This window comes from Ruegeria sp. AN11 (genome assembly GCF_056536005.1).
On record NZ_JBQFJD010000001.1, the window covers coordinates 2,483,008 to 2,538,497 of the forward strand.

General features: G+C 57.2%; 58 protein-coding genes (2 of these 58 only partly in view). 21 read left to right on the forward strand and 37 right to left on the reverse strand.

Translation table 11 applies throughout. From position 1 onward, the window contains the following. From ACR3EQ_RS12270 to ACR3EQ_RS12290, 5 genes are all read right to left on the reverse strand, one after another. A protein-coding gene (locus tag ACR3EQ_RS12270; RefSeq protein WP_170613978.1) for a hypothetical protein crosses the window boundary here: on the reverse strand, nucleotides 1-228 show its start. Its footprint begins 462 nt before the window's first position; the window shows 228 of its 690 coding nt (coding positions 1-228); the start codon lies at nucleotides 226-228; the stop codon falls past the left edge of the window. Continuing rightward, nucleotides 228-365, reverse strand: a complete 138-nt coding sequence (locus ACR3EQ_RS12275; protein ID WP_170613979.1) for a hypothetical protein — start codon at nucleotides 363-365, stop codon at nucleotides 228-230. Before ACR3EQ_RS12275 ends, ACR3EQ_RS12270 begins: the two co-directional genes overlap by 1 nt. 1,477 nt (nucleotides 366-1,842) lie before the next feature. Beyond that, nucleotides 1,843-2,118 (reverse strand): helix-turn-helix domain-containing protein, encoded by a 276-nt coding sequence (locus tag ACR3EQ_RS12280; RefSeq protein WP_480490783.1) that lies wholly within the window; start codon nucleotides 2,116-2,118, stop codon nucleotides 1,843-1,845. A gap of 68 nt (nucleotides 2,119-2,186) precedes the next feature. Further along, on the reverse strand, nucleotides 2,187-2,585 hold the full coding sequence (locus tag ACR3EQ_RS12285) for a helix-turn-helix domain-containing protein (RefSeq protein ID WP_170613981.1): 399 nt from the start codon (nucleotides 2,583-2,585) through the stop codon (nucleotides 2,187-2,189). Nucleotides 2,586-2,623: 38 nt separating this feature from the next. Further along, nucleotides 2,624-3,154, reverse strand: coding sequence for a GNAT family N-acetyltransferase (locus tag ACR3EQ_RS12290; RefSeq protein ID WP_170613982.1), 531 nt, complete (start codon nucleotides 3,152-3,154; stop codon nucleotides 2,624-2,626). Nucleotides 3,155-3,363: 209 nt separating this feature from the next. On the opposite strand from ACR3EQ_RS12290, the gene ACR3EQ_RS12295 reads away from it, so the two are divergent. Continuing rightward, a complete protein-coding gene (locus tag ACR3EQ_RS12295) occupies nucleotides 3,364-3,840 on the forward strand; it encodes a MarR family transcriptional regulator (RefSeq protein ID WP_170613983.1) in 477 nt (158 codons plus the stop codon). A 776-nt stretch (nucleotides 3,841-4,616) separates the two neighbouring features. After that, nucleotides 4,617-5,171 carry a GNAT family N-acetyltransferase gene (locus ACR3EQ_RS12300; RefSeq protein WP_170806689.1) on the forward strand — a complete coding sequence of 185 codons (555 nt, stop codon included), beginning with the start codon at nucleotides 4,617-4,619 and terminating at the stop codon, nucleotides 5,169-5,171. Between the two features lie 663 nt (nucleotides 5,172-5,834). Here ACR3EQ_RS12300 and ACR3EQ_RS12305 read toward each other — a convergent pair. From ACR3EQ_RS12305 to ACR3EQ_RS12315, 3 genes are all read right to left on the reverse strand, one after another. Next, nucleotides 5,835-6,572 (reverse strand): hypothetical protein, encoded by a 738-nt coding sequence (locus ACR3EQ_RS12305; RefSeq protein ID WP_170483683.1) that lies wholly within the window; start codon nucleotides 6,570-6,572, stop codon nucleotides 5,835-5,837. Nucleotides 6,573-6,657: 85 nt separating this feature from the next. Next, nucleotides 6,658-8,331 (reverse strand): sulfatase-like hydrolase/transferase, encoded by a 1,674-nt coding sequence (locus ACR3EQ_RS12310; protein WP_170806690.1) that lies wholly within the window; start codon nucleotides 8,329-8,331, stop codon nucleotides 6,658-6,660. Between the two features lie 14 nt (nucleotides 8,332-8,345). After that, nucleotides 8,346-8,501, reverse strand: a complete 156-nt coding sequence (locus ACR3EQ_RS12315; RefSeq protein WP_170380012.1) for a hypothetical protein — start codon at nucleotides 8,499-8,501, stop codon at nucleotides 8,346-8,348. Between the two features lie 106 nt (nucleotides 8,502-8,607). Between ACR3EQ_RS12315 and ACR3EQ_RS12320 the strand changes: the two genes are divergently transcribed. Then, nucleotides 8,608-9,564 carry a helix-turn-helix domain-containing protein gene (locus tag ACR3EQ_RS12320; RefSeq protein ID WP_170483685.1) on the forward strand — a complete coding sequence of 319 codons (957 nt, stop codon included), beginning with the start codon at nucleotides 8,608-8,610 and terminating at the stop codon, nucleotides 9,562-9,564. Nucleotides 9,565-9,946: 382 nt separating this feature from the next. On the opposite strand, the gene ACR3EQ_RS12325 is transcribed toward ACR3EQ_RS12320, so the two are convergent. Then, the gene (locus tag ACR3EQ_RS12325; RefSeq protein ID WP_480490786.1) at nucleotides 9,947-11,170 is read right to left on the reverse strand and encodes a tetratricopeptide repeat protein; all 1,224 of its coding nucleotides are present in this window, start codon (nucleotides 11,168-11,170) and stop codon (nucleotides 9,947-9,949) included. 253 nt (nucleotides 11,171-11,423) lie between these two features. On the opposite strand from ACR3EQ_RS12325, the gene ACR3EQ_RS12330 reads away from it, so the two are divergent. The 4 genes from ACR3EQ_RS12330 to ACR3EQ_RS12345 all read left to right on the forward strand — a co-directional run bounded on the left by ACR3EQ_RS12330 (nucleotide 11,424) and on the right by ACR3EQ_RS12345 (nucleotide 14,985). Beyond that, nucleotides 11,424-11,666 (forward strand): hypothetical protein, encoded by a 243-nt coding sequence (locus ACR3EQ_RS12330; RefSeq protein ID WP_029622278.1) that lies wholly within the window; start codon nucleotides 11,424-11,426, stop codon nucleotides 11,664-11,666. A gap of 21 nt (nucleotides 11,667-11,687) precedes the next feature. Next, nucleotides 11,688-13,328 (forward strand): sulfatase-like hydrolase/transferase, encoded by a 1,641-nt coding sequence (locus ACR3EQ_RS12335; RefSeq protein ID WP_010443743.1) that lies wholly within the window; start codon nucleotides 11,688-11,690, stop codon nucleotides 13,326-13,328. A gap of 67 nt (nucleotides 13,329-13,395) precedes the next feature. Beyond that, nucleotides 13,396-14,142 carry a hypothetical protein gene (locus ACR3EQ_RS12340; RefSeq protein ID WP_170806687.1) on the forward strand — a complete coding sequence of 249 codons (747 nt, stop codon included), beginning with the start codon at nucleotides 13,396-13,398 and terminating at the stop codon, nucleotides 14,140-14,142. A gap of 27 nt (nucleotides 14,143-14,169) precedes the next feature. Continuing rightward, the gene (locus ACR3EQ_RS12345) at nucleotides 14,170-14,985 is read left to right on the forward strand and encodes a hypothetical protein (protein WP_170806688.1); all 816 of its coding nucleotides are present in this window, start codon (nucleotides 14,170-14,172) and stop codon (nucleotides 14,983-14,985) included. A gap of 482 nt (nucleotides 14,986-15,467) precedes the next feature. Here ACR3EQ_RS12345 and gyrB read toward each other — a convergent pair whose 3' ends face one another. Continuing rightward, nucleotides 15,468-17,885 (reverse strand): DNA topoisomerase (ATP-hydrolyzing) subunit B, encoded by a 2,418-nt coding sequence (gyrB, locus tag ACR3EQ_RS12350; RefSeq protein ID WP_170615467.1) that lies wholly within the window; start codon nucleotides 17,883-17,885, stop codon nucleotides 15,468-15,470. A 102-nt stretch (nucleotides 17,886-17,987) separates the two neighbouring features. Beyond that, entirely contained in the window at nucleotides 17,988-18,560 is a 573-nt protein-coding gene (locus tag ACR3EQ_RS12355; RefSeq protein ID WP_170615469.1) for a TetR/AcrR family transcriptional regulator, read from the reverse strand. 100 nt (nucleotides 18,561-18,660) lie between these two features. Between ACR3EQ_RS12355 and ACR3EQ_RS12360 the strand changes: the two genes are divergently transcribed. Continuing rightward, a complete protein-coding gene (locus ACR3EQ_RS12360) occupies nucleotides 18,661-19,227 on the forward strand; it encodes a carboxymuconolactone decarboxylase family protein (protein WP_170615471.1) in 567 nt (188 codons plus the stop codon). Here the strand turns inward: ACR3EQ_RS12360 and recF are convergent. The 6 genes from recF to mutM form a co-directional block, all read right to left on the reverse strand. Continuing rightward, nucleotides 19,224-20,336, reverse strand: coding sequence for a DNA replication/repair protein RecF (gene recF / locus ACR3EQ_RS12365; protein ID WP_170615473.1), 1,113 nt, complete (start codon nucleotides 20,334-20,336; stop codon nucleotides 19,224-19,226). The two genes, ACR3EQ_RS12360 and recF, sit on opposite strands and share 4 nt — an antisense overlap. A 43-nt stretch (nucleotides 20,337-20,379) precedes the next feature. After that, nucleotides 20,380-21,501, reverse strand: coding sequence for a DNA polymerase III subunit beta (dnaN, locus tag ACR3EQ_RS12370; protein WP_170615475.1), 1,122 nt, complete (start codon nucleotides 21,499-21,501; stop codon nucleotides 20,380-20,382). 226 nt (nucleotides 21,502-21,727) lie between these two features. Beyond that, nucleotides 21,728-23,119, reverse strand: coding sequence for a chromosomal replication initiator protein DnaA (gene dnaA / locus ACR3EQ_RS12375; RefSeq protein WP_170615477.1), 1,392 nt, complete (start codon nucleotides 23,117-23,119; stop codon nucleotides 21,728-21,730). Nucleotides 23,120-23,676: 557 nt separating this feature from the next. Next, nucleotides 23,677-23,940 carry a 30S ribosomal protein S20 gene (gene rpsT, locus ACR3EQ_RS12380; protein ID WP_170575014.1) on the reverse strand — a complete coding sequence of 88 codons (264 nt, stop codon included), beginning with the start codon at nucleotides 23,938-23,940 and terminating at the stop codon, nucleotides 23,677-23,679. A 231-nt stretch (nucleotides 23,941-24,171) separates the two neighbouring features. Continuing rightward, complete coding sequence (locus tag ACR3EQ_RS12385) at nucleotides 24,172-24,948, reverse strand: enoyl-CoA hydratase (protein ID WP_170615479.1); 777 nt, start codon at nucleotides 24,946-24,948, stop codon at nucleotides 24,172-24,174. Nucleotides 24,949-25,014: 66 nt separating this feature from the next. Continuing rightward, nucleotides 25,015-25,866 carry a bifunctional DNA-formamidopyrimidine glycosylase/DNA-(apurinic or apyrimidinic site) lyase gene (gene mutM, locus ACR3EQ_RS12390; protein ID WP_480490791.1) on the reverse strand — a complete coding sequence of 284 codons (852 nt, stop codon included), beginning with the start codon at nucleotides 25,864-25,866 and terminating at the stop codon, nucleotides 25,015-25,017. An 86-nt stretch (nucleotides 25,867-25,952) separates the two neighbouring features. Here mutM and ubiE point away from each other — a divergent pair, with 86 nt between their 5' ends. Both ubiE and ubiB read left to right on the forward strand, forming a co-directional pair. After that, on the forward strand, nucleotides 25,953-26,705 hold the full coding sequence (ubiE, locus tag ACR3EQ_RS12395) for a bifunctional demethylmenaquinone methyltransferase/2-methoxy-6-polyprenyl-1,4-benzoquinol methylase UbiE (protein WP_170615483.1): 753 nt from the start codon (nucleotides 25,953-25,955) through the stop codon (nucleotides 26,703-26,705). Between the two features lie 3 nt (nucleotides 26,706-26,708). Next, nucleotides 26,709-28,238, forward strand: a complete 1,530-nt coding sequence (gene ubiB, locus ACR3EQ_RS12400) for a 2-polyprenylphenol 6-hydroxylase (protein WP_170615485.1) — start codon at nucleotides 26,709-26,711, stop codon at nucleotides 28,236-28,238. A 96-nt stretch (nucleotides 28,239-28,334) separates the two neighbouring features. Here ubiB and ACR3EQ_RS12405 read toward each other — a convergent pair whose 3' ends face one another. After that, a complete protein-coding gene (locus ACR3EQ_RS12405; RefSeq protein ID WP_480490794.1) occupies nucleotides 28,335-29,510 on the reverse strand; it encodes an acetyl-CoA C-acyltransferase family protein in 1,176 nt (391 codons plus the stop codon). 117 nt (nucleotides 29,511-29,627) lie between these two features. Between ACR3EQ_RS12405 and ACR3EQ_RS12410 the strand changes: the two genes are divergently transcribed. The 3 genes from ACR3EQ_RS12410 (at nucleotide 29,628) to tdh (ending at nucleotide 32,529) form a co-directional block, all read left to right on the forward strand. Then, nucleotides 29,628-30,191, forward strand: coding sequence for a helix-turn-helix domain-containing protein (locus ACR3EQ_RS12410; protein WP_170615489.1), 564 nt, complete (start codon nucleotides 29,628-29,630; stop codon nucleotides 30,189-30,191). 110 nt (nucleotides 30,192-30,301) lie between these two features. Then, nucleotides 30,302-31,486: a glycine C-acetyltransferase gene (locus tag ACR3EQ_RS12415; protein WP_321250517.1), complete on the forward strand. Its 1,185-nt coding sequence runs from the start codon at nucleotides 30,302-30,304 to the stop codon at nucleotides 31,484-31,486. Nucleotides 31,487-31,500: 14 nt separating this feature from the next. Beyond that, a complete protein-coding gene (gene tdh, locus ACR3EQ_RS12420) occupies nucleotides 31,501-32,529 on the forward strand; it encodes an L-threonine 3-dehydrogenase (protein WP_480491777.1) in 1,029 nt (342 codons plus the stop codon). A 64-nt stretch (nucleotides 32,530-32,593) separates the two neighbouring features. Here the strand turns inward: tdh and infB are convergent, their stop codons facing one another. The 6 genes from infB to pip all read right to left on the reverse strand — a co-directional run bounded on the left by infB (nucleotide 32,594) and on the right by pip (nucleotide 39,885). After that, nucleotides 32,594-35,068 carry a translation initiation factor IF-2 gene (gene infB / locus ACR3EQ_RS12425; RefSeq protein WP_170619595.1) on the reverse strand — a complete coding sequence of 825 codons (2,475 nt, stop codon included), beginning with the start codon at nucleotides 35,066-35,068 and terminating at the stop codon, nucleotides 32,594-32,596. Between the two features lie 8 nt (nucleotides 35,069-35,076). Further along, a complete protein-coding gene (locus ACR3EQ_RS12430; RefSeq protein ID WP_170615495.1) occupies nucleotides 35,077-35,700 on the reverse strand; it encodes an RNA-binding protein in 624 nt (207 codons plus the stop codon). A 22-nt stretch (nucleotides 35,701-35,722) separates the two neighbouring features. Next, nucleotides 35,723-37,336: a transcription termination factor NusA gene (nusA, locus tag ACR3EQ_RS12435; protein WP_170615497.1), complete on the reverse strand. Its 1,614-nt coding sequence runs from the start codon at nucleotides 37,334-37,336 to the stop codon at nucleotides 35,723-35,725. Then, entirely contained in the window at nucleotides 37,336-37,926 is a 591-nt protein-coding gene (rimP, locus tag ACR3EQ_RS12440) for a ribosome maturation factor RimP (RefSeq protein ID WP_170619594.1), read from the reverse strand. Before rimP ends, nusA begins: the two co-directional genes overlap by 1 nt. Before the next feature lie 160 nt (nucleotides 37,927-38,086). Continuing rightward, entirely contained in the window at nucleotides 38,087-38,908 is an 822-nt protein-coding gene (locus tag ACR3EQ_RS12445) for an ABC transporter substrate-binding protein (RefSeq protein ID WP_480490798.1), read from the reverse strand. Beyond that, nucleotides 38,905-39,885, reverse strand: coding sequence for a prolyl aminopeptidase (gene pip, locus ACR3EQ_RS12450; protein ID WP_170619593.1), 981 nt, complete (start codon nucleotides 39,883-39,885; stop codon nucleotides 38,905-38,907). The genes ACR3EQ_RS12445 and pip overlap by 4 nt, the downstream gene beginning before the upstream one ends. A 48-nt stretch (nucleotides 39,886-39,933) precedes the next feature. Between pip and ubiG the strand changes: the two genes are divergently transcribed. After that, complete coding sequence (gene ubiG / locus ACR3EQ_RS12455; protein WP_170615505.1) at nucleotides 39,934-40,680, forward strand: bifunctional 2-polyprenyl-6-hydroxyphenol methylase/3-demethylubiquinol 3-O-methyltransferase UbiG; 747 nt, start codon at nucleotides 39,934-39,936, stop codon at nucleotides 40,678-40,680. Between the two features lie 52 nt (nucleotides 40,681-40,732). On the opposite strand, the gene ACR3EQ_RS12460 is transcribed toward ubiG, so the two are convergent. From ACR3EQ_RS12460 to ACR3EQ_RS12475, 4 genes are read right to left on the reverse strand one after another with little or no spacing between them, the layout of a single operon-like run. Beyond that, nucleotides 40,733-41,173, reverse strand: a complete 441-nt coding sequence (locus ACR3EQ_RS12460) for a MarR family winged helix-turn-helix transcriptional regulator (RefSeq protein ID WP_010442526.1) — start codon at nucleotides 41,171-41,173, stop codon at nucleotides 40,733-40,735. 14 nt (nucleotides 41,174-41,187) lie between these two features. Further along, entirely contained in the window at nucleotides 41,188-42,018 is an 831-nt protein-coding gene (locus ACR3EQ_RS12465) for a carbon-nitrogen hydrolase family protein (protein WP_170615507.1), read from the reverse strand. Beyond that, on the reverse strand, nucleotides 42,018-42,275 hold the full coding sequence (gene grxC, locus ACR3EQ_RS12470) for a glutaredoxin 3 (protein WP_170615509.1): 258 nt from the start codon (nucleotides 42,273-42,275) through the stop codon (nucleotides 42,018-42,020). Before grxC ends, ACR3EQ_RS12465 begins: the two co-directional genes overlap by 1 nt. A 36-nt stretch (nucleotides 42,276-42,311) precedes the next feature. Beyond that, entirely contained in the window at nucleotides 42,312-43,058 is a 747-nt protein-coding gene (locus ACR3EQ_RS12475) for a double zinc ribbon domain-containing protein (protein ID WP_480441703.1), read from the reverse strand. Here ACR3EQ_RS12475 and ACR3EQ_RS12480 point away from each other — a divergent pair. Both ACR3EQ_RS12480 and hemH read left to right on the forward strand, forming a co-directional pair. After that, nucleotides 43,057-43,887, forward strand: coding sequence for a methyltransferase domain-containing protein (locus tag ACR3EQ_RS12480; protein WP_480490801.1), 831 nt, complete (start codon nucleotides 43,057-43,059; stop codon nucleotides 43,885-43,887). The two genes, ACR3EQ_RS12475 and ACR3EQ_RS12480, sit on opposite strands and share 2 nt — an antisense overlap. Before the next feature lie 55 nt (nucleotides 43,888-43,942). Then, nucleotides 43,943-44,992: a ferrochelatase gene (gene hemH, locus ACR3EQ_RS12485; RefSeq protein ID WP_480490802.1), complete on the forward strand. Its 1,050-nt coding sequence runs from the start codon at nucleotides 43,943-43,945 to the stop codon at nucleotides 44,990-44,992. 72 nt (nucleotides 44,993-45,064) lie between these two features. Here hemH and ACR3EQ_RS12490 read toward each other — a convergent pair whose 3' ends face one another. Next, nucleotides 45,065-45,247 (reverse strand): hypothetical protein, encoded by a 183-nt coding sequence (locus ACR3EQ_RS12490; protein ID WP_010442520.1) that lies wholly within the window; start codon nucleotides 45,245-45,247, stop codon nucleotides 45,065-45,067. Nucleotides 45,248-45,386: 139 nt separating this feature from the next. Beyond that, nucleotides 45,387-45,986: a L,D-transpeptidase gene (locus ACR3EQ_RS12495; RefSeq protein WP_321250490.1), complete on the reverse strand. Its 600-nt coding sequence runs from the start codon at nucleotides 45,984-45,986 to the stop codon at nucleotides 45,387-45,389. A gap of 169 nt (nucleotides 45,987-46,155) precedes the next feature. Between ACR3EQ_RS12495 and dalA the strand changes: the two genes are divergently transcribed. Continuing rightward, nucleotides 46,156-46,671 (forward strand): divisome-associated lipoprotein DalA, encoded by a 516-nt coding sequence (gene dalA, locus ACR3EQ_RS12500; RefSeq protein WP_170615517.1) that lies wholly within the window; start codon nucleotides 46,156-46,158, stop codon nucleotides 46,669-46,671. 57 nt (nucleotides 46,672-46,728) lie between these two features. Here dalA and ACR3EQ_RS12505 read toward each other — a convergent pair whose 3' ends face one another. The 7 genes from ACR3EQ_RS12505 to ACR3EQ_RS12535 all read right to left on the reverse strand — a co-directional run bounded on the left by ACR3EQ_RS12505 (nucleotide 46,729) and on the right by ACR3EQ_RS12535 (nucleotide 51,513). Then, nucleotides 46,729-47,193 (reverse strand): PTS sugar transporter subunit IIA, encoded by a 465-nt coding sequence (locus ACR3EQ_RS12505; protein WP_480490805.1) that lies wholly within the window; start codon nucleotides 47,191-47,193, stop codon nucleotides 46,729-46,731. A 59-nt stretch (nucleotides 47,194-47,252) separates the two neighbouring features. Further along, nucleotides 47,253-47,816: a ribosome hibernation-promoting factor, HPF/YfiA family gene (gene hpf / locus ACR3EQ_RS12510; protein WP_170615521.1), complete on the reverse strand. Its 564-nt coding sequence runs from the start codon at nucleotides 47,814-47,816 to the stop codon at nucleotides 47,253-47,255. Between the two features lie 252 nt (nucleotides 47,817-48,068). After that, nucleotides 48,069-48,827: an LPS export ABC transporter ATP-binding protein gene (gene lptB / locus ACR3EQ_RS12515; RefSeq protein WP_170615523.1), complete on the reverse strand. Its 759-nt coding sequence runs from the start codon at nucleotides 48,825-48,827 to the stop codon at nucleotides 48,069-48,071. Further along, the gene (locus tag ACR3EQ_RS12520) at nucleotides 48,827-49,318 is read right to left on the reverse strand and encodes an LptA/OstA family protein (RefSeq protein ID WP_170615525.1); all 492 of its coding nucleotides are present in this window, start codon (nucleotides 49,316-49,318) and stop codon (nucleotides 48,827-48,829) included. The genes lptB and ACR3EQ_RS12520 overlap by 1 nt, the downstream gene beginning before the upstream one ends. Before the next feature lie 3 nt (nucleotides 49,319-49,321). Beyond that, on the reverse strand, nucleotides 49,322-49,921 hold the full coding sequence (lptC, locus tag ACR3EQ_RS12525; protein ID WP_170619590.1) for an LPS export ABC transporter periplasmic protein LptC: 600 nt from the start codon (nucleotides 49,919-49,921) through the stop codon (nucleotides 49,322-49,324). A 12-nt stretch (nucleotides 49,922-49,933) separates the two neighbouring features. Beyond that, on the reverse strand, nucleotides 49,934-50,902 hold the full coding sequence (locus ACR3EQ_RS12530; RefSeq protein WP_170615529.1) for a KpsF/GutQ family sugar-phosphate isomerase: 969 nt from the start codon (nucleotides 50,900-50,902) through the stop codon (nucleotides 49,934-49,936). Next, nucleotides 50,899-51,513 carry a ribonuclease D gene (locus tag ACR3EQ_RS12535; protein ID WP_170615531.1) on the reverse strand — a complete coding sequence of 205 codons (615 nt, stop codon included), beginning with the start codon at nucleotides 51,511-51,513 and terminating at the stop codon, nucleotides 50,899-50,901. Before ACR3EQ_RS12535 ends, ACR3EQ_RS12530 begins: the two co-directional genes overlap by 4 nt. Nucleotides 51,514-51,690: 177 nt before the next feature. Here ACR3EQ_RS12535 and ACR3EQ_RS12540 point away from each other — a divergent pair, with 177 nt between their 5' ends. The 4 genes from ACR3EQ_RS12540 to ACR3EQ_RS12555 all read left to right on the forward strand — a co-directional run. Further along, nucleotides 51,691-52,119 (forward strand): Lrp/AsnC family transcriptional regulator, encoded by a 429-nt coding sequence (locus ACR3EQ_RS12540; RefSeq protein WP_170615533.1) that lies wholly within the window; start codon nucleotides 51,691-51,693, stop codon nucleotides 52,117-52,119. A gap of 73 nt (nucleotides 52,120-52,192) precedes the next feature. After that, complete coding sequence (locus ACR3EQ_RS12545) at nucleotides 52,193-52,885, forward strand: lytic transglycosylase domain-containing protein (RefSeq protein ID WP_170615535.1); 693 nt, start codon at nucleotides 52,193-52,195, stop codon at nucleotides 52,883-52,885. A 70-nt stretch (nucleotides 52,886-52,955) separates the two neighbouring features. Continuing rightward, entirely contained in the window at nucleotides 52,956-54,983 is a 2,028-nt protein-coding gene (gene flhA / locus ACR3EQ_RS12550; protein WP_480441722.1) for a flagellar biosynthesis protein FlhA, read from the forward strand. After that, on the forward strand, nucleotides 54,980-55,490 hold the 5' portion of the coding sequence (locus ACR3EQ_RS12555) for a flagellar basal body P-ring protein FlgI (protein WP_480441697.1). Its footprint extends 500 nt past the window's final position; only the first 511 of its 1,011 coding nucleotides appear in the window; the start codon lies at nucleotides 54,980-54,982; the stop codon falls past the right edge of the window. Before flhA ends, ACR3EQ_RS12555 begins: the two co-directional genes overlap by 4 nt.

The following is a 55,490-nucleotide window of genomic DNA, read 5'->3' on the forward strand; positions in this document are numbered from 1 at the left end:
AATCATTGCCTGCGTTTTAGCCGGTGGCTTGGGAAATGCGCGCGCAACGCAGTTACCACTCAGAATGCCGGCCTTAATCAAGTACTTGCCAAACTGTTCCTCAATCACACCGGCTACGTCAGCGTTCCGCGACTTACGAACACTGCGTTCCTGAAATGCTCTTTGTTCTAGGTCGCGAATTGCCGATTTTGGGTGTCGGAGGCTAACCTGAGGGGTGCTTTTACGCATCAGAGAAACACCACCACAATTATGGCCGCAACAATCACCGCCGATGCGACAAACATCTTTATGCTGTAGGACCAGCGTTGCGCCTTTTCGGCTTTGAGTATTTTACCCAGGTTTTCGTCAATCGAGTTATGGTTCACGGATTCGTCCTTCCGGATATGTCAGGAGGTATTGGTTCCCACCAACCTATTGTCGCGGCACATTTTCGGTGCACTTATCGTTCTGTCGTGTAAACGGCCGATTGCATTCCCAACCGTCACCTCTCCGATTCAAGTGAGCATTTGAAGGGACAAGGATCGCAATGCATCTGTCCCGGTTTGCGCGATAACCTCGTTTGCATTTCCATCCAGAAAAGGTTTCAGGCGCAAGATATGCATGCTGTGGAATTGCCACAGGTTCACAGCTACTCTCCGCTGCCCTGTAACCTCTGAGGCACACCCAACCATCCGAGCTTCTTTTGTCGCTCAGACGACCGTTTTTTGGAACTTCTATTGCAACACAATCCTGGTTCTCCTTACGAAATCCCCAGTTGCAGTGTAATTCCTGCACACCAAACCGGGTTTCGACGTACCCATTTTGAGGTGAAATCACCTCTTCACACTCGTCCCCGATACGCTGGAACAACCGGTTGCACTCCCACCGATCTCCGGTTGATGCAAGATAGGCATTTTCTGGAACTCTTATTTCCTCGCAGAGTTCTCCGACAATCTGAAAACCATGATTGCATTCCCAGCCGCTGCCAAAGAAGCTACCCGTCAAATATGCGTTTTCCGGTAAGTCTATTCTTTGGCACGATCCGTTCTTGTTTTCGAAACCTTCGTCACAAATCGATCCATCGGCATTGCCTGCGACTTGGGCAGGAAGCTGCGTCCCTGAGAACAACACCAAGATTGTCGGGATCAAACAAAGAATGCAGCGCGCAAACAGGATGAATGACTGATTGAAACGGAGCCTGAGACCTGATCTATCGGGCATCAAGCACGCAATTTATGAGCCATGTGTTGTTCATACGGCGCCTTCTTTCATGGGTCACGCGATGGCTGGCGCTTGTCAGGTGACAGTTGCGAATGCTAGCGAGGAACGAGCTCATAGCGAAGACCCCAGCGAAACCCGTTCCAATGCTGGGGCACATGCTACAGTTAGTCTGAAGGCCATTGGATCATCGAAGCCGGCAGCATCGCGGCGACGAATATATCTTTCCAATACACTCTTGTGGTTCCTAGCCTGTGAAGAGTCAAGGACGCACCCTCGTCACAAAGCGTGTGCTACGGAGATGTTAATTTTTGAGAGCAGTGAATGACTAGGTGGCTTAGAGAATAACTGAGAGGAAAAATTCAGCGTGATACCACCTTTGAAACGGAGCTATTGACGAACTGGCAGAAACTGAGTTCTGTGATGCTCAGTGCAGCTGCACGCACGCATTGCGCTGAAAGTCTGCTTCAAAGGCCAATTTCGGGCACTAGGGCACAATGGTGAGACAGGAATTCTGGGCACATTGATACCGCAGTGTGATCGGCCCATTGCCAAAGTAAATTTGAGTTCTGTTCCTAGCCTGACAACGAGACCAATCGTGTCCACGGCTGGCAAGCAAAACGAAGCGAACCGCACGGGTATCGTTCAAATCTGTTGTCGAAGTCGAGTAACTGTTTCTTTCGGATGGGCATCCAGTAGCGCGAGGAGCTTAAACGCAGGTCCTCCGGGGCGGCGGGCTCCGTTCTCCCACAGTTTGTAACCGAGCTCGCTCATCCCGATAAGTTCGGCCATTTCCGCCACGGTCAATCCGGCCTTTTCGCGGACTTCAAGCGGTGTAGCCACGGGCTCGGAATTGGTGTCCGAACGGGCGCCTTGCGCCGGATCAACGGACACAAGGCTGGGATCCGGTCCTGTCATCATCTGCTCCCTGTTATTGTCGTTTGAGGCATGGCCATAGGTCATGCCTGAAGTTCGCATTTGCGCAGATGTCAAAGTCTGGCGCGCAGGCGTTTTTCAACAGTGCTCAGCCTGCGGGTGGTCTGAGTCATATCCGTCCGGAGGCTCCGAATTTCATCAAGGATGCCTTGAATATCCTCCGATCCGGAAGTGGTATCGGTTGGTTCAAGCACACCTTCCCCCTCACCGCTCAGAAGCCAAACCAGAGAGACCCCAAGAATGCCGGACATCATCTGCGCCTTGTTTGCACGTGGCTCGGCACGGTCTTCTTCCCATCCCTGTACGGTCTTCAGTTTGACGCCCAGGCGACTGGCAAGCTTCTTTTGCGAGTATCCAACGGCTTCGCGCGCGGCGACGATCCGGTCGCCCAGAGTTGCCGCTTCATCACCGTAGTATGAGGTGTCGTTTGATATAGTCGTGGCTACGTTCATTCTGCTCTCTCACTTTGGTTGAAAATGTTGTGGCGCGGTCAGGCCGCGAGTTCGCTACGATCCGCAAGACGGATCGTCACAAGATTGCTGTTTTCATGACGGCGATATGGGGTCAGCGCCTGCGTGATGAAGGGTTGGATATCCATCCGGGACCGCTGCCACCGCGCAAACCTGCGGAACAAAGCCCAGGTGCACTCGTCGCTGGACGTAATCACAGTCTGAACACGGGTGACATCGGTGCAGACGTCCCGACGCATCACCTGCCCCAGCATCAGCGACGCAAGACCCTTGTCCGCCTCACCCTCTGAAACGCCGACCCGCCAGATAAACAGGGTTTCCGGGTCATATGGCAGAACATAAGCCAGTATCGCGCCGACCAGGTCTCCATCCAGTTCTGCAATAACCGAGAATTCTTTGTAGTCATCAAACGCCGCCAGTTCACCAAGCAGATCACCAATAGCTTGCTGATCCCCGGTACTGGCCAGCAAAGACACAGCTGCACCGTCTTCCGGCAAAGGGGGACGCAAAACCGGAATAGGTTGTTCGAACAACTCCAAAGAATGCTGCATGTACTGCTCCATCAATAAACTTTGATTAGCTAAGTAACACAGCGGCATCAAAACTTCAAAAGGCGAAGCAAAATTCTACCGAAACGTCATAAATATAGCTATTTTTGCGATATTTTAATTTGCAAGGCTAATTATATTGCGCTCCGTTAACGCTTGAGCAATCAATACAATTTTGACAATCTCACTCCATTCGAATGCGGAGTAGATACATGGATCGTATCGACAGCAGCCTTGTCGCCCTGCGCCGAATCCTGCGCGCCACCGAGATGTCCGGCCGGGAACTGGCGCAATCCGCCGGGCTGACCGCGGTCCAGCTTCGTGTGCTGCAAGTGATTGGCGAGACCGGGCAAACCACGGCCAAAGCAATTTCAATGCGTATGCATGTCAGCCAGGCCACTGTCACAGCGCTGGTGGACAAGCTGGCTTCGGGCGGCATGGTTGTGCGCGAGAAATCCATGACCGACCGACGGCAGACCAATATCCTGATCACGGATCAAGGGCGGCAAACTCTTGAGGACGCCCCTGATCCCCTGCAACAGCTCTATGTGCAACGGTTCAAGCAGATGGAGGACTGGGAGCAGGCAATGCTTGTTGCCGCGCTCGAAAGGGTTGCAACGATGCTGGACGCCGAAGATCTTCAGGCCGGCGCGATCCTGACAACTGGCGATTTGAACAAGACGGAATAATGGGCCGGATTTACCGACCCCTTCGCGTACCTTTTTGTTGAGGCTTTTATCAAGAAAGGATTTGGCGGCCCGAACGGACCCGTCGTCTACTTGGTCGATCTTTCATTGCCACATATTCATTGCGCGCTAGCGGCCAATCCCTACTTTTAGAACGACAGCTCCGCTTTGGGCTGCCTCCAGTCGTAGATGTAATGGCGCGAACGGCGACACTAAGACCGATTGGCTCATGAGACAGAGCGAGGAAAAGATTGGCTTCTTAAATTCTGGACAAAAATGCGGCTCGGATAGTTTGCTTCATAGCGTCTAGGGGCAAATCCGAATTATGCATGACCGTACAAGAGCGGCGTGGGAGGATGGATATGATGACAAACAATTGACCTCGTTGGTCGAGCATATGATGGATGCCTGATGCCATCGGGCGCTTATGTCAAAATTTGTTGTTCGACTTGGACATGCAATACACAGCAAAGTTGCTTAAATGGTATTGCTAAGTTTCGTCGCCAATGTCCGCTTCGGGCTGACAACCGTCATTGCTTGCGATAGTGCCGATGGCGGCTTTGTCCCGCTAAGCCGGAATTGCAAAGTCCTGGATTGAATGTCCGGTTTGGGCTGAGAGCGGTAGTTGCCTTGTGCTGAGGAGATGGCGGCTCTATGCGCGTTGCAGACTTCGCGTCCTTGTCGTTAACTTTGAGTCCCCGCCACGAGCGCAACTTGACCGATATTGCGCCGTGCACGAGTGTCTGTTCGTAACGAAACAGGCTTGCGAAACCGAAACGATGAAACTGCTGACACCAAGTATTGACCAAATACCCGCTTACGTTTCGGCACTTCGGCGAGGCTGGTCGCCAGACAACTTGCGTGCTGAAGCTGCAAAAGAGCAGATCGAAACTATATCGAATGATGCGAGATCGTTCGTTTCAAATCTCGACGACCCCACTCCAAAGGCCGGAACTGTCACTCTGCCAGATGGCTCGAAAGCACCTCGCCTGCCAAGCATCCGCAGGTGGATATGGGATGATGAGTTTTGCGGCCACATAGGTTTGCGATGGAAGCCGGGGACGGAGGAATTGCCCCTTACTTGTTCTAGTCACATCGGCTATTCCGTCGTGCCTTGGCGAAGAGGGGAAGGATTGGCGTCTGCCGCGCTGGTTGCAATGTTGCCAGAGGCAAAATCAATCGGGTTGAGCTACATTGAAATCACGACCAGCCCTGACAATCAGGCATCCGTGCGTGTCATCGAAAAAGCGGGTGGAAAATTTGTTAGAAGCTATATCGCTGACAAAGCTCTTGGCGGGCATGAGACGGTTGAGTTCAAAATTGCGTTGGTTTAGCGAACAAGTTCGGGAACCCGGCATTCATACTCAAGGTGTCTGACGACGGACACTCCCCGATTTTTTTGATCGCCTGCCGGGCATCCTCTACGTAATCTGCAATACTCAATCCAATAAGCTTGCTGTCGCGTTCGGGTCCGCTTGGAAGATCATGATAACGATAGGACAGGCTCTCGCAGGTATATCCTGATGCCTCGAATGGTGCCCGGACATTCTCCATCGTCCAGGCTGCCGCATTTGTACCCGTCAATAGGAGAACCGGTGGCCTAGGCTCACTCAGCATCTATACTCTCCACAAATTGCCCCAAGAAGACCTACGCACTGCCGTTGGATCGTCCAGCTACTCTTCACGAGATCTGACTGTGCAGCAAGGTGTCTGATGCCGAACTAGCTGCTGGATCGCAACACGGCACTAGACGTTCTGGAACCCAGATCCAACTCAGCGGATCGCCCAGAGACTGTTGATCTTCCCCGAGTTCAGAGCGGAGTGAACAGATAGAATGATGCGGCGTGACGCCAATTTATTTCCTACCGACCCGGAGCGGGCAGGGATTGGCTCAAGGCAGTTCCAGGAAGGGTCAAGATAGACGCAGAAAACAAATGGCTGAACAGAGTTCTGGACTGTGACATAGATGATCTTCGCCGAGGTTGGGTGTAGGTGAACTAGTAGTTGAAACGCAAACCTAAGCCGGCACCTTTATCGTAGGGGCGGTCGGAACCTATACCGATGAGGAAATCAGCATAAATTGCAATGCCAGGACTGAGGTTCTTACCAATCTGGAACTCAGCGGTCGCTGGCCAAGCATCGTTCTCCCAGTCATATGGTGCTTTGATATCAGCCTTGGCCCAGTACCCATCGCCAAACGGTTGTAGCGCAATCAACCGCATCGCGGTTTGGTTTATGTCCGTCGGGCCATTGTATGAAGCAAAATGCTGGAGCAGTGGGATCAGCGTCAGCCCTGATTTTGTGTTTGCAAAGGCGAACCCGCCAAAAGGCGCAATTTGATCGGACCCGGTTCCGATCCCTTTTTCTGGGTCGCCAAAGTCCAGTATCCACTCCAGGCCAATGGCCGACTTGATGGCCCATGTGTCGTTGAGCGGTCTCTGAGAAGGGAAATAGATCGCTTTGAGGCTCAATTTCTCAAAGTCAGTGAAACGCGTTCCGGTCACATCCGTTGAGTTGTAGTGCAACTCATATTTCAGTTTCAGATCAGGCCGCAGCATGTATGCGCCATCTATAAAGGCGTCCTGCTTGTCGGCACCGTTGCCCAAATCAAAATACTGATACCGGATGTCCGTGTTATTGACTGCGGCCAAAGGGTTTGAAGCGTTTTCATCGGCAATTGCTGGGGTCGAGACAATGCCAGTTGCCACTACAAGTACAAGCGCTTGGAATTTCATATTGTTTCCAGAAACTTTGTTGTGGGTGCCGAGCCCCACATCAAGCACATCATTTGTTGATGCGGGGCTTGCAGTACTTTTTGTTTTAGTCGGGCTGAATGTCCCGCTTGGCTACAAAGGCATCCACCGCTGCGACGGTTTCAGGACGAAGGTTCACGATACCTTCATAGGGACGTCCGGTCGCGGCCGGTTGATCGGGGTACATTTCCTTGAATTTCAGGTGGCGGGCAATAATACGGTTAAACTCATGTCCAGCCCATGCTCCGATCTCGGTCGATACGCTCTGTTCTTCGCGGGGGTCGCGGAACAGGTTGTAGAACTTGGCCACGATAGCATTTTCACCTTTGGCCGGAACTTTGAGTTTGATGTGTTCCTTTACCACCTCTTTCAGCGAATTGATCGAGTAGATCAGTACATGATCCCTGCGCCCATGCGTATCGCCAATAAACATCAGGGACGTCTGATCGACACCGTCAATGATCCGGTCGCGGGGGATGGCATCCATCGCTCCGCCGATACGCGCAATTGACGTGAACAAATCAGAGATATGAATAATGTCAGATACAATCGAGTCTCCCTCGATCAAGCCGGGCAGGCGGGCAAACGCGTCCACCCGAACGCCTCCTTCAGACGTATCGGCCTTGCCGCCGCGGAAGACCAGCGGCGAAAACCCACTGCCGGGGGCATATTTGGTGAAGTGACCGTTGTCGCCCATCAAAACGATCAGGGTATTGTCCCTGAGCCCCAGCGCATCGACTTCGTTCAGAATGACCCCTATCCATTCATCCAGCTCTTCCATGCTTTCAACGAATGTACCGCCGTTGGGTGTCGTGAACGCCTCTCTCGTCGTGCGCGTTGTCGACAGAGGGACAAGCGGCCAGTATTGCAGGAAGAACGGTTCATCCCGTTCTGCTAGCAGGCGCAACTGTTCCATCGCCTGTGCCTGATAGCGGATGTTCATTTCATTATATTTGTCCTGGGTCCATTTCTCACCCGGTTCCATATGGACTTCGCGGACCTCCCCGCCAATGACAGCTTCAAGGCCGGTAATCATGTGTCCCGGATCAGGGCGAAACCAATCATCCAGCGTGTATTTGGAGTTGTAGTTGTCTTCCCCTATGGCCATGGTGATTTCTTCCTTGGCTGCATCTTCGTTGAAGATGGCCAACTGGCCCTGCTGATGGATGGGGAACGCGGCGTAGTCAAAGCCCTGATAAGTAGGCCAGGATTCCTGAATGTCGCCCATGTGCCATTTGCCAACATGCGAGGTGTTGTAGCCTACGGATTTCAGAACTTCGGCAATTGTGACTTCTTCATCGGCAAGGCCAAAACCTGAAATATCGACGGCGGTATCGCCCATCCCATTGCGATACGGCTGGCGACCCGTCATGAAGGCGACCCGCGACGGTGTGCAGGACGGCTCGGTATACATGCGCGCAAACCGCATGCTTTCCTCTGCGAGCGCGTTGATATTGGGCGTCGAATACCCGCGTATCGCGTTCATCTCGGGCATACCCATGTCGCCAAAACCCATATCGTCAATAAGGATGTAGAAGATGTTTGGAGGGTTCCCTCCGTTTTTCTCACGAAAATCGGCCAGCAGTTGGTCAACCTGTGCGTCGTTCTCGACCCAAACGGCTTCGTTTTGTTGCTTCAGCACATAGTATTCCGCATCATGCACGATATTGCTGTCCTTAGCTGCCGCCGTGATAGCGGAGCCGGCAAAGACCAGCGCGGAGAGGAACAGTTTTGATTTCATGAGATACCCCTGTTTCATGATTTACTTGTTTTCAGACCTTCAAGGATCAGATGATGGCAAAAGGTTGAAAGGGAGAGTTCGCTGTCTTCAGCCTGTGAGCGCAACAACTCTTTTTCGCTTTTGGTTAGCAGCGTTACGACGCGTTCGGTGCGCGCAGTATCATCAGGCAACGATGGGCGTCCGAACCTCTTCCCTCTCGATTTGTCTGCTTTGTCTTGCAATTTTCCAAGCCTACATATTCGAATAACATTTCATGAAAACTACCTGCGGGGCGGAATGGACGACATCAAAAAACGATCAGCCCCCAAAAAAACCTGCGCCCCAAACACACTTTTTTTGCAGGACCCTTCGCAATTCCGCGAGCTGTCCCAATGGGATGTCGAGCTACGCCAAATTGAAGAGGGAACTATGAACTCTTCGGTATCCGTTTGGGCAGGTCTTGACCTTCAAATGATCGATTTGTCGTTTGATAAGGCTGTGTACCAAACCGGTGTTTCTCGCTCTGACATTCTAGCGTTTGGCTTACCAGACAAAGGGAGTGTACGGACTTGGCTTAACGGCTCACCCTCAGACACCGCTCTGATGAATTTTGGTAGCGGAGACCCTTTTGAAGGCGTGAGCAATTCAACGCTCACAGGCCTGACCTTTGCCATCGACATCCGAAGGGCTCAACGGATCGCCGACGATTGCGGTCTTGATATCAGCACCGCGCGAAATGACGCTTTAAGATCTTTCGTTAGCGACGCTGGCAAGCTTCATTCCTTAGTCAAAAACAAAGCGCGCTTTCTAATTGGATCAGCGGCCGGACCAAGCTCTGATAGTGAAGAGAGTGATATGATCTTAGAGCTTCTGGAAATGCTGGTGGTAGGCGAAAAATGGAGTGATCGGCGAAACAGTAAAAATAGAACCCGTTTAGCACAACAAGCCGTTGAGTTCATGCGGGCCCATTTGATGGATAACGTGTCAATCGGTGAAGTATGTGCAGATATTCAGGTATCCGCATGCACTCTTCGTCGCGCGTTTCAGGAAACATATGGGGTGAGCCCCAAGCAGTTTTATCTAAGAGCCCGTCTCGGTGCTGTGCGCCATGAACTGGTATCCTGCTCGCCAGAGGAGAGTATATCGGACATCGCAAACGCTTACGGATTTTGGCACATGGGTCAGTTCGCGCGAGACTACAGAGCACTCTTTGGACAACTGCCGACACAAACGTTGTCCGGCAAAATGAACTGAAACAGAGCTTGGCAAAAGTCTTTGGCGCAAAGTTTGTGTTAAGCAATTGTAGTTGTGTAGCCACTGTCAGAGTTCAGTGGCTAGCGACGCTGAGACCTTGGCAGTACGCGGCCTAACTTGTCCGCAACACGAGAATTGCAAAGTCGGATTTTGAAGGTCCGCTTCGGGCTGACTGCGGTCCTTTGGACTAAAAATGCGGACGGCTGCAAAGTCCGCATCGCGGGAATTGCAAAGTCTTATTACGAATGCCCGCTTAGGGCTGTCTGCGGCCCTTTGGAGCAATAATGCCAATGGCGGCAAAGTCCGCAAATTAGACGTTCAAGCAAGTTGTAGCGAACGACCGCATTGCGAGAAATAGCGGCCGCAATTCGAATTCAAACTCCTAACTTGGTGGCTTCCAATTGGCCTGTCTCATTGCGTTACCAAGGTCTTCCCCGTATTGCGGATTTGCAAAAAGCTTCTCAAACAGCGCACCCACGCGACTGTCAGGCCACTCGCGTGACAGTTGTTCAGATAGAGTCTGAGCTTCAGCCTTATTCCCCAACATCTGATGTGACGCCATTAGGTAAGCAACGGTTACAGGTCCGACAGGGCCGCCTTTTTCCGTTACTCGTTCAAAGGCTGACACAGCGCCTTCATAGTCCTTCATATGGAACTTTGCTGACCCCATCGCGTTCTGAAACACATAACCCCGCTCTAGTTTGATTTTTGAAAGTGCGTCCTCGCTAATTTCTACGACTTGTTCAAATGAACCGGAATAGAGAAGAACCAGCGAGACGAACTCCAAAACATGTACGTCGTGCGGTGCCAAACGCCGTGCTCTTTGCGCAAATTCTATGGCCTCAGGCCAGTTTCCCTTGGCAAACTTGACCCAGGCCATTGCGGACTGACTCCACCCCGTTTCCGGGGCCAACTCGATGGCCCTGTTTGCCTGAGCGTCGGCGTAGTTCAACATTTCCTTAGCTAGGTCGGCATCTGATGTAAGCACAGCAATTGTCGCAGCGACCTGCGCAGCGCCTGCATGACCGCCGAAGTAGCTTTCGTCGTTTTCAATTGCCCCCTTGAATATGGTTAAGGCCGCGTCAAGACGCGCAGGTTCCAAGGCCGGAAAGATTAGATCACGACCAGTATTGGCCAGATTTACAGCCTGAAGGCGCATAGGGGATGCATCAAATATGGCGCTGCGCTCGTCACGACTCAGTCCGTCGGCTGGCGAACCGACTGGATCCGCCAGTTTTTTCGATAGCACCACAACAGCAACGACAAAACAGGCTAGAACGAAGAGGCCGGCAACTCCAACGAACGGGCGACGCCAAGTGTTTGCTCTGATTTCCGACCCAGCCGGAGGAGGCTGAAACGTCTCGGGCGACCTGACCAGAATCTCAGGTGCATAGCCGCCCTTTGGCAGGTCGAATATCGTGCCTTCTTCGAGACCGTCTTTGGCATAGTATTCGGCAAGCTTGCGACGCAGTCGACCAGCATCGACCCGAACCACGTTTTCACGGCGCGACATCTCTGACGGGGTCCCACCATAAACATCCATGGCGATGGTCTTGGCACGAATATCATCGGCCCGACCGTTGAGCGATTCTTCGACCACATACACCAAAAAGTCCTGCAATCGCTGCGAACCCGCGAAGGTCGAAGATTTGACAAGCCGCTGAAGTGCCGCCCGAACATCTTTGGGCACAGGTGACCCGCCCTCATTCAGTGCAGTAGATGTGTCTTTGGTTAAATCCATATTTTCAGTAAGTTACGCATTAGATTACACCGTATTATGCCCCGATAAACCTTTTGTGAGAAGTGAATTCGGCGAAAACTCAGGGCAGTCTGCTGATCCATCGAATGAGTCATCGCAATTGGAACGTTACGCCTTTGATACCCTGTTTCCCGATCACCAAACCGCAATTGCGGATTTACGGCGCGCGGATACGGAATTCGATGAGATCTGCCGCGACTATCAGCTTCTATGTGACGAGTTTCTGTCAATGAACTCGGAGCCGGGAAGCCACTCGTACCAATTCGCCTGCGATATCCGCGATACCCTGGATGGTCTTCGGGATGAAATCCTCCAATCGCTGCGGCGCGCAGGAAAGATGTAATCCATAGGGGAAGGGATACCGATGAGATCATTATTGAAACATGCCTCAGCCATGGTGCTGATGGCTGGCGCGGGTTTTGCCCAGGATGCGCCCATCATCCATGATGGAGAGTTTGAGTTCTTGCGCGCACAGTTTGGAGAGCAATGGGATGCGCAGGACACCGAGATTGAGGCGAAACTTGCCGAGATCCGCGACGCCAATGGCGGCCAGCCGCCCAATATCCTGTATATCCTGATCGACGATGTCAGCTTCGGTCAAATGGGTAACCGGACGATGAACTACGTCACCGGTTTCGATACGCCCAACATCAACGACTTTGCCACCGAAGGTATGTCCTTGATGAGGATGTATACTGAGCCATCCTGCACACCGACACGAACGGCCATGTTGACCGGTCGTCATCCGGTGCGCGCCGGCGTTGAAGAGGTCAAAGTTGCGCTGGTTGGCGAAGGTCTTGCAGCTGAAGAAGTCACGATTGCCGAGATCCTGAAGGAAGAAGGATACAACACTGCGCATGTTGGGAAATGGCACCAGGGCGATATTGAGCAGGCCTATCCGCACAACCAAGGGTTTGATTGGGCCGCATTCCCCTTGCATCAGCAGGTTCAACTCAGCCTGATGACCCGGGATGCTATGGTTGCCAACAACATGCTTGGCTTCCATCCATCCGGTCAGTCCAACCAATTCCAGCTGGATGAGCGATTCAAGCCCTACGGTCTGGTAACCGGCGTTGAAGGGGAAGTAGGCGGCTTGGCTCGCGAAGTCGACATGGCGCCGGGCGAAGAATGGACACAGGCCAAATACGAAGAAATGAACCTGCGCTATCAGCGACAGGCACTGGAACAGCTAGACCGCCTCGCCTCGCAGGACGACCCATTCTTTATGCAATACTGGCCACTCTATCCGCTGAATTTTGCTTATCCGGATCAAGCCGTTTCCCGCAATGGTGGCTTTCATGCCGACAAGTTGCAGGTTCTGGACGGCTGGATCGGTGAGGTTCTGGCTAAGCTGGATGAAACTGGCAAGGCGAACAACACCGTCGTCATGATCATGGCTGACAATGGCTTGATGTATCACTACGAAGGAACGTCCGGTCTGAACCAGTTGATTTATCGCGGCGGCAAGACGCAGCACCTTGAAGGCGGTGTGCGAACTGACGCGTTCATCCGCTGGCCCGGCGCTATTGAGCCAGGTAGTGCAGCAGGTGACATCGTGCATGTATCTGACCTGTTCACCACCTTCGCGCGGATCGCAGGCGCAACTGACCGCATCCCGCGCGACCGCGTGATCGACGGCATTGACCAGACTGCGCTGCTACTTGAAGGTGAAGGCAACTCGCGTCGCGACTACGTCTATGTGTACGAAGGGCCCGTGTTGCGTTCAGTCGTGAAGCAAGAGTTCAAAATGCATTTGCCGGCCCCCGGTCAGCCCGGAGCTGCGGCCCCCGTGTTCAATGTCTATCGCGACCCACGTGAAGAACATCCGCTTGTCGGGTATTCATTATGGTCCGGTGCATCATTCCAAGACATGGTGAAGCGGCATGAGAAAACCATTGCAAAACACCCGCATCTGCCGCTGGGCAAGGGTGTGCCGTATGAAGGTATTGAGAACCTTCGTCCCGAAAGCGAGTTGACCCGAGAAGTCTTCTCCAGCTGGCAATGATGAAGGTAGACGGCGGCGAGAACCTGTCGCCGTCTAACCTGACCATCCAACTTCTCCCAGGTGTATGATGTTACGCAACTTCCATTGTCTTGTTCCTCTGATCTATGCACTGGTCGTGGTAGGCTCTGCTTCCGAAGCTGAGGAAAACGCGTCAAATCCATTGGCTGCGGTTAACAACACCGACATTCGATATCAGTACTTCGATTTGGCACGGGGTGCAGACCGTCAGGATGCCTTTGTCGATGGTGCATACATGTTACGCCCCGATCTAAAACTAAAATACGAGCTCCACTACAATTCAACGAATGCTACTGGCGAAAGGTTCAACGGGTTCGAAAAGACAAGCTTCAAGCTGATCTACTTTCCCTCACAGAAACCCTTGAATGACACCTGGAGCGTGAAGTCCGCACTTGGTTTGGAGTGGATCCTCGATTTTGGTGACCCTGACGAAGGCATCGGCACCGGGTCGGATCAGATAGCCCCATTTGGTGGGTTCGCATTTGCAAACACTAATACTGGGCTGACTCTGATCCCTCTGGTCCAGCACTTTGCTTCATATAACGGTTCGACCGATGTCAGCCAGACTGCGATGCGCCTTATTGCGCTTCAGCCATTTGGTGACGGGTATTGGGTCAAAGCAGATATCAAAGCTCCATACGATTGGGATAATGATGCGTGGCCCGCGACCGCAGAATTCCAGATCGGTAAGAACCTCAGCCCTGGAATTGCCCTCTACGCAGATGTGTTGGTCGGTATTGGTGCTGACAGACCCTACGACCAAGGTGCCGGGATAGGTCTCAGATTCAACTACTAACCGCCGCCAATATGCAAGGAAACTCCGATGCTCCATCTCAGATTAATTAGCGCACTCGTATTTCTGTCCGGCGTATTATCTATGCCCGGGCATTCCCGCGCTCAGTCTCTACCTGCGCCAGGTCAAAACGAAACAGGCTGGCGGCATGAAGCCTCATTCTATCTGTTCACACCCCTAAGAACCACAGGTACGTCAACCGTGGCTGGACAATCCGCGGAATTGGATCTGGACCTTGGTGACGTCCTGGATGTGCTCGATTTCGCGGCAGCCGGCCGGTACGAGGCTTGGAACGGGGATCTTGGGATCATCGTTGATGCGAATTATGTGGGGATCGAACAGGATACCACATTGCCTGGCCCTCTCGGTGCCGGGATTAACGTCGACGTTCGTCAAAAATGGTTTGGTGTGCTGGGGGCTTACCGTGTTGCAAATGGCGTGTACGGTAGCAGGAGCCAGCGATATGCAATCGATCTCCAAGGCGGTCTGAGGTACAACTCCATTCGTCAGGAAATTGACCTAACTACCCCGGGACCGAGAAATCCACCTACATTGGGCGGAGATCAGGGCTGGATCGAACCAGTAGTCGGAATACGCGGAATGTGGCGGGTAAACCAGAAATGGACTGGGATTGCGTCTTTGGAACTTGGCGGGTTCGGTGCCGGTGGAAATGATCTCCAGGTTGGCGCAAACGTTGGTTTCGACTATCAGCCGTGGGAGAAAGCTGCGCTCACATTCGGATATCGTTACTTTAGCGTAGACTATAGTGACACTTTGAGTTCCGGTGAATTCGCCTATGATGTCGACCAGCATGGTCCATACATTGGAATCAAGTACTTTTTCTAACGAATGGGCGTGAAACAAGTTCCATAAGAAACGAACAGGGCCGGAAACTCGCGCTGCGTCAACTCTGTCGCTAGTCTGACCACGGCTCGGGGACATTTGCTTGATCGCACTAAGGTCGATCTACGCCGGCATCAAGTGCAACTGCAAAGCGCGGTTACCTCCAGCATTTGGTTAGCGAAAAAACTCGGTTTTGATTGTCTCCTCTGGGCTGCAAATAGTCCTTGATTGTTCAGCCTTCGATGGCGACTTTGTCCGCTAAGCCGGAATTGCAAAGTCTTGAATTGAATGTCCGCTTCGGGCTGGAAGCGGCCATCCGAAAACCTTCCCCGGCAATACGGCGATGGCGCTAAACAAGCAAAGAATGAGACCCGAAGATATAGAACCTCGAACTAAGAAAGTTGAAGATTAATGCGCCCAGAGGTTTGGGCCAAAAATGCAAATCTTTGGGCGAAATGCAAAGCTAAGGGCGCACCTACACCTAACTAGAAATCCAAGTTCTCAACACTCAGCGCGTTTTTCTGGATGAACTCCCGCCGCGGTTCGACCACGTCGCCCATCAGTTTGGTAAACAGATCATCCGCCTCGACCATATCATCCACCCGCACCTGCAACAGTGTGCGTGCGTCGGGGTCCAGCGTTGTTTCCCAAAGCTGGTCGGGGTTCATTTCACCCAAACCTTTGTACCGTTGCAGCGACAGGCCCTTTTCGCCTTCTTCCAGAATTGCGCGCAGCAGGTCCAGTGGACCGTGAATCGATTGCATACGGTCCCGGCGGATCAGGGTCGCAGGGGTGTTGTAAACCTCTTGCAGGCTTTGCGTGAAGCTGCCCGTCTTGCGCGCCTCACCCGAGCGCAGCATGGGGCCATCCAGCGTGCGCACTTCTTCGACACCGCGCAGGATGCGGGCCAGCCGAATGCCGTGGTCCTGCGTGATCCGGCCCTGCCACCCGCGTTCATATTCAAGCGCGATCAGGTCCAGACGGGCGGCGACCTTGTCGGCCACGCCTTGCAGGTCGGCATCAACCGCGCCCGGCACAAAGGCCCCGGCAACGGCAGCTTGTTCCAGTATATGGCGCGGGTAGTGGGTCGGGAACGCATCCAGTACACGTTTCAACTGCCGTGCTTCATCGACCACGCGGGTCAGATCCTGGCCGGTGATTTCTTCCCCCGAACCGAGTTTCAGCACCGCGCCCTCAACCCCTTGATTGATCAGATAATCGTCCAGCGCGGCCTGATCCTTCAGGTAAACTTCTGACTTACCACGCGAAACCTTGTATAGCGGCGGCTGCGCGATATAGAGATACCCGCCCTCGATCAGCTCCGGCATCTGCCGATAGAAGAAGGTCAGCAGCAGGGTTCGGATATGCGCGCCGTCCACGTCGGCATCGGTCATGATGACGATCTTGTGGTAGCGCAGCTTTTCGATATTGAACTCATCCCGACCAATGCCGGTACCCAGGGCCATGACGAGGTTGCCGATTTCCTGAGAAGACAGCATCCGGTCGAACCGGGCACGCTCGACGTTCAGGATCTTCCCACGCAAGGGCAGAACGGCCTGAGTCAGACGATCCCGGCCCGTCTGCGCAGAACCGCCAGCCGAGTCCCCCTCGACGAGGAAGACTTCGGTCTTGGACGGATCTTTCTCGGAGCAATCCTTTAGCTTGCCCGCCAGATAGTTCACGTCCATCGCCGTCTTGCGACGGGTCAGTTCGCGGGCCTTGCGAGCAGCCTCGCGCGCCAGAGCAGCCTCGATGATCTTGCCTACGATGGTCTTGGCCTCGTTCGGGTTTTCTTCGAACCACTCGGCCAGCTTTTCGTTCATCAGACTTTCGACCGCCGGGCGTACTTCGGAGCTGACCAGCTTGTCCTTGGTCTGGGACGAGAACTTCGGATCGGGGACTTTCACCGACAACACACAGGTCAGGCCTTCGCGCGCGTCGTCGCCGGTAAAGCTGACCTTTTCCTTCTTGGCGATTCCGCTGGACTGCGCGTAGTTGTTGATCGTCCGGGTCAGCGCGCCCCGGAATCCGGCCACATGTGTCCCGCCATCGCGCTGCGGGATGTTGTTGGTGAAGGGCAGAACCGTCTCGTGGTAACTGTCATTCCACCACATTGCGATTTCGACACCGATATCATCGCGCTCGCCCTTGATATAGATTGGCTCGGGCATCGCAGCAGTTTTCGAACGGTCCAGGTATTTGACGAATTCTTTTACGCCGCCCTCATAGAACAGTTCGGTCTCAAGCCGCTCCGCCGGACGTTCGTCGATCAGGATGATCCGCACGCCCGAGTTCAGGAAGGCCAGTTCGCGCAGGCGCTTTTCCAGCGTCTCGAAGGAATACTCCAGGTTCGAAAACGTATTGGTCGAAGCCAGGAACCGCACCTCTGTCCCGGTGCGGCCACCACACTCGGCCACGACCTTCAGATGCTCGGATGTCTCGCCCCCTTCAAACCGGGCAACATGTTCTTTTCCGTTGCGCCAGACCCGCAGCTCCAGCCAGTCCGACAACGCGTTCACCACCGATACGCCCACGCCGTGCAGACCGCCCGACACCTTGTACGAGTTGCTGTCGAACTTACCGCCCGCGTGCAACTGGGTCATGATGACCTCGGCGGCAGACACGCCTTCTTCGGGGTGGATATCGACCGGAATCCCGCGCCCGTTATCGCTGACCGAAACGCTGGAATCGGCGTGAATTTTTACGGTCACATGGTCGGCATGACCGGCCAGAGCTTCGTCAATTCCATTATCGACAACTTCGTACACCATGTGGTGCAGACCCGAGCCATCATCGGTATCACCGATATACATGCCAGGGCGCTTGCGGACGGCCTCTAAGCCCTTGAGAACCTTAATAGAATCCGCGCCGTATTCTTGTGATGCCTGTGCGTCTTCGGACATGCCGTTAGTACCTATATTATTTTGGTAACTTATACGTTTTCTGGTGGGGAATGTCACGCGATCCCCCCACATTTTGTGGCGGAACTTGGTTTTTTCAGCAGATCAAAGCCGGTCGATATCCGCCGCGATTTCCGCCGCGATTTCCAGGGCATTCACATCGCTGCGCTCGGCCGACAAACGCAGCCCCAACAGGTCGGATTGATACCGCGCCGCAAGACGGTCCGGATCACTATCCGCGCCGATTTCTCCGGCCTCCTGCGCGCGGCGAAACAGCGTTGCAAAACACACTTTCATATCCGCCATATGACGGCTCGCCTTTTCGGCCAGTTCGTGATCCTTCGACTGCAACTCGGCGTAGGTTTTGGCCAACATGCAGGCCCTTGCAGGCATCTGGGCAGAATCGATCACGATCCGTGGCTGCGCCTTCAATGCTTCAAGCGGCCCTAATTCCTCGGCCAGCGCCATAAGGCGCGCCACACCATCCTGCGCGTACCGTTCCAACGTCAGCGCATAAAGCGCATCCTTGGACCCAAATGCCGCATAAAAACTGCCCGGTTTGAGGCCCAACTCGCGTTCCAGATCCTTCAGCGACGTCCCGGCCCAGCCCTGACGCCAAAAAATATCCCTGGCCTTCGCGATCAGAGCGTCTCGGTCATATGCGGGTTTGCGGGGCATCTTCTTCACCTATTCTTGAACGCTCGCTCAAATATATACTTGAGTGATCACTCAAGAAAGACTATTTCGGACTCAGTCGCCAGAAAACAGGAGTTCCGACATGGCCAACTTCCCCTCCCACGACCTCGAATCCGCACCAGAAGGATCCAAACCGCTTCTCGAGAAATCCCAGGCCGCGTTTGGCCGCTTGCCCGGCCTGCACAAGGTGATGGCTGAAAGCCCCCAGCATCTGGAAGGTTATCAGGTCCTGCACGGCCTGTTCATGCAGACCGATTTCGACAATGACGAGAAAACCGTCGTCTGGCAGACCATCAATGTTGAAAATGAGTGCCACTACTGTGTGCCCGCTCATACCGGCATCGCGAAGATGATGAAGGTTTCGGATGAGATCACCGAAGCGCTTCGCAACGAAACCCCGCTGCCCAATGCCAAACTCGAAGCACTGCGCACCTTTACCCTGCAAATGATGCAAACCCGCGGCAACGTCACCGAGGCGCAATTGCAAACCTTCTTTGATGCTGGCTACTCACACCGTGCTGTTCTGGACGTGGTACTGGGTCTGGCTCAGAAGACCATGTCGAACTACGTCAATCACATGGCTAAAACACCTGTGGATGAAGTCATGCGCAGCTTCCTTTGGGAACGCAAGGTCAGCGAACCCGCCTAAGGCGTCACGACCGAGCCTTCGTCGCCTTCCGTGACAACCAGCGTCTGGGCCCTCTCACCCAATTCCGCAAACAACTCAGGCCCGGTGCCCGTCATCCAGGCCTGAGCACCAAGCGCGCAGATCTCATCATAAAGCGCGGCCCGTCGGGTGGCATCCAGATGGGCGGCAACTTCATCCAGCAACACGATCGGCGGCGCACCCACCATCCCGGCCAAAGCCCGCGCGTTGGACAGGATCAGCGAAACCAAAAGCGCCTTCTGCTCGCCGGTTGAACAATCCCTGGCAGGCACGCCCTTGGCCGCATACGCCCCATACAGATCCGACCGATGCGGCCCAACCAAAGTCCGCCCCGCCGCCAAATCGCGAAAGCGGCTTTCATTCAATGCGTAACGCAAGTCTTCCGCCGTCCCGGGCATCGTCCCTTCGGTCTGCACCAGCTCCAGTTCAGCAGACGGAAATGCCGTTTCTGCCTGATCCTGCGCTGCCCGCAAATGGTCCAGCGCCGATAACCGGGCCACATTTATCCGGTGCCCCATCTCCGCCATCTGACCTTCCAGGGCGGCATACCAATGGGCATCCCTCGCCTGCTCCTTCAGCAAGCGATTCCGTTCCCGCATGGATTTTTCGTAGATCAACGATGCCTCGGCATGGCTTGGGTCGAAACTCAGCGCGATCCGGTCCAAGAACCGGCGCCGCCCTTCGGCGCCCTCGATCCACAACCGATCCATCGACGGAATCAGCCAGACCACCCGCGCCAGCTTGCCCAGATCGATCTGACTGGCGGCCTTGTCGTCAATCCGAACCTGCCGCGCCGCACCACCTTCCGACCAGGTCTCAATCTCATATCGCTGTCCCTGCGCCTGCAACAGCCCGGACAGCTTCCAGCCCAGCGCCTCGGGTCGCCGCGTCATCTCTGCCGCGCTCGCCCGTCGCATTCCACGACCCGGCGAAAACAGTGAAACCGCTTCTAGGATATTGGTCTTGCCGGCCCCGTTCGGTCCATGGATCGCCACGGGCCGCCCATCCAAAGACAAACGCGCCAGTTTGTGGGACCGGAAATGCGAGACCGTAAGTTCGGTCAGGGCCAAAGCCACGACCCCTCCCTTCATTTTTTCAAAATACTCCCGCCGGAGGCATCGCGCGCCAGCGCGATCAGACACGCATCGGCATGACAACGTAGACCGCGCTCTGGTCATTGCCTTCACGCATCAGCGTCGGGTCTCCAGCCGAATTGAACATGAACACCGCATTCTCGCGATCCACCTGAGAAGCGATCTCCAGCAGGTACTTCGCGTTGAACCCGATCTCCAGCCGCTCGTCGCCATAGGCTACGGCCAGTTCTTCCTCGGCCGCACCGCTATCCGGCGCGTTCACCGACAGGACCAGCTTGTCCGCATCCAGCTGCAGCTTTACCGCCCGCGACCGCTCTGATGAAACGGTTGCAACACGGTCCACGGCCTGCGCGAATTCGGCAGCGTCGACTTCCAACTTGCGAGTGTTCCCCTGCGGAATGACACGGGTGTAGTCGGGGAACGTGCCATCGATCACTTTTGAGGTCAGCGTGATATCCGGCGTTGCGAACCGCACCTTGGTTTCACTGACCGAGACGGCGATATCCATCTCGTCATCGTCCAGCAGCTTGCGCAATTCGCCCACGGTCTTGCGCGGCACGATGACGCCCGGCATACCCGCCGCCCCATCCGGCAGGTCGGCGTCAATGCGCGCCAACCTGTGTCCATCGGTGGCCACGCAGCGCAGAACCTTGCCGCCCTCGGACCCATCCGCCACATGCATGTAAACACCGTTCAGGTAGTACCGGGTTTCTTCAGTCGAAATGGCGAATTTGGACTTGTCGAACAACCGGCGCAGCAACGCTGCGGAGGCTGTGAAATTCGACTGGTACTCCGAAGAAGCCATCACCGGAAAATCTTCTTTCGGCAATGTCGCCAGCGAGAAGTTGGATCTCCCGGCCTCAACCGTCAGGCGACCCGCAGCACTGTCAGCCGTCAGCGTGACCAGCGCGCCGTCGGGCAGCTTGCGCACGATCTCGTGCAGGGTCGTTGCCGCCACCGTGGTCGCCCCGGCTTTTTCAACCTGCGCAGGGGCCTTGTCCACCACTTCGATATCCAGATCGGTGGCGCGGAACTGCACTTGGTTGCCTTCAGCCTCGATCAGTACATTGGCCAGGATCGGAATTGTGTTGCGGCGTTCCACAACGGATTGGGCCTGCGAAACGGCCTTGAGAAGGGTGCCGCGTTCGATGCTGATCTTCATACCCTCAATTCCTCTGACTTGCGTGCCGACATGGGCGGGACTGGCACGTTAGCGGTTCCACCCTGAGGCACAAGGATTTTTTATGGTTTTCTGGGTCGGATTGCCCAACACGTCAAGGGCCGCGTGGTTTCCAAAGCACAGTTCCAGGCCAGGCGTGGACAATAGCGCACATGATTACGCCCCGGACCTGGTGAACCGGGGCGTTGATGAAGGGCTTGGGTTGAAATCAGGCTTCCAGAGACCGCCGCAGCATTTCAACGTCTTCCGCGATCTGACCGTCGGTCAGCTTCAACTCTTCGATCCGCTTGACGCCATGCATGACCGTGGTGTGGTCACGCCCGCCAAAGCGGCGGCCGATCTCGGGCAACGAGCGGCTGGTCAGCTGCTTGCACAGATACATCGCAACCTGACGCGGACGCGCGTATGAACGCAGGCGCTTCGGACCGATGATGTCGGACAGGCGGATGTTGTAGTAGTCCGAGACTTTCCTCTGAATCTCTTCAACGGTGATCTTACGCTCGGACGCGCGCAGGACGTCGGCCAGACAATCCTGAGTCAGTTCCATATCGATCTCGCGCCCAACCAGCGAGGCAAACGCAAAGAGACGCGTCAAAGCCCCTTCAAGCACGCGCACATTGGTTGAGATGCGGTGTGCGAGGAATTCCAGAACCCCGTCCGCGATGGTCAGATCCGGATATGTGCTGCTGTACTGCTGAACCTTGTTCTGCAGGATGCCAAGGCGCAATTCGTAGTCGGTGGGGTGCAGGTCCACCACCAATCCGCATTGCAGGCGCGACTTCACTCGATCCTCCAGATCCTTGATTTCACCCGGGGCGCGGTCGGCCGAGATGATGATCTGCTTATTCTGATCCACCAAGGCGTTGAAAGTGTGAAAGAACTCTTCCTGAGTTGAATCCTTGCCCGCGATGAACTGGACATCATCGACCATCAGAACATCAACCGACCGGAAAAGATGTTTGAAATCCATCATCCGGCGCTCGCGCAGAGCCTGTACAAAGCGGTACATGAACTGTTCGGCCGACAGATAGAGCACATTCAACTCAGGGCGCTTGGTTTTTAGCTCCCAGGCGATAGCGTGCATCAGGTGCGTTTTACCCAGCCCGACACCGCCATAAAGGACCAGCGGATTGAAAGTAACCGACCCGCCTTCTGCAACCCGGCGCGCCGCAGCATGGGCCAGTTCGTTGGGCTTGCCGACCACAAAGCTGTCAAACGTGAAGCGGGCATCCAACGGTGCCGCCTGCAGCGAGTCCAGGGCACCATTGCCATCATCCTGATAAGATGGTTCGACCCTTTTGGGTTCCGCCACTTCCCGCGCTGCCGTTACGGGTTCCACTGCCGGCCGCGCGGGCGAGTTGGCCGCGACGCGAAAGGCCAGACGCTCTACCGGTTCACCGGAGGTGTTCAGTTCATAGAGAATGAGATCCGCAAAATTCTGACTCACATAGTTGCCCATGAAATTCGTCGGCACCGAAAACACCGCTACACCGTCCTCCAACTCCTGAAATTCAAGAGGTTCGATCCAGGTGGTGTAGTTGTTCCGGCCAACAACCTTCAGCAACTTGTTACGCAGCAGTCCCCATTTCTCTTGTGTCATTCAGCGCCTCACGCATCCCATTCTTTATAGGCCTTCAGGCCTTTTTTGAATTTGTCCGGATCACCCGGTCTTCTGGGCGTTCACTCACGCAAAAGGCACCCTTGCGCCGAACCAAATAGAACGGCGGTAAGATTTTCTTTTTCTGCGCATCGCTGATACTGCTACGCTCCAACAGCCGGAGCGCGCCCGAAAACCAGGTTACGCATCACCTTCCAATTTTAGACAGGACCGAGCACCTCGGTTTCCCGAGACCCGAAGCAGATCGCCAAACCGGCCAGACCGGTCGCCGACATTCGTCCATGGATCTTCCTGATGCCCGTCAGTCCGATCGCCAGGACAGCCTGTCCCCCCAAGCGAGTGAATCGCTGGAACAGTGGTAACAAGACCGAACGGCCGGCGGCAATGAATCTCTGATATTGACTCAGGAATCCGGCGGAAAGAATCTCTCGGTTTTGTGAAGGCGCGATATATCGGCAACAGCAAAAAGGCGCCGCACATTGCGACGCCTTCTGAAATGGATCAGCCTTGTTTACCTGACGCTAGGTCAGGCACCGGCGTCAGCCCAGTGCTTTTACGCGCGACGACAGGCGCGACATCTTGCGGGCGGCAGTGTTCTTGTGGAAGACACCTTTGGTGACACCGCGCATCAGTTCGGGCTGGGCTGCGCGCAGGGCTGCGGTTGCCGCGTCCTTGTCGCCGGATGCGATTGCTTCTTCAACTTTGCGCAGATAGGTGCGGATGCGCGAACGGCGTGCTTTGTTTACAGCGAAACGCTTTTCGTTCTGACGTGCGCGTTTCTTTGCCTGAGGCGAGTTAGCCATGTGTTTCTGACCTTTGTTCGGTACGGTTATCTAGGGTTGCGCGCCACGGAAACATCCGCACCGGATCAGAAATCACGAGTGTGAGTCGGGCCGAGCGGGCCGCACGCGCATGTATAGCGGCGCTTACTATCCAAGTTGGCGAGGTTTGCCAAGCCGATTCTTTTAATGCGCAAGGCAGGTATGAAAAAGGCGGGCAAAGGCCCGCCTGTTCCGATCTGGTCAGGGCACCGCTTACTTGTCGCGGAACTGCGCCGCGCGTTTTTCAAGAAACGCGGCCATGCCCTCTTTCTGGTCTTCTGTCGCAAACATCGAGTGGAACACGCGCCGTTCAAACAGCATTCCCTCGCTCAGTGGCAACTCATAGCTGCGGTTCACGGCCTCTTTTGCCGCCATCGCCGTCAGTTGCGATTTCTCTGCGATCTTCTGCGCGGCCCCTATCGCCTCTTCGATCAGCTTTTTTGCCGGAACAACACGGCTGACCAGCCCCGAACGCTCGGCCTCTTCCGCATCCATGAAGCGCCCGGTCAGGTTCATGTCCATCGATTTGGACTTGCCGACAAAGCGGGTCAGGCGTTGCGTGCCGCCGATACCGGCGATGACACCCAAATTGATCTCGGGCTGGCCGAACTTGGCAGTATCAGCGGCAATGATGAAATCGCACAGCATCGCCAGTTCACAGCCGCCACCCAACGCATATCCTGCCACCGCAGCAATGATCGGTTTACGAATAGCCGAGACGCGATCATTCGCGTCGCCAAACAGGTTCTGACTGTAGACATCGACAAAGCTCATCTCGGACATCTCTTTGATATCCGCGCCCGCGGCAAAGGCCTTTTCCGAGCCGGTGATGACGATGCAGCGCACCTTGTCGTTTTCATCTGCCTCTTCCAGCGCGGTGTACAGCTCACCCATCAACTGGGTGTTCAGCGCGTTCATCGCGTCCGGTCTGTTGAGCTTGATAAGGGCAACGTGGTCTTCGATTTCGACGATGATCGTCTCAAAAGCCATGGGATGTAAGCTTCCGGTTGTTCCGTTCAAGTACGATTCCTTACCACGCGAAAAACTTGGATCAAGCTATCTTTGGCATTGCGCACAATAGAAGGATGAGCGACCGGACTGGGTGATTCTCCTGATCACGGCGTCACAACCTTCGGTCCGGCAGGGCTCGCCCTCTCGGCCATAGACATCAAAGTTGTGCTGAAAATATCCAAGTTCTCCATCAGCTTGGCGGAAATCCCGCAGCGACGATCCACCCGCCTCAATCGCCTCCTGCAGCACCTGCCGGATAACAGGAACCAGCGCCGCGACCCGCGCCGCAGAAATTTGCCTGGCCCTGCGACGTGGCGACACCCCGGTACGATAAAGCGCCTCGCAGACGTAAATATTGCCGAGCCCGGCAACGATTCCCTGATCCAGCAATGCAGATTTGACCGGTGTGTTCTTTCCGCGAAACGCATCGACCAAGTGTTGCTCGTGAAAATCATTGCCCAGGGGTTCCGGCCCCAGAACCGACAGAAGTTTGTGTTCCTCAGCCGTGGCCGTCGGCAGCAGATCCATTGCCCCGAACCGGCGCGGGTCGTTGAAGGTCACCCGCGCGCCATTGGCCATGTGAAACACGACGTGATCGTGTTTTGCCGGCATCGGATGCTCGTGCACGAACTGCCCAAGCGGATCGCCCGAGACGGTCATCCGCCCGGACATGCCCAGATGGATCAAAAGCGTCTCGCCGCTGCCGAGATCGGCCAGAATGTATTTGGACCGCCGCCGCAGCCGGTCAACCCGCTGGCCCGTCAGCCGCTCGGCCATGCGTTCCGGAAACGGCCAGCGCAGATCCGGTCGGTTCACGTCCGCCTTTTCGATCACCACCCCCTCCATCGCAGGGGTCAGGCCGCGTCTTACTGTCTCGACCTCGGGCAATTCCGGCATTACACGGCTCCTAATCCAAAGGGCCGCATTGTGCCCCGGTTCCAGAGCCCTATAACAGAGGCGAAATTCGACAAACGGCAAGGCAAATGTCCGACAACAGCGACAAGACCACACATTTCGGGTTCGAAACCGTGCGCGAGGCTGAAAAAGCCGGGCGAGTACAGGGCGTGTTCAACTCGGTCGCCTCGAAATACGACGTGATGAACGACGTCATGTCAATGGGCATCCACCGTGTCTGGAAAGACGCGATGATGGACTGGCTGGCTCCGCGCCCTGGTCAGCGGCTGTTGGATGTGGCGGGCGGCACGGGCGATATTTCTTTTCGCTTCCTACAACGCGCGGGCCACGGCCACGCCACCGTTCTGGATCTGACCGAACCGATGCTGATCGAAGGCCGCCAGCGCGCCGAAGCCGACCAGATGTCGGACAGCCTCAACTGGGTGGTCGGTGATGCCATGGCACTGCCTTTCGAGGACAACACGTTTGACGTCTACACCATCTCGTTCGGAATCCGGAACGTCACCCGCCCGCAAGAGGCGTTGAACGAAGCGTTCCGTGTTCTCAAACCCGGTGGCCGCCTGATGGTGCTGGAGTTCAGCCAGTTGCCCAATGACGGGCTGCAAAAGCTCTATGATCTCTACAGTTTCAACGTCATCCCGCGCATGGGGAAGCTGATCGCCAATGACTACGACAGCTATCAGTACCTGGTCGAATCGATCCGCAAATTCCCGGATCAGGAAACCTTTTTGAACATGGTCCGCGCAGCGGGATTCGAGAATGCCAAATACCGCAACCTGAGCATGGGCATCGCGGCGCTGCATTCCGGATGGAAGATCTGACCTATGCGCGGCCCTCATAATATCATCCGCCTGATCCGCACAGGCGCCACCTTAGAGCGCACGGGTGCCATGAATGTCGTGCTGGATGCGTTTGAAGCCCCGCGTGCTGTGCGCATCCTGGCGCATACGTTGGGCAAACCCTTCCAATGGCTGGGTTACAAAGGCGATCCCAAGATGCCGCCGGCGACGCGTGCCCTGACCGCACTGGGTCCGGCCTACATCAAGTTTGGCCAGGTGCTGTCGACCCGCCCGGATGTTGTAGGCAACGAACTGGCAAGCCAGCTGCGTGTGTTACAGGACAAACTTCCCCCTTTTTCCCGCGCTGCAGCAATGGCCGAAGTGGAAAGGGAACTGGGGCAGCCGGTGGCCGAAATCTTCAGTGATTTCAGCGATCCGATTGCCGCCGCTTCGATCGCACAGGTTCACAAGGCCAAACTGACCAGCACGGGCGAAGACGTCGCCGTCAAGGTCCTTCGCCCCGGCATCGAACGCGCCTTCAAAAAGGATGTCGACGCTTTCTATTTTGCCGCCCGCATTGTTGATCTCTTTGCCCCCGGCGCGCGCCGGTTGCGCCCGATGGAGGTCATCGAGCATTTCGACGGAATCGTACGCGGCGAACTAGACCTGCGTCTGGAAAGCGCGGCTGCTTCGGAATACGCCGCCAACACCAAAGACGATGCGGGCTTCTGGCTGCCGCCCGTGGTTTGGTCGTTGTCCGCACGCCGGGTGATGACGCTCAGCTGGGCAGATGGAATCCCGCTTGGCGACAACGAGGCTCTGGATGCCGCGGATCATAACCGCAACGATCTGGCCCAGCGGGTCTTGCGCCTGTTTTTGCTGCACGCCCTGCGCGACGGCTACTTTCATGCCGACATGCATCAGGGAAACCTGAAAGTCGCGGCAAACGGCGACATCATTGCCTATGACTATGGCATCATGGGCCATATCGACGAATACACCCGCCGGGTCTATGCCGAGATCCTGTTCGGCTTCATCCGTCGCGACTACAAGCGCGTGGCCGAAGTGCATTTCGAGGCGGGCTATGTCCCCGCCAATCAGGACGTCGACGAGTTCGCCCGGGCCCTACGCGCGGTCGGAGAGCCGATCTTCGGTATGGACGCTACCCATATCTCCATGGGGCGTTTGCTGAGCTACCTGTTCGAAGTAACCGAACGGTTCGGGATGGAAACCCGGACGGAACTGATCCTGCTGCAACGCACCATGGTTGTGGTCGAAGGCGTCGCGCGGTCACTGGACCCCCACATGAACATCTGGGAGGTCGCGCGTCCCGTGGTTGAAGATTACATCAAACAGTCAATCGGCCCGCGCGCTGTTATGCGGGACTTCGGCAAGACAGCAATGGTTCTGGCCCGGTTTGGCCCACGCCTGCCTGGATTGGTTGAAAACGCGCTGATTGCGCAGACCCAGCAGGAAGAAACCAAAGGCAACGGAATCGTGGCGTCACTTCTGACCGCCGCAATCGGCGCCGTTTTCGGTGCGGCGGCGGTGCTTTTGATTACAGTATTGGGTTAACTCCGGCCCGCCTGCTTCATCTGGCCAAAAATATCCTCGGGGGGAATCGCGCCATGGCGCGATGGGGGGCAGACAGCCCCCCTGCCCGATCTCAGATCAAAGGCGCTCGATTGCTATGGCAATCCCCTGGCCGCCCCCTATGCACATGGTGATCAGACCTTTGGAACCACCGGTGCGTTCCAACTCGTAGAGGGCCTTCAAAGTGATGATCGCACCGGTCGCGCCCACCGGGTGGCCCAGAGCGATCGCACCACCGTTGGGGTTAACCTTCGATGCGTCCAGCCCAAGCTCCTGATTGACAGCCAAAGCCTGCGCAGCGAACGCCTCATTGCTTTCAATGACATCAAACTCTTCGGTGGACAGCCCGGTCTTCTTTAGCAGATTCTGAACCGCCGGAACCGGTCCGATCCCCATCACTTCGGGCCGAACCCCGGCATGGGCATATCCCAAAACGCGCGCCCTGGGCTTCAATCCGGCTTTCTCGGCGGCGTCTGCCGTCGCCAGAACCATGGCCGCTGCCCCGTCATTGATACCCGAGGCATTTCCGGCAGTAACACGACCGTCTTTCTTGAACACCGGTCGCAAACCTGACAGCGCCTCAAGCGAGGTTGCTTTCGGGTGCTCATCAATCTTGAAATCGACCATGTCGCGCTTGACCTTGACCTGCACTGGCGCGATCTGGCTTTCGAAATAACCCGCCTCGATCGCTTCCGCCGCGCGGGTCTGGCTGGTCATTGCAAAAGCGTCCATCTGCTCACGGCTGATCTGGTGCTCGTCCGCGACGTTCTCGGCGGTGATACCCATATGCCCGGTTCCGAACGGACAGTTCAGTGCTCCCAGCATCATATCCAGCGAGGTGACATCACCCATCTTTGCGCCCCACCGCGCCTGCGGAATGATATAAGGGCTGCGCGACATGCTTTCGGCGCCGCCTGCAATGGCGAATTCCGCATCGCCCAGCATCAGCGACTGTACCGCCGACACGATCGCCTGTGCACCAGACCCGCACAGCCGGTTCACGTTCATTGCGGGGGTGCCGTTTGGAATTCCTGCCTGCATCGCAGCGACCCGCGACAGATACATGTCACGCGGCTCGGTGTTGATCACATGACCGAACACAACATGCCCGATTTGCGCGCCTTCCACACCGGACCGCTCCAGCGCCGCCTCGGTCGCAACGGTCGCCAGATCAATCGGCGCGGTCGAGGCCAGAGCCCCGCCAAAGGTGCCAATCGCGGTGCGAGCACCATCGAGAATTACGATGTCGGTCATGGATCACTCCTCCTGAATTTGACCGCAGTATGCACACGCAGAATGATGATGTCGCGCAAGACGTCCCGTCACGGACGGAATTGACAATGCTCCGCTCAGCGCGCATGAAATTCCGTCATGACGGAAAACACAGACGATATCCTGACACGCCTCCCCGCCCGCCTGAAAGAGGCGCGCCGGGCCAAGGGCCTGTCTCTCGAAGCGGTTGCCAACTTGAGCGGCGTCTCCCGGTCCATGGTCAGCCAGATCGAACGGGGCGAAAGCAGCCCGACCATTTCGACACTATGGAACCTGACCCGCGCCCTGCAGGTGGATTTTGCGGGCCTTCTGGAAGACTCCAAAGCCAAGGATCAAATCGAGGTGCTCAAGAAAACCGAAGTGCCGAGTATCGATAACATGGGCGAGCGATGCCGGATTCACATCCTGTCGCCGCCGGAAGAGGCCGGTGGGCACGAAGTTTACGATATTCAGTTCGAAGACGGCGGTGCGTTGAACAGCCAGCCCCATAAGCGGGGCGCACGGGAACAGTTAACCGTTTTGGAGGGCGCCGTCCGGGTCACTTCGGGGAACGCCGTTTCGGACCTGAAGCAAGGCGATACCGCCCGGTATGCGGCGGATATTGCGCATTCCATTTCCGCCGATGGCCCGGCACGGGTTTTCCTGATCGTGAAAAACGCCTGACATCAGCAAATTTCCGCCTTCACGGAAATTTTTCCTTCATACTGTAATTCCCCTATTTGGGAATATTGTCCGCTATGTTAGAAACGCGACTCAGATGAACGGAGGTCGCCATGGCAGATGCATTCCTGTCCCACATCACGGACACCCTTGCGCAGATCGAAGCAGAAGGCCTGTACAAACGCGAACGAATGATCACCTCGCCCCAGGGCGGTGAGATTACGGTGGGCGACAGGCAGGTTATCAACCTGTGTGCGAACAATTACCTGGGTCTGGCCGATCACCCCGCGCTGATCGAGGCTGCCACGAACGCGATGGGACCTAAAGGGTTCGGCATGGCTTCGGTGCGTTTCATCTGTGGTACGCAGGATATTCATCGGGAACTGGAACAGGCGTTGGCGAAGTTCCTGAACAAGGACGATTCCATCCTGTTTGCAGCCTGTTTCGACGCCAATGGCGGACTGTTCGAACCTTTGTTAGGCCCGGAAGACGCCATTATCTCGGACAGTCTGAACCACGCGTCGATCATTGACGGCGTGCGGCTGTGCAAGGCGAAGCGCTATCGCTACATGAACAATGATATGAACGACCTTGAAGCCTGGTTGAAACAGGCGCGCGAGGACGGGGCGCGGCATGTCATGATCGCTACTGATGGCGTGTTTTCCATGGACGGCTATCTGGCCAACCTGCCAAAAATTCGCGAACTGGCGGACAAGTACGATGCCATCGTCATGGTAGATGACTGCCACGCCACCGGCTTCATGGGGCCGAACGGTGCCGGAACACCGGATCACTTCGGTGTCGACGTAGACATTCTGACGGGAACTCTGGGCAAGGCACTTGGGGGGGCAATCGGCGGCTATATCGCCGGGCCGCAGCCAGTGATTGACCTGCTGCGGCAGCGGGCGCGGCCCTATCTGTTCTCAAACTCGCTGCCGCCTTCCATCGTCGCCGCAGGGCTTGAAGCCATCCGTCTGGTCGAACAGGGCGACATGCTGCGCGCTCAGCTATTCGGCAATGCGAAATACTGGCGCGCGGGTCTGGAAAAGCTTGGATTTGATCTGCTGCCCGGCGAGCACCCGATCATCCCCGTGATGCTGGGAGAAGCGCAGTTGGCGCAGGACATGGCCGCACGACTGTTTGACGAAGGCGTCTATGTTTCGGGCTTCTTCTTTCCTGTCGTGCCACGCGGAAAGGCGCGGATCAGAACCCAGATGAATGCGGCCTTGACAAGGGACGAACTGGACAGCGCACTGGCGGCCTTCGGTAAGGTCGGCAAGGAGCTGGGAGTGATCTGATGCGACCCAACACAATGAAGGCGCTCGAGAAGTCCAGGCCCGAGGAAGGGCTTTGGATGGTGCGGGCTCCAGTGCCGGAAATCGGCCCTGATGAGGTGCTGATCAGGATCAACAAGACCGGTATCTGCGGCACCGATATTCATATCTGGAACTGGGATGAATGGGCCGCGCATACTGTTCCGGTGCCGATGATCACCGGCCACGAGTTTGCCGGAGAGATTGTTGAGATCGGACGCAACGTGACGGGTCTTGAGGTTGGCCAGCGGTGCTCGGGGGAAGGGCATCTGATCGGGACCGACAGCCGACAGAGCCGCGCAGGCAAGTTTCACCTCGACCCCGGCACGCGCGGCATCGGGGTAAACGAACAGGGGGCGTTTGCCCAATACCTGAAGCTGCCCGCCTTTAACGTTGTGCCCTTGCCGGACGACGTCCCGGATGAAATCGGAGCGATCCTTGATCCGCTCGGCAATGCGGTGCACACGGCGCTCAGCTTTGATTTGCTGGGAGAGGATGTTCTGATTACCGGAGCGGGTCCCATTGGCATCATGGCTGCTGCGGTCGCCCGTCATGCCGGGGCACGGCATGTGGTGATCACCGATATCAACCCGGATCGTTTGAAGCTTGCCGAACATGTCGTACCCACAGTGCGCGCCGTCGATGTCAGTCGCGAAGACCTGAAAGACGTTATCGCTGCGCTTGGAATGCAACAGGGGTTCGATGTGGGCCTGGAGATGTCAGGCTCACAAGCCGCGCTGGATCAGATGGTCGAAGCGCTGGTGATGGGCGGCAAGATTGCCCTTCTGGGTATCCCGCCCGGCAAATCCCCGGTCGACTGGTCGCGCATCGTGTTCAAGGCGATCACCATCAAAGGCGTCTATGGCCGCGAGATGTTCGAGACCTGGTACAAGATGATAGCCATGCTTCAGAACGGCCTAGATGTCAGCCGGGTTATCACTCATCGGTTCAACGTCGACGATTTCGCCAAAGGGTTTGAGGCCATGAAATCCGGTCAATCCGGCAAAGTGGTGCTGGACTGGACCTGAAGTGACAAAACGAAAACAGCGGCCCGAATGAGCCGCTGTTTTTCTTTGTCTGATTGTGTCTGGATCAGTCCAGCGTGCGGGTAACTTCTTCGCGTTCGAAGATTTCGATGACGTCGCCTTGGCGGATGTCATCGTAGTTCTCGAATGCCATACCACATTCCTGACCCGACTGGACTTCGGCCACTTCGTCCTTGAAGCGCTTCAGCGTCTTCAGCGTGCCTTCGTGGATCACCACGTTGTCGCGCAGTAGACGGACGCCTGCGGAACGACGGGCAACACCTTCGGTGACCAGACAGCCAGCAACCTTGCCAACACCGGTGACCTTGAAGACTTCGCGAATCTCGGCGTAGCCGATGAACTTCTCGCGAATTTCGGCGCTCAGCAGACCCGATGCGGCCGCTTTCACGTCATCAACGAGGTCATAGATCACAGAATAATAGCGGATCTCAACACCCTTCTGGTTCGCCGTATTCCGGGCTGACGCGTTGGCACGTACGTTGAAACCAAAGACCGGCGCGCCGGAGGCTTCAGCCAAGCCGACATCCGTCTCGGTAATCGCACCAACGCCCGAGTGCAGTACACGCACGCGCACTTCGTCGTTTCCGATCTTCTCCATCGCCTGAACAATGGCTTCGGCAGAACCCTGCACGTCGGCTTTGACGAGGATCGGCAACTCGGCCACGTTCTCGTCTTCCTTGGCTTTCTGCATCAGCTGCTCAAGGGTGGTCGCTGCACCGGCGGCGGCGCGTTTGTCCTTGGCGGCTTGTTCGCGGTAGGCTGCGATCTCACGGGCCTGTGCTTCGGTCTCGGTCACGTTCAGAACGTCACCGGCCTCGGGCGTACCATTGAGGCCCAGGACTTCGACCGGAACCGAGGGGCCAGCTTCCTTGACGCGTTCGCCCTTGTCGTTGATCAGCGCACGGACCTTGCCGTACTGTTCACCCACAACGAAGATATCGCCCTGACGCAGCGTGCCGTTCTGAACCAGAACAGTGGCCACAGGACCACGGCCCACATCCAGCTGCGCCTCGATCACGGCGCCCTGGGCGGCGCGGTCGGGGTTGGCTTTCAGTTCCAGAATCTCGGCTTGCAGCGCGATGGCCTCCAGCAGTTCGTCCAGGCCCTGACCGGTGATGGCCGACACTTCGACGTCCTGAACTTCACCCGACATCTTCTCGACGATCACTTCGTGTTGCAGCAGGTCGGTGCGGACCTTGTCCGGGTTCGCGTCCGGTTTGTCGATCTTGTTGATCGCCACGATCATCGGCACTTCGGCCGCCTTGGCGTGGTTGATCGCCTCGATCGTCTGCGGCATCACCGCGTCATCGGCCGCAACCACCAGAACCACGATATCCGTGACCTGGGCACCGCGCGAGCGCATCGAGGTAAAGGCCGCGTGGCCCGGCGTATCCAGGAAGGTCAGCGTGGTGCCGCCATCAGTTTCGACCTGATAGGCGCCGATATGCTGGGTGATGCCACCGGCCTCGCCTGCGACGACCCGCGCATCGCGGATCGCGTCCAGCAGCGAGGTCTTACCGTGGTCAACGTGACCCATGATCGTAATGACCGGCGGGCGCGGTTGCAGATCTTTTTCGCTGTCTTCGACCTCTTTGATGACGTCCTCGACATCCGAATCGGAAACACGGGTGACCTTGTGGCCGAACTCTTCGATGATCAGCTCGGCTGTATCGGCGTCGATGGTCTGGTTCTGCGTCACCATCATGCCCATCTGCATAAGGGATTTTACTACATCGGCCACGCGCTCGGCCATACGGTTCGCCAGTTCCGAAACCATGATCGCTTCGGGCAACTGTACGTCGCGGATCACCTTTTCGCGCTCGACCGGGCCGCCCATGGCTTTCTGACGCGCACGCTCCTGCTTGCGCTTCATCGACGCCATCGAGCGCTGACGGTTACCTTCGCCACCGGTGGCCTGACCCAGTGTCAGCTTGCCGGACCTGCGGTTGTCGTCACGCCCTTTGCCGCGACCACGTTGTTCGCGTTCGCGATCCTGCTTGCGCGGAGTCGCCGCTGGCGCAGGCTTGCTGGCCGGGCTGCGGGCCGCCTTGGGTTCTTCGGGGGTCGGGGCCTCAGCGGCGCGTTTGGCGGCTTCTTCCGCCTCTTTGCGCTTGCGCTCTTCGTCTTCTGCCTTCTGGCGCGCACGTTCTTCGGCCTCACGCTGTTCGCGTTCCTTGGCCTCTTGCTCGGCACGGCGGCGGGCGCGTTCTTCTTCACGCGCCTTTTCTTCCGCCTCGCGGGCAGCAGCCTCGTCGGCTTCGCGCGCCTTGGCGGCCTGCAATGCCTTCATGCGGCGCGCCATTTCGGCATCCGAGATGCCGGCCGGACGACGTGAAGGATCACCCGACGGCGCAGCGCCGCCACCTGGCTTGCTGGCACCCGGCTTGGGGACCACCACGCGTTTGCGTTTGGTTTCCACCACGACATTCTTGGTGCGTCCGTGGCTGAAACTCTGTTTCACATTTCCGGGGCGTGCCCCGCCACGAAGACCCAATGTCTTTTTGCCGTCACTATCGCTCATAAAGCTTCTTACCCTTCCGAGCGGCCCTTGCCGCCGTCATCCGTTTCGCGCAAGCCACGCAGGCGCTGCGCTTCCTCTACAACACGTTTGGCGAGTCCGCCAGAGGCCAGAGCCGCATGAATCACGGTTTGGCGCCCAAATGCCTGTCCCAACTCGTCCGCCGTCAGCCAACCGATGTATTTTCCAAAATGCGGCGTGCTCAGTTTCGACTTGCCGCGCCCCGATCCATCGGTGGCCTGAATCAGTACCTGGGCCTCTTCCCGGTCCAGCCACGTCTTGACCTTTTCGTAGCCGGCGACCGCATCGCCGGACTTGCGGGCCAAGCTCAGCAGTTCAATCACCCGGCGCGAAATCTGCCGCTCGACCTCATCCGCCAGATCCTGCGGTATGGTCACCTGAGCCTTGAACCCGCGTGCAAACAGTTTCTTGCCCACGGCCCGGTCCAGTGCGGCGCGATCCGCCGCCACATAGACCCCACGTCCCGGCAGTTTCGCCGCGACATCCGGATAGACCTGACCGTCCGGCCCCGTCACAAAGCGTATCAACCCATATTTAGGCTGAACTTCGCCCGTGGCGATGCACTTGCGTTCAGGTCCTTCGGACCGGTCTTTATGGACGCCACCGCGACCCATTCACGCCACCCGAGGCCTGAAATCAGGCCTCGGCCTCCTCGTCTGCAATTTCACTGTCTTCTTCGGCCTGTTCCAGTTCGGCCGGGTCAACCCAACCCAGCATGATGCGGGCCGTCATGACCAGATCCTGTGCTTCTTCCAGCGTGACGCCGAAAGGCTCCAGAACACCGTCATCCTTGATGCGTTCGCCATCGACCGTGGTCCAGCCACCGGCCAGTTCCCAGTCCGCGCAGGTCGCGAAGTCTTCCAGTGTCTTCACATCGTCCTTGGCCAGCGCCTCAACCATCTGGGGTGTCAGGCCTTCGAATTCAATAAGGCTGTCCTCGGCGCCCAGGGCGCGGGCAGCATCCAGCGCAGCCTTGGCCTGTGCTTCCAGGAATTCCCGCGCGCGGGTTTGCAGTTCCTGCGCGGTGCCTTCGTCAACACCGTCAATGACCAGCAGCTCGTCGATCTCGACATAGGCAACCTCTTCGAGGTTGGTGAAACCCTCTGAGACCAGCAACTGGGCAAAGAACTCGTCCAGATCCAGGCTTTCCATGAACAGCTTGGTGCGGGCTTCGAATTCCTTCTGACGACGCGCCGACTCTTCGGCCTCGGTCATGATGTCGATGTCCAGACCAGTCAGCTGGCTTGCGAGACGCACGTTCTGACCACGGCGGCCAATGGCGAGCGACAGCTGTTCCTCGGGGACCACAACCTCGATTTTACCGGCTTCTTCGTCCAGAACCACCTTGGAAACCTCGGCGGGTTGCAGCGCGTTCACCAGGAAAGTCGGCTGGTCCTCGTTCCACGGGATGATGTCGATCTTTTCGCCCTGCAGCTCATTCACAACGGCCTGCACGCGGCTGCCGCGCATACCTACGCAGGCACCGACGGGATCAATTGAGCCGTCATAGGAAATCACCGCAATCTTCGCGCGCGAACCGGGGTCACGGGCCACGGCCTTGACCTCGATGATGCCGTCATAGATTTCCGGCACTTCCATCTTGAACAGCTCAGCCATGAATTCCGGCGCGGTACGCGACAGGAAGATCTGGTGCCCGCGAACCTCGCGGCGGACTTCCTTGATATAGGCGCGTACACGATCGTTCGGGCGATAGCTTTCGCGGCCGATCTTGTCGTTGCGGCGCAGAACGGCCTCGGCACCGCCCAGATCGACGATGACATTGCCGAACTCTTCGCGTTTCACGGCACCGTTGATGATTGTGCCCGCGCGATCCTTGAACTCCTCGTACTGACGATCCCGCTCGGCCTCGCGGACTTTTTGCAGAATCACCTGTTTCGCCGACTGCGCCGCGATACGGCCCATTTCAACCGGCGGCACTTCTTCAGCGAAGACGTCACCGACTTGCGGGTCTTCCATATACTGTTTGGCCTGCTCGACGGTGAACTCGGCCTGATAGTTTTCCAGCTCGTCATCTTCGACAACAGTGCGGACGCGAGTGAAGGTCGCCTTACCGGTCTTGCGGTCGATCGACACGCGGATGTCCATTTCCGCGCCGTAGCGGCTCTTGGCGGCACGGGCGAGCGATTCTTCCATCGCTTCGACAACCAGACCGGGGTCGATCATTTTTTCGCGGGCCACGGCCTCGGCGGTCTGCAGCAGCTCCAGCTGGTTGGCTGAGGTGATTGCCATCAGTTCGTCTCCTCTTCGGACCCTTCGGTCTCAATCTCGTCGAAAGCGTTTTCGTTCAGGGCACCGGCATCCTTGCGCTGGCGCAGCATTTCCTTGATCAGGTCGTCGGTCAGGACCAGCTTGGCGTCGCTCAGCCAGTCGAACTGCAGACCGATGGTGATCGTTTCTGACCCCTCGGGAATGTTGATCAGAACCTCTTCCCCTTCGATCCCGGCCAACTCACCCTTGAAGCGGCGGCGGCCGTCGATCAGCTCGGCGGTTTCGATCTTGGCCTCATACCCCTCGAACGTCTCAAAATCCTTGAGACGGGTCAGAGGGCGGTCGATACCGGGGCTGGACACTTCCAATGTATAGGCGTCAAGGATCGGATCCTCGACATCCAGCGTGGCGCTGACCGCGTTTGAAATCTCGGCGCAATCATCCACTTCGATACCGCCATCGGGCTTGTCGGCCATGATTTGCAGCGTGGTCTGTTTGCCGCTCATCAGGCGGACACGGACCAGCTCATACCCCAGATCCTCGATCACGGGGGTAATGATCTCGGCCAGTCGCCGATCGATGGCAGCTTTGGCTATCAGGTCGTTTGTCATCAGGTTCTCTACCCATGAATCGGGCACAAAAAAACGGGCGCGCGGCCCGTCGATCTTTTCCGGTGGAGCCCCGGACCCTAGCCCGACACGCCGCTGTTGAAACTGCATATACGCAGGGTTTCCCGAAACTGCAACCCCCGGCAGGTCACACTGAACGGAATTACGCCACCCACCACCTTTCGGCGATGCGCCCGTCGTCCAGCGCGCGGCCCATTCCGATCTGGCGGGGCATCCCTACATGAGCGGCCAACGCCAGTGCCATCTTCGATTCGGCGGGATAAAACCGCAGACCTCTCTGGCCCTTCAGCCCCTCCGAGGCAGGCAAGGCAGCGATGTCGACATACCCATCCCGCAATGCTTCAGCGCGGACATTTGGATCCGGAATGACGATGATTTCCACGGAGTCCGCCCAACCGGCCCGTCCGTCCTTGTAGTGACCGTTCACCTTGCGCCCGAGGAAATGGCGGCCATCCTCGGCACGCTCGACACGGTAACACCCCGTCCCGTTCGCGGCGTGCAGTGGCGTGACCCCCGGCCCCTTGCGTGTAATGACAAACCGACTGTCGGCCAGAAGAAACGGCAGGCCCGGATTGGCCGCGGCCAATTCCAATCGTATCGAAGTCAGGGAAAGCGCTTTGGCCTGTCCGACTTCTTCCAGAACGGCCAGAACATCACCCATTTCCAAAACCGCGCCATCGTGAAACAGAACGTCCCGGCGCAGCTCGAAATTCCAAACGCGCGCCTCGGCATCGGTTTGCCAACTGGTTGCCAGTTCTGCACGCAAGGTGCCATCCGGCGCAATCTCGGTCAGCGTGTCGAACACCGCGCCGCGCGCCACTTGCTCGAGGCTGTCATCACGGGGCACGGCCAACCGCAAGGCCCCGCCCGATTTCGGCGTATCCGCCAGCGAAGCTCCGGTCGCCGCCAGCAGAGCGGCAGCGGCACCCGACGCAAACAGGGCTCGGCGGTCGATCCGTGTCATGCTACAGCCTCCTCGGCCACACGGTCCATGATACGGACCAGTTCGGCGCTAATTCCGGGCTCAGAGAGGGCGTGGCCTGCCTGCCGCACCATTTTCAGCTCGGCGTTGGACCAACGGTCGGCCAGATTCCAGGCTGCCTGCGGCGGGCAGATCATGTCATAGCGACCTTGAACGATATGGCCGGGAATATGTGCGATCCGATCCATCCGATCCAGAATCTGGCCGTCTTTCTCAAGAAATCCACCATTCATGAAATAGTGGTTTTCAAGCCGAGCAAAGGCGCGCGCATACTCTCCGGGGCTTTCCCCGGTCGATCCGTTGGAATGGATCGAAGCCAGCGCATTCTCCCAACTGGACCAGGCGCGGGCATACAGGATTTCGGTCGCGCGATCGCCTGAAAACAGGCGTTTGTGATAGGCGGTGATTGTATCGTGCAGTTCAGATTCGGGCAGCAGGGACGTGAATTTCGCCCACTGCTCGGGCCAGAATTTTCCGGCCCCACCGCCATAGAACCAGTCCAGTTCGGCCTTTGTCATCAGGAACACGCCACGCAGCACCAGACGGGCAACGTGATCCGGATGGGCCTGCGCGTAGATCAGCGCCAAGGTGGCCCCCCAGCTGCCGCCAAAAACGATCCACTCATGTATGTCCAGCAAAACCCGCAAGCGTTCGATATCGTCAACCAGATGCCATGTCGTGTTGTCCTCGACCGCAGCGTGGGGCCGGGACCGGCCACAGCCGCGCTGGTCGAAAAGAATCACCCGGTAAACATCAGGATCAAAATAGCGGCGCATCGCCGGACTGCAGCCGCCACCCGGGCCGCCATGCAAAACCACGACCGGTATCCCGTCGGGATTGCCGCATTGTTCCATATAGATGCGATGCCCGTCGCCCACATCCACCATCCGCTGATCGAACGGGTCGGTCGGCGGGTAGAGATATTGAACTGCGCGCTTTTGGTCCGGGTACTTGTCCATTATTGGCCTATATAGTCCTTACGGGTAAAAGAGCATACGGAGACAGGAATGCAAGCGCATCCGAACACGGTCGACCCTTCCGAGATCGCAAAATTCGAAGCGATGGCCGCGGAATGGTGGGATCCGCATGGTAAATTCAAGCCATTGCACATGCTGAATCCGTGCCGTCTGGACTATATCACACAACAGATTGCGGGCGAGTTCGATCGCGACCTGAAGGACCCTGAACCCTTTGAAGGCCTGCGTCTTCTGGATATCGGCTGCGGTGGCGGATTGCTGAGCGAGCCGATGTCCCGACTGGGGGCCGAAGTCGTCGGCGCCGACGCCGCCGCAGGCAACCTGCCCGTCGCACGTATTCATGCGGAACAATCCGGGCTGCAAATCGACTATCGCCACACAACGGCCGAATCGCTGGCCGAGTCAGGCGAACAGTTCGACGTTGTCCTGAACATGGAAGTTGTCGAACACGTTGCTGATCCGCTCAGCTACCTGACGGCGACCCAGCACCTGCTGAAACGCGGCGGACTGCAGATCTGTTCGACCATCAACCGCAATCCGAAATCCTACGCCATGGCGATTTTCGGAGCCGAAGTGGTCATGCGCTGGCTGCCGCGCGGCACTCATGAGTGGAACAAGTTCATCACACCAGACGAATTGTTCGACCTGCTGCGCCAGGCAGGGCTGGACCCGGTCGACCGCAAGGGGTTCGTGTTCAACCCAATCCTGTGGAATTGGTCAATTTCTGACCGCGACCTCAGCGTGAATTACGTGACCGCAAGCGTGAAGCCGGGCTGAGCTGTTCGAGATGGGGGCAAGCGCCCATCTGACGCTGGATGCCGAATTGCCCCTATTCACCCTCAAGCTGCAACCGCAAATCCCGCAACACGGGCAGGGTGCTGCGGACCCGCTCCAGACCCAACTCTCCGACCACTCGGTTGATCAGCGGTGCAATCGACGAAATCGCCTGATCGCGCGCACGGCGGCCGGCGGGGCTGATCGCCACCATCTTACGACGGGCATCGTCCCAGTCGGGTCGAATGTGGATGTATCCGGCCCATTCCAGCTTGGCCAAAGTGTTGGTCATCGCACCTCGGGTCACATGGAATGTGTTGGCCAGTTGCGCCGGGCTGCGCTCGTCTCCGACAAAGACCAGATGGTTCAGCACCGAGAAATGCGAGATCTCCATGCCCTTGGGCAGCACCCGGCTGAGCCGGTTGCGCAAAAGCTGATCGGCGGTCAGGATCTCGCTGAAAAGCGTGACCGCGAGGGCATTTTTCTCGTCCGTCATATTCCGGTTCTGGATCAGGGCCCGTCGAAAGGCCGCACGTGAGTCAATGAGGGCACACGGCTGCGCGCCTGTGTCACAGAACTATCATCCAAATCGAAAATGTGAATGCCCGGATCGTTACCTGCGTCGATCAGCACCTCTCCCCAAGGGGCCACAACCAGGCTGTGGCCATAGGTATGACGGGTCCTGCCGCGGGTTTTCGGATGCTCACCCGTTTGCGCCGGGGCCAGAACCCAACAGCCGGTCTCAATCGCGCGCGCGCGCAACAACGGTTCCCAATGGGCCGCGCCGGTAACCGGTGAAAAAGCCGCCGGAACAGTCAGAATCCGCGCGCCGGACTGCGCCAGCGCCGCGTAAAGTTGCGGGAAGCGAATGTCATAGCAGACAGTCATGCCAACCTTGCCGAAATCGGTCTCGGCAATCACTGCCTTGTCGCCTGGCCGATAGTTCCTGGATTCGCGGAAGGTCTCAGACTCGGTGACCTGCACGTCGAACATGTGAATCTTGTCATAGCGGGCCACGATCTGACCCTTCGGGTCGATCAGGAAGGACCGGTTGGCGAATCGCCCATCTGCGTCATGGGTCCTGACCGCCAGCGAGCCGATCAGCAGCCAGACACCAAGCGTGGCGGCCTGTTCTCGCAGGCCGGCCAGCGTGATGTCATCTTCTTCGTGCTGCAAAACTTCGCGCTGCCGTGTGGTGCTTGTCGAGACGCAATTCGTGACCTCGGGCGTCAGGACAAACTGCGCGCCCTGCGCTGCCGCATCGGCCATCATGGCGCGCACCATAATGAGGTTTTCTGCCGGGTCATCCGACGAAGTGATTTGCAACAGCGCCGTTTTCATCAGGCCGCCAGCAGACGGTCCAGCTTGCCCTGCCGATCCAGCTCGTACAGGTCATCGCAACCGCCGACATGGATGTCACCTACAAAGATCTGAGGCACCGTGCGTTTACCCGAGGCCCGTTTGATCATCTCTGGTTTTCGCTTGGGGTCCATCAGGACATCGATTTCCTTGAAATCGATACCCTTCTGCTTGAGCAGGCGTTTGGCAGCGTGGCAAAAGCCGCATAGCGGCGAGGTGTAGATTTCTACCGGCTTCATGTTCCGTTCCCTAGATTTCGCGCAATCTTGAGCGAATTAGGCATCCTTGGCAACGCGCGCCAGTACCAACACGAAAATATGATTTGCCCCCGCGATCTGGCATGCCCGGGTACAGGCTGCCAAAGTCGCGCCGGATGTCATCACGTCATCCACCAGAAGGATATCGCGGCCTGTCAGCAGGTTTCGCCGCTTGGGGTGAACTGCGATCGCATCTGACAGGATGTCCGCCCGTTCCGCTGCGGTTTTGCCATCCAGAACCGGGGTTTTTGTTCGACGCACCAGCAGGTCCGGACACATGTCCAGGCCGGTTTCACGGGCCAGACTTTGCGCCAGCAGGGCAGACTGATTGTATCGCCGTTTCAGCAGGCGCGACCAGTGCAACGGGACAGGTGCGATCAGCATCTCGTCGCGAAACAGATCTTGGCCTGCCCGCGCCATCCAAAGGGCCGCTGTTCGGGCCAGTTCGGGCCTGTCACCGTGCTTAAAGCTCAGGATCAGCGATCGTGCCTGACCCTGATACAACAGCGCTGCGCGCCCGTCCCTCCATGGTCGGGGGCTCGCCAGACAATCGTCGCACTCGATTCTGTGACCATCCGCCTCGCCCTCTATCGGCATTCCGCAGGTTTCGCAGACGGTCCCGCCGATGAATGGCGTGTCACGCCAACAGGAGCCGCACAAACCAAAGTCGGATTCCGTCAATACGCCGCATCCCAGGCAACGCGGCGGGTAGATCAGTGCAACAACGGTTTGAATCCGCTGCCACATGCGATACTTGCGACCCATGAAACTGCCTGCCGACACTGCACCCTCGCCGTTTGATCGCTCGATACTGACCATGCGCCGCGCCCGTGCCCGGGACGATGCGTTGTTCCTGCATCACGCTGCCATGGATGAGGTGCAGGATCGGCTTTTGATGGTTAACAGAAGCTTTACGGCACCGGCGATTATCACTCCGTTCCCGCATCTCTGGCGCGACTTTCTGCCTGCTGCCACCATCATCGCGGATAATGAGGTTCTGAAGCTGGAGCGCGGATCGCATGATCTGGTTATTCACGCGATGGCGCTGCACTGGGCCAATGACCCGGTCGGGCAATTGATCCAATGCCGTCACGCCCTGCGCCCGGACGGGCTGCTGCTGGGCGTCTGTCCCGGTGGTGAAACCCTGCACGAACTGCGTGCAGCCCTGGGCCAGGCCGAGATCGAAGTAACCGGGGGGCTCAGCCCCCGCATCGCCCCGATGGCAGAACTGCGGGATCTGGGTGGGCTATTGCAGCGGGCCGGATTTGCATTGCCCGTGGCCGACAGGGCTACCGTGACAGCGGAATACCGTGACCTGATGCACCTGATGCACGATCTTCGCGCAATGGGTGAGACCAATATTCTGACCGCCCGTCTGAAATACCCGACTCAACGCCTTATCTTTGACAAAGCCCAGACCATCTACAACCGCCACTTTGCGTCGCCTCAGGGCCGTCTGCTGGCGACGTTCGAATTGATCTGCCTGACAGGCTGGTCCCCGCACGACAGCCAACCGCAACCGTTGCGCCCCGGGTCCGCCCGCATGCGACTAGCTGAAGCTTTAGGGACAAAAGAAGGCAAACTGTCCGATTGACCGCCGGGCATTTCCGTTTATCTCAGGCCGGACCACAAAAACTCAGGAAGCTTAAATGACTGACGCAACCCGCCCCGACCATGCACCAGCCGACCACCCAAAGGTCAAAACGGGCCGCGTCGGAATCCTGCTGGCAAATCTCGGCACGCCGGATGACTACAGCTATTGGCCGATGCGGCGTTATTTGAACGAGTTTCTGTCGGATCAACGCGTGATCGACTATCCAAAGTGGAAGTGGCAACCGATCCTGCAGGGGATCATCCTGACCAAGCGCCCGTTCAGCTCGGGTGAGGCCTACAAATCGATCTGGAATCACGACGAGGGCGAAAGCCCGTTGATGACGATCACCAAGGACCAGACAGCCAAGCTGCGCAACGCAATGCAAGATCGTTACGGCGATCAGGTGATGGTCGATTTCTGCATGCGCTATGGCAACCCTTCGACCAAGTCCAAAGTAAGCGAGATGGTGGCGGCGGGCTGTGACCGCATCCTGTTCTTCCCGCTCTACCCGCAATACGCGGGAGCCACGACAGCGACAGCAAATGATCAGTTCTTCCGGGCGCTGATGGAGGAGGTCTGGCAACCGGCCACCCGGACCGTACCCGCGTATTTTGACGAACCTGCCTACATCGACGCATTGGCGGGGTCGGTTGAGCGCGCTTATGCAGAGATGGAGACGAGGCCCGACATTCTCGTCTGTTCCTATCACGGGATGCCGGAACGCTATTTGCAGCAAGGCGACCCCTATCACTGCCAATGCGCAAAAACGACCAGATTGCTGAAAGAGCGGCTGGGCTGGACAGACGATCAGCTGGTTTCGACGTTCCAGTCCAGGTTCGGACCCGAGGAATGGCTGAAGCCCTACACCGTCGATCACGTCGCCGATCTGGCGCGGCAGGGCAAAAAGAACATCGCGGTAATCGCCCCGGCCTTTTCAGCCGACTGCATCGAAACGCTGGAAGAAATCAACGAAGAAATTCGGGAAAGCTTTGAGGAGGCCGGCGGCGAGGGCTTTACTTATATCCCATGCCTCAACGCCGATGATTCGCATATCGCCGCACTTGGCGCGGTGATCGAAGACAATCTCAGGGGCTGGCTGGACTGAACGACCCACGGACCGGACACAAAAAAAGGCGATGGATAAATCCACCGCCTTTTCTTTGATCAGCTTGTCGAATTAGCTTGCTGCAACAGCTGCGGCAACAACAACCAGCAGGATCAGCGGCAGGATGATACCCTGCGACGAACCTTGGGTTTCTTCGACAACGACAGGTGCCTCTACAACCGGCTCTTCCAGGTTGCCAGCATAGGCAGTCGAAGCAGCAGCGGTCAGAGCAGCGGCGAGAACGAGTTTTTTCATATTAACCTCCAGGATTTGCGTGATTCCGATTAGTGGAGTCACACATCTAAGACTTACCTCGTGTTTTTTTCTAATCAGCAATGCGCAGGGATTGCAATTGCAACTTGATCGCCAAGCGGGTTCGTGCATGAAAATGTCGTCAAATTAGCAACACTTGCGTGCCAACCTTCGCCATAGAAAACAGCTCGGCAATGTCCTCGTTGAACAGGCCGATACAGCCGTTTGAAGACCGGCGCCCGATTTTGCGCGTGTCATGGGTGCCGTGAATGCGATAATATTTCCAGCTCAGATACAAAGCATGTGTTCCCAAAGGGTTATCCGGACCAGGCGGGATATAGTCGGGCCATTCCGGATTTCGCTTCTTCATCGACGGCGTCGGCGACCAGCTTGGGCCTTCGACCTTCCGGATCACGCTCGTCCGTCCGCGGCGGGTCAGTTCTTCGGTCAATGGAACCGAAGATGGGTAGAGTTTGTATACAGATTGATCATCTGACCAATAATGCAGCGCCCGCGAGACGGTATCGACCAAAATGGCACCGTTTCTGGTATTGGAAAAATAGGGCTGCCAGTCCAACGCCCGGAAGCCCGAAACATTGCGGCGAACCGCCGGTTCTGCTTCCGGAGCAGGACGCAATGGGTCTCCAGGAATGTACTGGGCGATTGCCGGCGTGGCCAGCACGGCCGTCGCACCTGCCAGAAATCCGCGGCGGGTCGAGGGCTGAATACGTTTTTTGACCATGACAAAGGGTCCTTTGCTTAGGTGACTTGGAAATTTCGGATCATTTTATTGCCAGAATGCTTCAGTCGCAAATCAAACCGGCAGAATCACGCGGGTTGTGGCCATTGTACGTTTGCCCAGCGCGTTCAGTCACGCTATGCCCGTTGATAACACAATTATCAGGTCGACCATGACGCGTATCCTTTCTCTGCTAGTTATTTGCCTTGTCGCACTGGCGGCATGCACGGACACCTCAACCACAGCCTTGGGGGCCGACGGGCGGCCGTTGCCGACAGTCTACAAGATTCGCGGCAGCACCGATAAACTACAATTCCGCATGTTGGATTCGGTGAATGCACTCCGTCAGGCCTCGGGCCTGCAACCGGTTCAACTGAATGCCCAACTGAATGCGGCCGCAGCCACCCATTCCAAAGACATGGCCCGTCAGAACCGCCCCTGGCATTTCGGATCGGACGGATCCTCGCCCATCGATCGCGCCGCGCGCGCAGGCTACTTCGGGACCTTCCTGGGCGAAGCGATATCGGAAACCTACGAGACCGAGACCGAAACCCTGGCCGCATGGATGCAGGAGCCCGGCCCGCGCGCCGTCATCATGGATCCGAAGGCAAGCCAGATGGGCTTTGCCTGGCATCAGGAAAAAGGCGGCAAAATCTGGTGGACACTGGAAATGGGCACAGGCGGCTGATCGCCTCGGGCCGCAACAAAGCCTCCGGATAGCGGGGGCTTTTTCAATAGAGCCAGGTTACGCAGCCTGCATCGACTGCGCTTCAGTCAGAATGGCATAAAGTTTGACGGGGTCAGGATTTGCCCGCAACTTTGCGCAGACAGATGTGTCACGCAAGGTCCGCGACACAAGCGCCAAAGCCTTGAGATGATCGACACCCGCTTCTTCCGGCGCAAACAACGAAAAGGCAATGTCGACTGGCTGACGGTCGACCGAACCGAAATCAATAGGCTTTTCCAGCATGACGAATACGCCCGAAACGGCCTGAAGCTGCGGCAATCTCGCATGTGGCAGCGCCACGCCATGGCCAACCCCGGTCGGGCCGAGGCTTTCACGCTCCAGCAGGCTGTCCACAACTTCCTGCGCGTCCAGCCCAAGGGTGGCGGCAGCGACATCGCTGATTTCCTGAAACAACCGCTTCTTGCTGGAAGCAGATGACAATACACGTACGGCTTTGGGCTTCAGTATGCTCGACAGCTCCATGATCACGCTCCATGACGTTGCCCCGGCCAAAACCGGGGCCCGTCTTTCAATCTTGCCTGTTACGGATCGATCCACCCGATATTGCCGTCATCCCGGCGATACACGACATTCAATCCGTCCTTGTTTTCATTACGGAACACCAGCACCGGGGCGCCTGCAAGTTCCATTTGCATAACAGCTTCGCCAACGCTGAGAGATGGTATCTTTGTTTCCATCTCAGCCACAATCATGGGCTGCAGCGATTCGGGTTCGTCAGCCGTCTCCGATTCATTAGAGGCGAGGATATATGAGGACGCGCCGAAGAGTTCAACCGGCTCGGATCGATCCTTATGGTGGTCTTTCAGGCGGCGCTTGTATCTGCGCAGTTGTGTCTCCATTTTGTCGCAGCAAGCCTCGAATGCCGCATATATCTCGATTGCGTGGGCCTTGGCCTGGGCGGTCAGGCCCGTCGACAGATGCACCGTGGTCTCGCATACATATTCATGCGCTGAACGGGAAAAGACGACGGCGGCGTCCGTCGGGCGCTGGGCATACTTACCCACAACCTCGCCCAGCTCGGTCTGCACGTGGGTCTGCAGCGCCGCGCCGATGTCGATCTGTTTTCCGCTGATTTGGTAACGCATGTGATCTCCTTCACAATTCACACCCATTCTGACGCCACGTTACGCGGCGAGCTTGTTTTTATCGGGTGGGGGGTAGCGACATGTTTTGTGGTTGTCTGCCATCGCGCCCTTCGGAGAAGGGATATCGTGATCCAGACTGGAACCGCAAAACTGCCATGAGCCAATTGAGCCAAGAGGCGGCGGAAGAGTCAATCAAAACAAAAGCGTATTTGTGTAATTTCCGACATGCAGCAAGTGCAGATCAGCGCAAGCCTATGAAATCCTGAAGTTTTCACCCAGATACACGCGGCGCACATTCTCGTTTTCAACAACTTCGTCCGGCGTGCCGGACATCAGCATCTTTCCGTCATGCAGGATGTAGGCCCTGTCCACAATTTCCAGCGTTTCGCGGACGTTGTGATCCGTGATCAAAACACCAATTCCGCGCTTTTTCAGGTCGGCAACCAAATGCCGGATATCCCCAACACTGATAGGGTCCACACCCGCAAACGGTTCATCCAAAAGCAAATACTTGGGATCGGCAGCCAGGCAGCGGGCGATTTCCACCCGGCGTCTTTCCCCCCCTGACAAAGCCAGGGCCGGGGCCCGCCGCAAATGCTCGATCGAGAAATCGGACAAAAGTTCTTCCAGACGTTCCTTGCGGCGATGGGCGTGGCTGACGGTTATGTCCAGCACAGCGGCGATATTGTCCTCGACGCTCATGCCGCGAAAAATCGACATCTCCTGAGGCAGATAACCGATCCCCATCCGAGCCCGCCGGTACATCGGCAAAGTCGTGACATTGTGCCCGTCCAGCGTGACCGTGCCCGCCTCGGGGAAAACCAACCCGGCGACAGAATAGAACGTCGTCGTCTTGCCCGACCCGTTGGGACCGAGCAAAGCCACAACTTCGGACCGGCCCAGTGTCATCGAAACATCCCGGATCACGGTCTTCTTGCGATAGGACTTTCGCAGTTTCTCGATTCTGAGACCCGAGGTGCCGTCGGCAACGGATAGGTTGGGTCGTGCCATCAGTTGTTGCCCTGTTGCAGGATCGTTTTCACCCGACCGGTCATGGTTGCGGTGCCGGTAGTCAGGTTGGCATTCATCTGATCGCCGCTGATGACGCTTGGCCCCTGTGTCAGAAGAACATTGCCCTTCATCAGGATCACACCGGAATCAATCGTATATTCGGCCCAATCCCCCTGCGCCGCGTCGGGAGGGCTTACCAGAACCACGTCTTCCGTGGCCTCTAGCCGCTCGATCGCCGAACGCTCGTTGTTGTAGATGACCAGAACCCGTTCTGCAGTCAGACGCATTTCGCCCTGAATCACGATGACATTTCCCAGAAACTCGGCCGATCCGTTTTCCTGATTGACGTTGAGTGTTTCCGACGTCACTTCGACAGGCAAACTGGGGTCCGCCTGGGTCGACCCAAACGCCACCTGCGTTTCCTGCGCGGTCGCGGAAACGGCACTCGTCACCAGAGCGATGCAAACAAGGGCAATTCGAAAATCAAACACACTTCATCTTTCTGCTTTTGCCGGCTCATACACCAGCTTTACGCCATCTGTAAAAACAATATGGACCGGTCCATCCTTTTTTTCAGTCCCAAATGTCATGCGCCCAGCCGAGAAATCACCGATCGGTCCGGTTCCGTTAACCTGACCCGGTGTGTCCCCGCGGATTTCATCCAACGAGGTGTTCAACAAATCCGTGGTGACCTGGATGCCGTCCGTAGTGGTTATGACAACATCGCCGACAAAAGTTGCCGTCTTTTTGTCAGGTCGGATCATGCCCGAATTTGAATCCAATGTTATGACACCGCCATTCAACAGCCCCAGACGCCCCCGAAACTCGGCCGCAGTCGGGACCGATCCTTCGGCCCCTTTGGCCGCCTGTATGGCCTTGATATGCACGTCTTCGCCCTTGCGGGTTATGCCCCGGTAGTCGGGCTGAGTAATAACCTGGTCGGCAAGGCGATCGTTGATTTCCGTTTGCGGGAATGGAACCGACACGTCTGTCTCGATGCTGCGGGACAGAAGGAACACCGTGGACAGCATCAGGATAGCCACCAGTGGCAACAGCACCTTCAAGAACTGTACCATGCGGGAATAGCGGTCCACAGTTTCCACCTTTCAGCCCAACCCGACGCGCAGGCAATCGTGAATGTGCAAAATGCCTTCAGCCCGCCCGCCCGAGGCCGGATCGACCACAAACAAACAGGTAATCTTGGGCGTCTGCATCGTCATCAGAGCCACGGCGCTCTCGGCCAGTTCACCCGGTCCGATGGTACGCGGGTTCTCGGTCATCACCTGATCGACGGTCAGGTCAAGCAGACCCTGCATATGCCGCCGCAGGTCGCCATCGGTCACGATGCCCAGCAACCGCCCCTCGGCATCACTAACGCCGACAACGCCAAAACCCTTCTGGCTCATGACCAGCAACGCCTCGCTCATCGGCGTGCCCGAGGAAACGATCGGCGTGTCGGTATGCATCAGATCGCGAACCTTGCTGAGCTGCGCGCCGAGTTTGCCGCCGGGGTGGAAGTCACGGAAGTTTTCAGGCCGGAAATCGCGGTACTTCATCAAGGCAATCGCCAGCGCATCCCCCATTGCAAGCGTCAGCGTCGTCGAAATCGAAGGCACCATGCCAAAGCCGCAGGCCTCACCCATCGACGGGATCAGCAGATGCACGTCCGCCTGTTTCATCAACGTGCTTTCGGGCTTGCTGGACAGACCGATCAGAGGGATGCCGAACCGCCGGGTAAAGGCCAGAAGATTGGCCAGTTCCGGTGCCTCGCCCGAGTTCGAAATCGCCAGAACCACATCGCCCTTCGACACCATGCCCAGATCGCCGTGGCTTGCCTCGGCCGGGTGCACGAAATAGGCGGGTGTCCCGGTACTCGCCAGCGTCGCCGCGATCTTGTGGCCGATATGTCCCGATTTGCCGATCCCGCTGACAATGATCCGACCGGTTGCCTGCAGGATCATCTGCACGGCAGTGGCAAAATTCTCATCCAGGCCGTCCGCCAGAACGTCAAGCGCACGGGCTTCGTCAGTGATGACCTGCCGCGCGGTTTTCAGAAAGGATTCGTTGTCAGTCATGAGTGCGCAAAAATATCCGTTTCAGGCCAGCCGGCGAGGTCCAGCTTGGCACGCATCGGCAGGAAATCAAAACAGGCCTGCGCCATCTCGGTCCGGCCCTCGCGTGCCAGACGACCGTTCAGCGCATCGCGCAACTGATGCAGGTACAGAACGTCCGAGGCGGCATAGTCCAGCTGAGCCTCGGTCAGGTTTTCCGCACCCCAGTCGCTCATTTGCTGCTGTTTCGAGATGTCGACGCCGATCAGTTCCTGGCACAGGTTCTTCAGCCCGTGTCGGTCTGTATAGGTGCGTACCAGTCGGCTGGCGATCTTGGTGCAATAGACCGGCGCCGCCAGCGCACCGAATGTGTGGTACATGGCCGCGATGTCAAATCGCCCGAAATGAAACAGCTTCAGCACATCTGGATTTTCCAGCATGGCACACAGGTTCGGAGCTGATGTCTGCCCATTTTCGACTTGAACGATATGGCTGTGCCCATCGCCACCCGACATCTGGATAACGCACAACCTGTCCCGATGCGGATTCAAACCCATGGTTTCACAGTCGATCGCCACGACCGGGCCCAAATCCAGCCCATCCGGCAGGTCGTTTTTGTACAAGTGGTTCGCCACGGATTTTTCCTTTGTTCGGTCTCAAACCACGAGATAGGAGGTTTGGTCCGCAAACTCAACGCCATCCATCGAGCGTGATTGTGACCAGGCGCTGCCGGGACGGGATTTTGCCGCGACACAAATGAGGTCAGCAGGAACTTGAGCATCTGTATGCTAATGCTCTAAACCTTGGCCACCATGGACAAACTTGATCGAAATATCGTTGCCGCACTTCAGCAGAACGCGCGTGAATCAACAACCCGGATCGCAGCAAAGCTGGGCGTGGCGCGCACCACCGTTCACGAGCGTATCAGCCGCATGGAAGATCGCGGTGTAATTGCAGGGTACTCCGTGGTTTTGCACAGCCCGCAAGACACACCGCGTGTACAAGTCATCGTTCTGCTGGAAGTGCAGCAAAAAGAAACGGCCCGCATCATCAAACGTCTTGAAGCCTATCCCGAGGTCAAACTGTGCCTGTCCATCAACGGAGAATTCGACCTGCTGCTGAGTGCCGAAGCACCGCATATCGAAGATCTGGACATCCTCGTCGACGAACTCGCCAAGATCCCGGGCGTCATGCGAACCAACACAAGCGTTGTGTTTGGCCGCCGGATCGACCGGAACTGATGCTGCGATAACCCTATGTAAACCGATGCGCGGCTAGCCTGCCCCGGACTGATCAAGATCCCGGACCGGCAGAATGCCCCATCGAATATTCACCTTTCTTCTGATTCTGCTTCTTGCCGGGCGTTCGCTGCATGCACGACCTGACGCAAGAACCGCCGATCTGTGTGATCAGGCCATGAGGCAAGCCGCTTTGTCGGAAGGGGTTCCTCTGGATGTCCTGCGGGCCATCGCGCGCGTGGAATCCGGTCTTAATGTCGCTGGCACCCTGCGTCCATGGCCGTGGGCGATCAATGTCGAGGGGCAAGGTCTTTGGTTTGACACCGAGGTCGAGGCAAAATCCCATGTTTTCCAAATCTTCAAGGCGGGCGCACGCAGTTTCGACATCGGCTGCTTCCAGATCAACTATCGCTGGCACGGGCAGGCATTCCGGTCGATTGACGAAATGTTCGACCCGGATCAGAACGCCAGATATGCCGCCCGTTTTCTGAAAGATCTGTTTGCAGAGTTTGCATCGTGGCCCGCAGCGGCCGGTGCCTATCACTCTCGCACTCCCGCTTTGGCCCAGACCTATTCCGAGCGGTTTCAGACCGAGTTGGCGCGCCTCAACGAGGACGAGCCGACAAGCTATGCGGCAGTTGCCCGCGATCCTTTCACACATTCCTCTGCTCCATTGCTTCCGTCGCGATCTGAAGCGCCAAAACGGGTAATGCTGGGGTCGCTGGTTCCGGTAGCGGATAGTGCCCCCGCCTTTATCGTCTTCAACTAAGGGGGTGATCGTGTTCAGGTTCGATGCCCGCTCTGTGTTCTCGCCGACCGTCTTGCTGGCGCTGGCCCTGATGACGGTCATCGTGATGATGATCCTGCCAATGCCCGCCTGGGTTCTGGATGTGGGGCTGGCAGCGTCGTTTGCGCTGGCTATTCTGATCTTCACCTTGACCCTGTTTATCGAACGCCCGCTGGATTTCTCCTCTTTTCCAACGATCCTGCTGGCATCCCTGATGCTGCGATTGTCGCTGAATGTTTCATCCACCAAACTGATCATCGGTCAGGGTCATTCGGGCACCAACGCCGCAGGTGATGTGATCGAGGGGTTTGCCCAATTCGTCATGGGCGGAAGCATCTTTCTGGGTCTCGTCGTGTTTGGCGTTCTGCTGATCGTTAACTTCATGGTGATCACCAAGGGCGCCGCCCGCATGGCCGAGGTCGGAGCCAGGTTTGCGCTGGATGGGATGCCGGGCAAACAACTTGCAATTGACAGCGACATGTCCGCAGGGGCCATCGACCATCAGCAAGCCAAGGAACGGCGCGAAACAGAACAGCAGGAAACGACTTTCTTCGGCTCGCTGGACGGTGCGTCCAAATTCGTCAAGGGCGACGCCGTTGCCGGGTTGCTGATCACCTTGCTGAACCTTGTCATGGGTCTGGTCATGGGCGTGATCGTGCATGGTATGCCGGTTGCATCCGCCTTCGAAACCTATTCGATCCTGACGGTTGGTGATGGGCTGGTCTCACAAATCCCTGCGGTCATTATCTCAATCGCGTCCGCGCTGCTGCTGGCGCGGGGCGGCACGCAGGGGGCAACCGACAGCGCCATCTTCTCGCAGTTGGGGCGGCACCCGGCTGCATTGGGCACAGTCTCGCTGCTGATGGCCCTGTTTGCGTTGGTGCCAGGCCTGCCGTTTCTGCCCTTCATTCTAGGCGCAGGTGTTTTGGGATACTCAGCCTACAGCGTTTACAGCAAACAAAAATCCGAGCTGACAAAAGCGCACTCACCGGCACCCGAAACCGATGCCCCGACCCCGCAGGCCATCGGAGACATCCTGGACCTGGACGACGTTCATCTGGAATTCGCGCCGGATCTGGTCAGCATGGTTCTAAACCCAGGCACCGGTCTGGACGCGCGGATCGCCAATATGCGGACATATGTCGCCTCTGGCTTTGGTCTGATCCTGCCCGAAATTCGGTTGACCGATCGCGCCGATCTTCCAACCGGCACTTACGTTATCAAAGTTCAGGGCGTCGAACAGGCGCGCGGTGTTCTGAACCCCGACCTTGTATTGGCGCTGGTTCAGGAAGGGCCGGACATTCTGCCGGACGGAAATGATGTGACCGAACCTGTCTACGGCGCACCTGCCCGTTGGATACTGCCCAAAGATCGGGAGGCTGCGGCCCTGAGCGGCGCAACGATCGTCTCGCCCCCCGAAATCCTGGCGACCCATCTGCTTGAAATCATCAAGCAGAACTTCTCCCGACTGCTGACACTCAAGTCGCTGCGGCGTCTTTTGTCCGAAATGACTCGGCTGAGCGATCCGGGCCGGGCCGAGGCCAACCGCAAGTTGCTGGACGAACTGATCCCGGACAAGGTCCCGATCGATACATTACATTCCGTTCTGCGGCTGCTGCTGGACGAACGGGTGTCCATCCGAAACACGGCCCTGATCCTGGAAACCGTGGCCGAGGCCCGGCTGACCACAACTCTGCCCGAAGGGATTTGCGAACTGGTGCGCCAACGTCTCGGGTTCCAGCTGGTCGCCGACATGAAGCGCGAAGATGGGTCGATCCCACTGATCCAACTGGCACCGGAGTGGGAGGACACGTTCGCCACTTACCAAATCGACGCACAAAGCGCAGGTCTCGACGTCGCGCTTCCGCCCAACCTGTTCAACAAGCTTGCAGACGGTGTCGTGCAAAGCGTTGCGCAAACCGCGGATCGGGGCGTGTTTGCGGCCGTTGTGACTTCGACCCGTCGACGCAGGTTGCTGCGCACGATCCTGCACGCACGCGGCATCTCGAACCCGGTTCTGTCATTTGAAGAAATCGGCTTGGAAGCCAGGCCGGCACCTGTCGGTACGGTGCCCGCGTGATCGGCCTGCCCCCCGACTTGCTGCCGTTTATCAGTAGCGAGCTTGAGCACTTGTTCGCCGTTTTCCTGCGGGTTTCCGCTTTGGTTTCCCTTCTGCCTGCCTTCGGAGAGCGCAGCATTCCGGCCCGCGTAAAACTGGCGATAGCAGTGGCATTTACGCTCGTGGTTTCTTCCGCAATTGACCCGTCCGGGGCGATGTCTGGACTGTTCCCCGTAGTGCGGCTGATCGGCACCGAAATCCTGACGGGTCTGGCACTTGGCTTAAGCTTGAGGCTTTTCGTGCTTGCCCTTCAGACAGCAGGATCAATTGCCGCTCAGGCGACATCGCTATCCCAGCTTCTGGGCGGGGCGGCAGAGGGCGAGGCCGCATCCGTTGTGCGCGGAGTTCCGACTTCTGGCGTCATTCCGTCCGGCGCCAAGGTTGAGCGTGAAATCGAATTTGAACTGTCGTCGCTCAGTCAAATCCGCCTGGCCCTACGAGAACCGGATTTCACAACGGGTGAACGAA

Excerpts from the sequence above, each read along its gene's own strand:
- ACR3EQ_RS12335 (WP_010443743.1), top strand. The coding sequence starts at position 11,688 with ATGAGATCATTATTGAAACATGCCTCAGCCATGGTGCTGATGGCTGGC.
- flhA (WP_480441722.1), top strand. The coding sequence starts at position 52,956 with ATGACGGTCATCGTGATGATGATCCTGCCAATGCCCGCCTGGGTTCTG.
- grxC (WP_170615509.1), bottom strand. The coding sequence starts at position 42,275 with ATGAAGCCGGTAGAAATCTACACCTCGCCGCTATGCGGCTTTTGCCAC.
- ACR3EQ_RS12320 (WP_170483685.1), top strand. The coding sequence starts at position 8,608 with ATGGACGACATCAAAAAACGATCAGCCCCCAAAAAAACCTGCGCCCCA.
- dnaA (WP_170615477.1), bottom strand. The coding sequence starts at position 23,119 with ATGACACAAGAGAAATGGGGACTGCTGCGTAACAAGTTGCTGAAGGTT.
- ACR3EQ_RS12300 (WP_170806689.1), top strand. The coding sequence starts at position 4,617 with ATGAAACTGCTGACACCAAGTATTGACCAAATACCCGCTTACGTTTCG.
- ACR3EQ_RS12480 (WP_480490801.1), top strand. The coding sequence starts at position 43,057 with ATGAAACTGCCTGCCGACACTGCACCCTCGCCGTTTGATCGCTCGATA.
- ubiB (WP_170615485.1), top strand. The coding sequence starts at position 26,709 with ATGCGCGGCCCTCATAATATCATCCGCCTGATCCGCACAGGCGCCACC.
- ACR3EQ_RS12490 (WP_010442520.1), bottom strand. The coding sequence starts at position 45,247 with ATGAAAAAACTCGTTCTCGCCGCTGCTCTGACCGCTGCTGCTTCGACT.
- ACR3EQ_RS12355 (WP_170615469.1), bottom strand. The coding sequence starts at position 18,560 with ATGCCCCGCAAACCCGCATATGACCGAGACGCTCTGATCGCGAAGGCC.
- ACR3EQ_RS12305 (WP_170483683.1), bottom strand. The coding sequence starts at position 6,572 with ATGAAATTCCAAGCGCTTGTACTTGTAGTGGCAACTGGCATTGTCTCG.
- ACR3EQ_RS12295 (WP_170613983.1), top strand. The coding sequence starts at position 3,364 with ATGGATCGTATCGACAGCAGCCTTGTCGCCCTGCGCCGAATCCTGCGC.
- ACR3EQ_RS12475 (WP_480441703.1), bottom strand. The coding sequence starts at position 43,058 with ATGGGTCGCAAGTATCGCATGTGGCAGCGGATTCAAACCGTTGTTGCA.
- ACR3EQ_RS12415 (WP_321250517.1), top strand. The coding sequence starts at position 30,302 with ATGGCAGATGCATTCCTGTCCCACATCACGGACACCCTTGCGCAGATC.
- infB (WP_170619595.1), bottom strand. The coding sequence starts at position 35,068 with ATGAGCGATAGTGACGGCAAAAAGACATTGGGTCTTCGTGGCGGGGCA.
- ACR3EQ_RS12445 (WP_480490798.1), bottom strand. The coding sequence starts at position 38,908 with ATGACACGGATCGACCGCCGAGCCCTGTTTGCGTCGGGTGCCGCTGCC.
- ACR3EQ_RS12345 (WP_170806688.1), top strand. The coding sequence starts at position 14,170 with ATGCTCCATCTCAGATTAATTAGCGCACTCGTATTTCTGTCCGGCGTA.
- ACR3EQ_RS12285 (WP_170613981.1), bottom strand. The coding sequence starts at position 2,585 with ATGAACGTAGCCACGACTATATCAAACGACACCTCATACTACGGTGAT.
- ACR3EQ_RS12505 (WP_480490805.1), bottom strand. The coding sequence starts at position 47,193 with ATGGAGCTGTCGAGCATACTGAAGCCCAAAGCCGTACGTGTATTGTCA.
- ACR3EQ_RS12360 (WP_170615471.1), top strand. The coding sequence starts at position 18,661 with ATGGCCAACTTCCCCTCCCACGACCTCGAATCCGCACCAGAAGGATCC.
- dnaN (WP_170615475.1), bottom strand. The coding sequence starts at position 21,501 with ATGAAGATCAGCATCGAACGCGGCACCCTTCTCAAGGCCGTTTCGCAG.
- ACR3EQ_RS12290 (WP_170613982.1), bottom strand. The coding sequence starts at position 3,154 with ATGCAGCATTCTTTGGAGTTGTTCGAACAACCTATTCCGGTTTTGCGT.
- ubiE (WP_170615483.1), top strand. The coding sequence starts at position 25,953 with ATGTCCGACAACAGCGACAAGACCACACATTTCGGGTTCGAAACCGTG.
- gyrB (WP_170615467.1), bottom strand. The coding sequence starts at position 17,885 with ATGTCCGAAGACGCACAGGCATCACAAGAATACGGCGCGGATTCTATT.
- ACR3EQ_RS12465 (WP_170615507.1), bottom strand. The coding sequence starts at position 42,018 with ATGAAAACGGCGCTGTTGCAAATCACTTCGTCGGATGACCCGGCAGAA.
- recF (WP_170615473.1), bottom strand. The coding sequence starts at position 20,336 with ATGAAGGGAGGGGTCGTGGCTTTGGCCCTGACCGAACTTACGGTCTCG.
- rpsT (WP_170575014.1), bottom strand. The coding sequence starts at position 23,940 with ATGGCTAACTCGCCTCAGGCAAAGAAACGCGCACGTCAGAACGAAAAG.
- ACR3EQ_RS12405 (WP_480490794.1), bottom strand. The coding sequence starts at position 29,510 with ATGACCGACATCGTAATTCTCGATGGTGCTCGCACCGCGATTGGCACC.
- dalA (WP_170615517.1), top strand. The coding sequence starts at position 46,156 with ATGACGCGTATCCTTTCTCTGCTAGTTATTTGCCTTGTCGCACTGGCG.
- ACR3EQ_RS12430 (WP_170615495.1), bottom strand. The coding sequence starts at position 35,700 with ATGGGTCGCGGTGGCGTCCATAAAGACCGGTCCGAAGGACCTGAACGC.
- ACR3EQ_RS12540 (WP_170615533.1), top strand. The coding sequence starts at position 51,691 with ATGGACAAACTTGATCGAAATATCGTTGCCGCACTTCAGCAGAACGCG.
- ACR3EQ_RS12385 (WP_170615479.1), bottom strand. The coding sequence starts at position 24,948 with ATGGCTTTTGAGACGATCATCGTCGAAATCGAAGACCACGTTGCCCTT.
- ACR3EQ_RS12340 (WP_170806687.1), top strand. The coding sequence starts at position 13,396 with ATGTTACGCAACTTCCATTGTCTTGTTCCTCTGATCTATGCACTGGTC.
- rimP (WP_170619594.1), bottom strand. The coding sequence starts at position 37,926 with ATGACAAACGACCTGATAGCCAAAGCTGCCATCGATCGGCGACTGGCC.
- hemH (WP_480490802.1), top strand. The coding sequence starts at position 43,943 with ATGACTGACGCAACCCGCCCCGACCATGCACCAGCCGACCACCCAAAG.
- ACR3EQ_RS12530 (WP_170615529.1), bottom strand. The coding sequence starts at position 50,902 with ATGACTGACAACGAATCCTTTCTGAAAACCGCGCGGCAGGTCATCACT.
- lptB (WP_170615523.1), bottom strand. The coding sequence starts at position 48,827 with ATGGCACGACCCAACCTATCCGTTGCCGACGGCACCTCGGGTCTCAGA.
- ACR3EQ_RS12545 (WP_170615535.1), top strand. The coding sequence starts at position 52,193 with ATGCCCCATCGAATATTCACCTTTCTTCTGATTCTGCTTCTTGCCGGG.
- nusA (WP_170615497.1), bottom strand. The coding sequence starts at position 37,336 with ATGGCAATCACCTCAGCCAACCAGCTGGAGCTGCTGCAGACCGCCGAG.
- tdh (WP_480491777.1), top strand. The coding sequence starts at position 31,501 with ATGAAGGCGCTCGAGAAGTCCAGGCCCGAGGAAGGGCTTTGGATGGTG.
- mutM (WP_480490791.1), bottom strand. The coding sequence starts at position 25,866 with ATGCCGGAATTGCCCGAGGTCGAGACAGTAAGACGCGGCCTGACCCCT.
- hpf (WP_170615521.1), bottom strand. The coding sequence starts at position 47,816 with ATGCGTTACCAAATCAGCGGAAAACAGATCGACATCGGCGCGGCGCTG.
- ACR3EQ_RS12495 (WP_321250490.1), bottom strand. The coding sequence starts at position 45,986 with ATGGTCAAAAAACGTATTCAGCCCTCGACCCGCCGCGGATTTCTGGCA.
- ACR3EQ_RS12410 (WP_170615489.1), top strand. The coding sequence starts at position 29,628 with ATGACGGAAAACACAGACGATATCCTGACACGCCTCCCCGCCCGCCTG.
- ubiG (WP_170615505.1), top strand. The coding sequence starts at position 39,934 with ATGCAAGCGCATCCGAACACGGTCGACCCTTCCGAGATCGCAAAATTC.
- pip (WP_170619593.1), bottom strand. The coding sequence starts at position 39,885 with ATGGACAAGTACCCGGACCAAAAGCGCGCAGTTCAATATCTCTACCCG.
- ACR3EQ_RS12460 (WP_010442526.1), bottom strand. The coding sequence starts at position 41,173 with ATGACGGACGAGAAAAATGCCCTCGCGGTCACGCTTTTCAGCGAGATC.
- ACR3EQ_RS12280 (WP_480490783.1), bottom strand. The coding sequence starts at position 2,118 with ATGATGACAGGACCGGATCCCAGCCTTGTGTCCGTTGATCCGGCGCAA.
- ACR3EQ_RS12310 (WP_170806690.1), bottom strand. The coding sequence starts at position 8,331 with ATGAAATCAAAACTGTTCCTCTCCGCGCTGGTCTTTGCCGGCTCCGCT.